The sequence below is a fragment of the Lentilactobacillus otakiensis DSM 19908 = JCM 15040 genome, assembly GCF_001434145.1.
GTDB lineage: Bacteria > Bacillota > Bacilli > Lactobacillales > Lactobacillaceae > Lentilactobacillus > Lentilactobacillus otakiensis.
In genome coordinates, this window is record NZ_AZED01000014.1 from 1 (window position 1) to 57,671 (window position 57,671).

Sequence of the window (57,671 nt, forward strand, 5' to 3'; positions counted from 1 at the left end):
GGTAGAGCACCTGACTGTTAATCAGGTTGTCGACGGTTCGAGCCCGCCTGCCGGAGTTATTATTTTTGATGGAGAGTTGTCCGAGCTGGCCGAAGGAGCATCATTGGAAATGATGTAAACGGGTAAAAGCCTGTTTCAAGGGTTCGAATCCCTTACTCTCCGTAACCGAATAATAAGTTTATGACCCGTTGGTCAAGTGGTTAAGACACCGCCCTTTCACGGCGGTAACATGGGTTCAAATCCCGTACGGGTCATTTTGGAGGATTAGCTCAGCTGGGAGAGCATCTGCCTTACAAGCAGGAGGTCACAGGTTCGATCCCTGTATCCTCCATTTCCATAGCAACATTGGTTCGTTGGTCTAGCTGGTTAGGACGCCTGCCTGTCACGCAGGAGATCACGAGTTCGAGTCTCGTACGAACCGTTGTTATGTATTTGAAAATTGAATATATAACATAGGTATTATTATACTCAAGATGGTTAATGGCTCGGTAGCTCAGTCGGTAGAGCAATGCATTGAAGCTGCATGTGTCGGCAGTTCGATTCTGTCCCGCGCCATTCATGGAGGGGTAGCGAAGTCTGGCTAAACGCGGCGGACTGTAAATCCGCTCCTTCGGGTTCGGTGGTTCGAATCCACTCCCCTCCATCTTATAGGGATATAGTTTAATGGTAGAACTACGGTCTCCAAAACCGTCGGTGTGGGTTCAACTCCTACTATCCCTGTTAATAATACTATGGCGGTATTGGTGAAGTGGTTAACACATCGGTTTGTGGATCCGACACGCGTGGGTTCGATTCCCACATACCGCCTTTTGATTGGGTTATAGCCAAGTGGTAAGGCAACAGACTTTGACTCTGTCATGCGCTGGTTCGAATCCAGCTAACCCAGTTTGGGTTAGCCAAAGTTATGGCGGTATAGCCAAGTGGTAAGGCAGAGGTCTGCAAAACCTTCATCGTCGGTTCGAATCCGATTACCGCCTTTGTCCATGTATTGGCCAATCAAATAATATTTTGCCGGAGTGGCGGAATTGGCAGACGCGCTGGACTCAAAATCCAGTGATCGTTGAGATCGTGTGGGTTCGAACCCCACCTCCGGTATCATTAGCTCACATAGAGCATTTTGCATCATTAAGGAACGTTGATAAATCAGCGTTCCTTTTTTGTGTTCAATCATCTATTTTGATGTCTTTTCTCAATACGATTTTGAATAACTATCGGGCTCATTAAAATATATAATAAAAAAGTCTGTGACTTAGATTAGTCATAGACTATAGAAGGATTATGCTATTTATCTTCCCATCCCACAACCACGTTCAACTCGTGGCTGGACTTGATGTGGAGTCGTGCAATAGTGGGTGACACCCACAGCACCAGTACATAACGTTACTGCGGCGACACAACCAACAATAAACTTCATGATTAGTTCACCATCCTTGATGAAACGAAAACAATCAAATTCTTACACCATCATTGTAACATATCAACAGTTCTATCAATTCCATTTTCAACAACATAATTATGGACGAGCAAATTGGTTTCCACGCTCTGCACGCGTTGCACCGCTGGCATTTGCTTGAGAGGTGCTCTCATACTGATAATTATTTGGATTCTTGACTTCCGAGTAATATTTGCTGCTATCTGAGACAAATACCATGCCCGTTGCAGCAACGGTCCACGGACCATTAGTTGTCATTGAACCGGTTTGTTGAGGAGCTGTGGTTCCCGAATGAGAGGTGCCGTTGGAATGGGCAGAGCTTTGATTACTGTGAGTATGACGGATATATTGTTTGGCATTATTACTACCATCACTGTAATTCAGCCGAATTCCTTCGGCGGAGTTAATCACAACAATTTGCTTGTTTAAGGTCTTATCAGATGATCGAACGTCCACGATTGAACCGCGGGGCATGGTTTCATTCGCTTTATACAGTGGGGTGGTCTGATAATAAATCACATGGTGAGTATAAATGTGGCTTTCCCAATAATTTTCAGCATTTTCTTCTGCATATCTCATCCCGCCATTTTGGTCGGCACCAACATTTTGTGGACGAGTCCCAGTTGTGAAGTTATACTCCGACGTGTACGACTTAGCTCCCAGCAGGCTATCACCAATCGAATGGCTACGATTGTACAGGTAGCCATGATAAGTCCTGCCAGTCAGACCATAGGTAATTGCCACAATTTTGTTTTCTGGCCATGCTGGCGGAGCTAATGGCTCTCCTTGACGGCTACCTTGAGAGGCTTGGTACTCTGAATATGTTAAAACCGCTCGAGCCGTTGCTGACCGGCCTTGGCTATCAGAGGTAAAACGATAATCACCAGACTTTAACCCAGAAAAGTGATTAAAATGTGCTTTACCAGTTACCCAGTAATAGTCACCAGTTGGGCCAGCCGATTCTTTGTTGGTATATCCCACTAATTTGGTCAAAATTGCGTGATGGCTGGTTGATGTACCCGTATGCACATGAGCTTTCTTGTGATGGGCCTTGGAAATCGGTTTAGCAGATGACTTGCTTGTACTACTTACCCGGGGAGATTGGTCCTGGGAGGATTTTGTATCTCCATCATCACAAGCGCTTAATGTTCCACCAGCTAACAAGAGTAGAATGGCACCTAATATAAGATTCTTACGTAACTTCACTTCATGATCCCCCTCATAAACAGTTGAATAACTTAAGTATCAAATCACCCGAAAAACGTAATATACGATAAATCTCATCAAGTTATTTATTTAATTATACATTTTCATTGAAACTCTTCACAAGGGAACAACAACCTTTTTATGTTTGTGAATGGAAAAAGTGTACCAAAAAAGCGCGCTAAGGCAAATTGCCTCAACACGCTTCATTAAAAATATTAAACATTCAAAATCTTATTCAAGAAATCTTGGAGCCGTTCATTTTTTGGATGCTCGAAAATTTGTTCTGGTGTACCTTCTTCTAGGATCTGGCCATCATCAACGAAAACAACTCGGTCGGCAACCTCTTTGGCAAATCCCATTTCATGAGTTACCACAACCATTGTCATTCCTTGTTTGGCCAGTTTCTTCATAACTTCCAGCACGTCACCAACCATTTCTGGATCCAAGGCGGAAGTCGGCTCGTCGAACAGCATAATGTCAGGGTTCATTGCCAAGGCACGGGCGATGGCAACACGTTGCTGCTGGCCACCTGATAGAGACTGAACAGTGGCATCAAACTTTTCTTGAAGGCCAACGGTTTCCAATAACTTCTTGGCTTGAGCCTCAGCTTCGTCTTTGGTTTCTTTCTTGAGTTCAACTGGTGCTAACATGATATTTTCGCCAACTGATAGGTTTTTAAATAAATTGAAGTGTTGAAATACCATTCCGATGTTTTCCCGAACGGAGTTGATATCAACATCGTTGCGGGCGATATCTACGTTATCAATGACGATTGAACCGGAAGTGGGTTCCTCTAATTTATTCAAGTTGCGGAGGAGGGTACTTTTCCCTGATCCTGAGGGGCCGATGATAACGACTACCTCGTTGTTTTGAACAGTTAAATTAATCCCCTTGAGGACTTCATTATCACCAAAGGTTTTGACTAAATTTGTTACTTTTACTTTTTCACTCATACCTTAGTTCTCCTTTGTACCCAATTTGATAACCAAGTTAACAGGGTAATGATGATCAAATAGATTGCGGCAACAATTGTCCAGACTTTGAATCCTTCCAAGTTTCTCGCAATGATAATCTTACCGGTCTGGGTCAATTCAAGCAACCCGATGATTGACAGGATTGAAGTATCCTTCAGAGTAATAATAAATTGGTTGATGAATGATGGGACCATGATTCGAATCCCTTGTGGCAAAATGATCTTGCGCATTGATTTGCCAAATGGCAGTCCCAAGCTTCGTGAGGCTTCCATCTGCCCTGGATCGACGGCTTCGATACCACCCTTAACAAATGCCGCAATATACGCACCTTCGTTAAACGTCAGCGTCACAACACCGGCGACAAACGCGGGGATTTTTTGGCCCGTCAGACTCGGAATCCCGGTATAGATGAACAATGCCAAAACCAGAAGTGGCATTCCTCTAAACAGATAAATTAAAGTTGTTGATGTTCCTTGGCTAAATTTATTTGGCACAACACCCATTAAGCCAACCAAGACACCAAATATTGTGGCGAAGAAGATAGAGACAACTGTCAGCCAAAGCGTTTCTTGAAGTCCTGATAAAAGGGCACCCTTATTTTGCTTAATGAGGCCGATAAACGTTCGATCTTCTGCACTGTTACCAGAAGTCTTCGCAGCGGTTTTAATCTCGTCAGCGCCCAAATATTTGGCTTTAATGGTATCGTACGTTCCACTTGCCTTCAGATCTTCCAAACCGGTGTTGAATGCTTGCAAGAGGGCCTTGTTATGACCTTTTTTAACGGCAAATCCATATGGGGCGTTTAAAGCCGGCTTCGTCACAATCTTCAACTTGGTTCCTTGTTTGATGGCATATTGCATGACCGGATGATCTTCAAAACAGGCAACCGAGTTTCCTGTTGAGACATCTTGATACATATTGTTGGAATCATCAAATGTGACCACTTTAAAGCCATACTTTTTCTTGATGCTGTTGGCGTAATCCGCACCAGACGTTCCAGTTTTAACGGCGACTCGTTTGCCTTTTAACTCTGATAGCTTATGAATCTTGCTGTTGCTGGCAACCGCCATGACCACTCCAGAATTGAAGTAAGGCTTGGAAAAATCAAATTGGGCCTTCCGTTCATTGGTAATCGACATTCCGGCAATGACACCGTCAGCCTGCCCGGATTCAACTGCTTGGACAGCGGCGTTAAAGCCCAGTGCCTTGATCTTCACTTTGAAACCTTGTTCGTTGGCAATTGCCCGGATCAAATCCATATCAATTCCAACGTATTTGTTATTCTTGTTGGCAAACTCGAATGGAGGGAAGGTGACATCTGTTCCAATCACAAATGTCTTACCTTTGACTTTCGAATTGCTTGAGGTGCCCAGGTACTTCCCAACAATTTTGTCATAAGTTCCATTCGCCTGAATCTTTTTAAGACCGGCATTGAATTTCTTAACTAAATCCTTGTGAGTGCCTTTCTTGACACCGAACCCATACCAACCCTGGTTAGCGGGCTTCGTGGCAATTTGAAGCTTTAAACCGTGTTTAATGCCATACTGGAGCACGGGTTGATCATCAAAACAGGCAACTGAGTTTCCAGTCGTCACATCTTGATACATGTTATCCGAGTCATCAAAGGTGACTGTTTTAAACCCGTACTTCTTCTTCAAGCTGTTAGCGTAATCCGCAGCGGCAGTCCCAGTCTTCAAGGCAACCTTTTTACCTTTGAGTTGCTTTAAGCTGGTAATATCGCTGCCCTTTTTAACAGCCATGACCGCACCGGTCTTATAGTAGGGGGTTCCAAAATCGAATTTATCTTTTCGTTGCGGGGTAATGGTCATTCCGGCAATGATGCCATCGAGTTGGCCGGACTGAACGGATTGCACCGCTGCGTTAAATCCAACTGGCTTCACATTAACTTTGAAGCCTTCCTCTTTGGCAATTGCCTTCATGATGTCAATATCGATTCCAACATACTTGTTCTGTTTGTTGGCGAACTCAAACGGTGGATAGGTAACATCCGTTCCGATTTGATACGTTTTTGCCTGTGCTTTGCTGCCTGGTAATCCCAGACAGAATAAGATTGTGGCAAAAGCCACCAGCAATCCGAAAGCTGTTAACACTTTCTGCTTCATGAATTATTCCTCCTAAGCATATGTAATAAAACATAACATACAATAATGAGAACATGATACCAGAAATTTGTGATTCTGTATAGCATTCACTCATTTGTGCAAACGGTGCCAACACTGGCATGACATTGGAGAACACTGAGATTATTAATTTTAAATTAGAAAATGTGTTGACATTGGTTTGGCAGTTTACCATAATTATCTTTAAACTCTATTGGATGATTTACTTACAAAATTACATAGGATTAATGGAGGAACTAATTTGAAATTTGAAGAATCGAAAGTTTTGCAGCAATTACCAAAACAATTCTTTGCCAGCTTGGTCAAAAAGGTCAATGCCAAAGTGGCAACTGGCGCTGATGTTATCAATTTGGGGCAGGGTAATCCTGATCAGCCAACACCTGATTTCATTATTAAGGCCATGCAGGAGCAGACTGCAATTCCAGCCAACCATAAGTATTCTCAATTCCGCGGTGATCCAGCTTTAAAGCAAGCTGCCGCGAACTTCTATCAACGTGAATATGGCGTTACCTTGGATCCTGATACAGAGATCGCCATTCTTGGTGGATCAAAAATCGGCTTGGTGGAATTACCCTTTGCGATTCTCAATCCTGGTGACACCATGTTGCTGCCGGATCCGGGCTATCCCGATTATCTGTCGGGCGTGGCGCTTGCTCAAGTCAAATTGGAATTAATGAAATTGCGTGAAGCAGACGACTTTTTACCTGATTATGATTCAATCGATCCTCAGGTCGTCAGGGATGCTAAGCTGATGTATTTGAATTACCCGAATAATCCAACTGGTGCGGTCGCAACTTCAGACTTTTATCAAAAAACTGTCGCCTTTGCGAAAACTAATCACATCGGCGTTGTTCAAGACTTTGCCTATGGGGCGATTGGATTTGATGGCAAAAAACCGGTTAGTTTTTTACAAACACCAGGTGCCAAAGACGTCGGGATTGAAATGGATACTTTTTCCAAGTCCTATAACATGGCCGGCTGGCGAATTGGCTTTGCGGCAGGAAACGCTGATATGATCGAAGCCATTAATTTGATTCAAGATCATCTATTCGTCAGTGTTTTTCCAGCGATTCAAAAGGCAGCAATCACTGCCTTAAATAGTGATCAGCAATCCGTTCATGATCTGGTTGCGCTCTATGAAAAACGACGCAATCAGTTCTTCAAGGCCGCTCGGGCGATCGGCTGGGAACCTTATCAGTCTGGCGGATCATTTTATGCCTGGATGCCGGTTCCAAAAGGTTATACCAGTGAGTCATTTGCCGACTTATTGTTGGATAAAGCCGCAGTTGCGGTCGCTCCTGGCAATGGGTTTGGCAAAGGTGGCGAAGGGTTTGTCCGTGTCGGTTTGTTAATTGACGAACCGCGGTTTACCGAAGCTTGTCAACGAATTGCCAAACTTAATTTATTTTAATCTAAACGAAAAGCATCGGGAATCTGGCATTCAGCCTAATTTCCGGTGCTTGTTTGTTTACCAGTAACCTAATAGTTTGGTTAACTTGGCACGATTTAAATCTCGAATCGAAATTGTTGCCATCTCGGTGCCATCCAATCCATTAGCAGATTTCTCCACCGGTTTTTTCCAAATATACTTGGCGATCATGTTACCTGAGCTGGTTGCTGCGTACATCAAGTCAGCTTGATAACCAGTGTGGTCTAAGCCCAACGTGTGGCCGAGCTCATGAGCAACAACACCATCCCAATATTGGTTAATTGTAAATTTAGCAGCCAGCGTTGGCTTCATATATTCCAGTGGATACTTGGCATCGTGATAGTGTGTTTTGTCGATATAAATTTGTTTACCATTATACAGGCCATCCCAGCCTTCTTTGGTGCCATTGCCAAACGAAATTTTTAATGTGTGATTATTTTTGGTTCCTAGTCGAAAGGCAGTTTCTCCCAGGGCATTATTCCACTTATTCATGGCGTTTTGGACGTGTTGGCGGAGTTCTGGATTAGTCACATAAACCAGTGCCTGGTGGTCCTTGAACATGGCAGTTGGTGAGAAATGAAAGACATTGTAGGCTAAATCAAATGCCGCTTCGTGGGCTTCATAATTAATTGGCTTCAAGCTTCGAATTGATTCATCAGGATCCATGTCTGGTGCGGCATTAATCAGCTTGACGAGCGATTTTTGCGACATTGCGACTTGAGTTTTGGTTAAATAACCGTGCCAAATATAACCTTTAACGGTGTTGGATTTGTTGGCAATATAATAGTAGATCGCCGTTTTGCCATTGGTTTTTTTGACTGTGACGTGTTTGGAAGAATAAAAGATGGTTTGGGGATAATTTTTAGCGTTGTGAACCTTTTTGGTAAGAGTTGCGCTCTGATAGATAGGCCCATTGGTGGCCCGGTAGGCTGTTTTAGCTTGTGTATTGACCTTGGTTATCTTTGCTGTTCCAGTTTCAGCGGCAGCAGGTGTCGTCATCTGATTTGCCATTAGTTCGAACGAAAACATCACTGTTGCCAGCATTACTAAATTTTTCCCCAACCGTTTCATTTGAACATTCCTCCTCAACCTTTGTAAATGTTGCCATTAATATACCATATTTGATTGATAATTTGCATCTTATGGCCTTGGCGCTGTTCGATAATTATGACCGTGAATCTTGTCGGTGGTAATCTCCGGTGAGGGTTCAACCAGGTGAGACGTGTCACGATATTCAATGCTGAGATGACTGATACTTTTGAGATCGGCCAGAACTTGCTGATATTTTTGCTGATCGTGAGCCAGCGCTAACAACTCATGTGAGCGGACCAGCTGGGTTTTTAACTTACGACTATAAATGAAGAAATAATAACGATCGTTAAAATGATTATCAACAATGACCAGCCAATATTGATAGCGGGGCAGCCGTTTAAAATATTGGTGGTATTTTTCGATGAGTTCTCTAGATTCCGCAAGCATTGAGAATTACCTCCTTAGTTAATGATTAGGCTTGATGGCCGCCAACCAGGCCTGCTCGGTCGATTGCGGTCCCACCTTTGGTCTTGGATGAAGCTCGGATCAAGGCTTTGTAGCCATACTTTTTGCGAATAATGTCGATCGTGCGTTCCAACTTTTCTTTATCGAGGGTTGTCATTGGATCTTCAAATAAGCTGAAGCGGGTTGATCTCTTTTGGGAAATTCGATTGCAGCGAACGCCAACGTTTCGAACGGCACTGCCATCCCATTTAGTTTCCAACAGAAAGTGAACGGCGTTGGCAATACTTTTGGTAGAGTTGGTCGGCTCGACGTGCATTTGAGCTGAAAAATGCGTGCGCCCCTGTTTATCAGTTGTCGCCATACCAATGAAAATACTGACGACTTCAGCGACGACGTTATTTTTCCGCAGCCGAGTTGCCACTTGATCGGCAATTTCGCCAAAGACTGTTTTCAAATCACCCAATTCAGTATAATCGCGCATCAATACCTGTGAGTTGCCATAGCCCTTGTTGTCAGAGCGGGGAAGGTAGCGCTTTTCGAGGTTGGAATAATCGATCCCCCAAGCGTGGTAGTACAGCTGCTCACCCATCACACCAAATTTCTTCTTCAGTTGACGAATGTCAGCGTGGGCTAATTCCTTGATGGTATAAATGCCCATTTGATTGAGTTTATCGGCGGTGTGGCTGCCAATGCCCCACATGTCGGCGAGATCGGGAATCTGCCAAATTGTGTTGGGCACATCACTGTAGTCCCATTCAGCCTGCCAGGGTTCCTTCTTTTTGGCAGCGTTGTCGAGGGCCAGCTTTGCCAGCAGAGGATTTTGACCAATGCCAATGGTGGTGACAATGCCGGTTTCTTTGAATACTTTGTCTTGAATCATTTTGGCGATTTTGGCGTTTGAGCCAAATAATTTGTGGCTGTGACTGACGTCGATGAAACTTTCGTCAATCGAATAGGGAAACCAGTGAATGTCATCGGTAAATTGGCGGTAGATGCGGTTAATGCGGTAGTTGAGGGCAACGTAATCGGCCATGTGCGGTTCGACCATTTCGATGTCCATCCGGTCGTTAATTTCAAAGCGGCGAGTCCCGAGTTTGACACCAAAATTCTTCTTGGTGTAGGGGCTGGCGGCCAAAATCAAGCCGCCGGAAGATTCTTCACGACTCATGACGGCAATCTTGGCGGAAAGGGGATGCTCCCCGCGTTTGATGGCTTCAGTGGAGGCAAAAAAGGATTTGCAGTCGATGCACATGATGTCGTGGCTGGGAAGAAGCTGTGGATTATCCAGAGGTGTTTGCATAAGGATCACCTGCGATGTGAAAGATTTAGTGAGTACCTATATAATACGAACATTTGTTTGGGGTGTCAAGAAGAACAGAGTGCGGACCAAACCGGTTAGCTTCTGAGCATTTATGTAATAACGAGTGTTGGTGCGGGGTTGGCACCAATACTCGTTATTGGATAAAGCGGAAGAAGCTGGTTTGGGGAGCACGTTTCGGCTAGATAGAAAGGAAGCTCAAAATAAAATTATTAGCGAAGTAAAACCACCAAAGAGACTAGGTGGGGTTGGCACCAACACTCATTATTGGATAAAGCAGGAAAAGTGATCAAAAAAAGCGCCCCTCCAGAGTTTTCCGCCTCCAGAAGAGCACTTCAATTTCATTTTTATCAATTATCATCAATTTCATCAATGTTTCCGAAAATAATTAGTATCTAATTTGTTGCTATCATTTATTTGAGTAATTAATCACCTGCAACTTTCAAGAACACCGCGCCAAGTCCCATATCAAAGGTTGCTTTCCAGTTGCCATTTTTAAGTGATTCCGGTAGTAGGAAGGTTCCACTTGAAACACGTTGGCCAGCTTGGAGCGGCATGCCTTGTGATTCCAACTTTTCAACTAACCAATGAAGCGATTTTAACGGATTGCCTAACACTTCTGATGAGGCGCCATCCTTTAACTTCTTGCCGTCATGGAACAGTTCACATTTAACATTGGCTAAGTCGTCGACATTATCGAAAAGCATGTCGGTATCTTTTTCATCACCATAAACCACGTAGCCGCCAACTGCTGCATCGGACATAACCATATATTTTGAGAGGCTTGGGAACCAGTCACTGAAACGTGAATCAGGTACTTCGACAGCTGGAGCAACTTTGGTCTTGTGCATGAGATCTTCTAAAGAATCTTTGCTGCTGAGATCTTCCTTGGCGGTAAATAACATTTCCACTTCAGCGAGTGGTTCCATTAACTCACCACGGTGAAGGGTAACCGGTGATTGTAGGAAGTGACTCTTTACTTGGGCACCATATAATGGAGAGTCCGAGTCGAACATATCCTGAGTTTGTTTGCTGGTAAGCGAAACTTTGTAGCCGCCAACGTCTTCCTTCTTGAGTTCGGTTAATCGCCTTTGAACACGGTAGGCTGCCTTTTCATCAGTCACGACACCATCGTAATCCGATTCCTTTAATGGCTTGTGTGTCTCGTAGGCGTTAAATAATTTGTTGGCTAATTCGTTTTCCTTAGTAGTTAATTCCATCGTTGCTTGTTCATCCATAAGCGTTTCCTCCATAAAAGTTATTTAATCTGTGGATCCTCGCTTGTATGTAAAGTGAGGACCATTGAGTGACGTGAAATATATGTGTTGTTATGTCAATGGCGCTATGTCGGTTAAAATTATGTGTTGTTTTTTGCAAAATCTGAATCTGACCAGGATTTTCATTGGAGCTGCTAATCACCGATTCCATAAGTCCTCACCACCTTAAGTAATTAATTAAATTCAAAAGAAAAAGGCGTCCTTCCAGCTACCCATAAATGGATAGTTAAAAGGACGCCTAATGCGCGGTACCACCTTAATTTGTAATCCTATTACTAGAATTACCTCACACGTACAGCTTTCGCGATACGCTGACACAATAATGGGTGCACCCAATGCGATCTACTAAAACTTTGATCACATAGCTCGGAGATGATAATCATCTAAGGACGTAAATTGCTTCACACCAACCAGCAACTCTCTTATTACGAACGGTAAATGACGTTTCTCTTCATCGCTTTTTAATTTGAATTTAATGATTGTCATTAATTTACACCCTGTTATTTTAATTGTCAACAGGAAATTTTAAATTAATTATTCTTTATTGGGATTTTCTCGGATGACCCGTGCCGGACTGCCAGCGATGATCAAGTTATCGCCAAATGACTTGGTGACCGTAGAATTTGCACCGACGATCACATTGTTACCAAGTGTCACACCAGGAAGAATAACAGAACCGCCGCCAACCCAGACATCATTACCAAGGGTGACTGGCTTACCCATGCCGACAAAGTTTGCCCGAGCTTTAGGATCCAGGGGATGATAAGCCGCATAAATTTGAACATGTGGGGCGAGCATGCAGTGATTTCCAATCGTGACCGGCGCAATATCTAGGATGACATTATCGTAGTTACAAATAAAGTTATCCCCAACGTGAATGTTGTAGCCAAAGTCACAACGGAAGTTTGGCTGAATCCAAGGATCTTTACCAACTGAGCCAAACAACTTGCGAATCAAGGCGTCTTTTTCGGCACTGGCGGTATCGTCAAGTTCATTCATCATCTTACATAAGCGACGCGCTTTGGTTTCGTCGCTGGTCAATTCGGGATCCATTACTAAATATGGATCGCCGGCTAAAAACTTTTCTTTTTCAGTTGCCATGTGATTATCCATCCTTTATTGTAAATTAATTTATATTATATCATTATTTGTAAGTACCAATTGCTTTCAAATATTATTTATTAGGATAAATTAGAAATTGCCGATCCAATCAATATCGGGTATGATTAATGCAATTAAAAGTAAATGATAAGACTCTCAGGATTTGAAAGGATGCAGACAATGAAAGCAGTTATTACAGTGATTGGTCACGACCAGGTTGGAATTGTGGCGAAAGTTTCTCAACGTTTGGCAACTTTGAAGGTCAATATTACCGACATTTCTCAGACTTTGATGCACGGTGACTTCACCATGATGTTGATGGGTGAATGGAATGATCAAGATGTTCAATTCGAAGTTGTGAAGCAGGGGCTACAGGACTTGGCAAAAGAAACCGGACTTTCAATCAATATTCAGCGTCAAGAATTATTTGATGCCATTCAAAAGCTGTAGGGGGTCGTCAAATGGAAACCAAACAAATTTTAGATACCATTCAGATGATTTCTGAAGAAAAACTCGATATTCGAACAATCACTATGGGCATTTCGCTTTTTGACTGTATTGATAGTGATGGTGAGAAAGCTCGCCAAAAGATCTACGACAAATTAACGACCAGTGCCAAAGACTTGGTCAAAGTCGCAGACCAAATTGAATCCGAATATGGGATTCCAATTGTTAATAAGCGGATCTCGGTAACACCGATTTCAATGATTGCCGCTGCTTGTCACGATGATAACTATGTGGCGTATGCCCAGACAATGGAGAAGGCTGCTGAAACTTTGGGTGTTGATTTGATTGGCGGTTTTTCAGCCCTAGTCCAAAAAGGTTATCAGTCCGGCGACCGTAAGTTAATTGCATCGATGCCTCAAGCATTGAGTGAAACCAAGCGGGTTTGTGGTTCTGTCAACGTCGGATCAACCCGCGCAGGAATCAACATGGATGCTGTTAAACAAATGGGACAAATTGTGAAAGATTTGTCTGAAATTGATCCTGTCAGCTGTATGAGTTTGGTAGTATTCGCCAATGCGGTTGAGGATAATCCATTCATGGCTGGTGCTTTTCATGGTGTTGGGGAAGCGGACAAAGTGATTAACGTCGGTATCAGTGGTCCAGGTGTTGTTAAACGGGCACTTGAGCAGGTCAAAGGTGAGTCCATTGATACGGTTTCTGAAACGATTAAGAAAACAGCTTTCAAAGTGACTCGAATGGGTCAATTTGTGGGCAATGTGGCTGCCAAGGCTTTGGACGTCCCGTTCGGAATTGTTGATTTGTCACTGGCACCAACTCCAAGCCAGGGAGACTCGGTAGCAGAAATCCTTGAAGAAATTGGCTTGGAAAGTGTTGGAGCACCTGGAACGACCGCTGCATTGGCATTATTGAATGATGCCGTTAAAAAAGGCGGCGTGATGGCCTGTGAACACGTTGGCGGCCTGTCAGGTGCTTTCATCCCAGTTTCAGAAGACAGCGGGATGATTAAGGCAGTTGAACATGGTAATTTGAATTTGGAAAAATTAGAGGCAATGACGGCGGTCTGCTCAGTGGGACTGGACATGGTTGCGGTTCCTGGGGACACCTCAGCTGAAACGATCAGCGGGATGATCGCCGACGAAGCAGCCATTGGTGTCATTAACAATAAGACGACCGCAGTCAGAGTTATCCCAGCTAAAGGCAAAAAAGTTGGCGAGCAAATTGATTTCGGCGGTATATTTGGCTATGCACCAGTAATGCCAGTCAATACCAACAGCCCAGCGAAGTTTGTTGCAAGAGGCGGAAGAATTCCAGCACCGATTCATTCATTCAAAAATTAGTGTGCGACAAATTAGTGTGCGACGAGCAACGGGTGATGCGGTGTGTAAAGGGGCGGTGATTAAAATCCTGATTTTGGATTTAAATCACCGCCCCTTTACACGTTAGCATCAGTTGCGTCGGAGCATAGCTCAAAAGCAGAAGGGAGCAGTAGAAAAAATAACAAACGAAAAGTCTGTAGAGTCCAACTCATGACGGAAGAGGAAGCCGAACGTCCTTTGTTCATCGTTTATGCTTCTTGTTTATGCTGTAGGGCTCTGGGTCGTCGCCAAGTAGGCTAGGCAGGCTTTCAGCCGGTCGTCGGAGCATAGCTCAAAAGCCGAAGGGAGCAGTAGAAAAAATAACAAACGAAAAGTCTGTAGACTCTAATTCATGATGAAAGAGGCAAATGAGCGCCCTTTGTTTCATCGTTGAGGAGCCCTTTATTATCTCCCAATAACCAAGGCGAAAAAACTGCAGCAGAAATATTCCTTATTTCCACCGCAGCATTCACACATAATCCTACAAATCCTTTTCGACAACCACACAAGGAACGCCATCCTCATAAAATACATCAGAAGTAATCTCATATCCCAGGCGTTGATAAAATTTAATGGCGTCCATTTCACTATGTATCAGCGAATGGGTTAATCCCATTTCTTTGGCTTTAGTCTCTAAAGCACTGACCACTTTACGGCCATAACCATGACCCCGGGCTTCCTTTAGGGTTGCTACTCTGCCGACTTTCAACGTGTGGTCGTTGTAAGTTTCGAACCGACAGGTGGCTGCCGGTACTTTACCATCGAACAAGACGGCATATACCATGCTGTCAGAATCCTTGTCATCGAATTCATCGGTAAAAGAGATCCCGCGTTCTAGTACAAAGACTGACATTCGGATATAAGCGGCGGCAGCCCGAGCCGGTTTGGAACTTTCCACGATTAATTTCATAATGCTCTCCTAGAGATATAGTATTGAAGCTTGATTTTGTTTTAACTCTAAGGCTATTTTACAACAATTCGGGATCATCCGACCAACCATTGCAAACATCGACCCAATGATCAGGGTTGGCGTACTGCGTCAATTCATCGAGTGAGAGTTGAACCGCACTATGGGCATCTCCAGCTGCAGGATAAATAGTCTCAAAACGTTGAAGCGAGACGTCGAGATAAACTTTGACGCCATCTTTCAGCGCAAATGGGCAGACACCGCCAGGTTGGTGGCCAATATAGTCTTCAACTTGCTCTCTGGGGATCATTCTGGCACGTTTATGGAACTCTCCCTTGAATTTCTTGTTGTCGACTTTGGCATCGCCAGCCATGACAATTAGTAATGGATTTGAATCAACTAAGAATGACATTGTTTTTGCGATATGTTCAGGTTCACAATTTAATGCCTGAGCTGCCTCTTGAACGGTTGCACTGGATTCGTCCAATATTTTGATTCGATCTGAAAGCCCAACATCGTCAAAGTACTGCTTTACTTTTTCAAATGACATACTAACCACTCCTTGCTTAATTATTAAGACTAATATACATGATGACTAAGAATGGGTAAATAAGAAATTGATTATTCCAGAATCAAAATAGTTCTTAATTTATAACGGGATTAATGGTAACATGGAAACCTATGGTCCAAAATTTATGAGAAAAAGCTGAAGATTTGTTTAAGTATCGCCTTGAAGAGCGCTTTTGCTAGATTGGACTGTGAAAACTTCGTAAAATATACTTAGAGAAAGATCTAAAGGGGGTTGGCATTACACATGTCACGTAGAGAGAAGTTCGCTAAAAAGCCAAAGAAAAAGCTGTGGACGCGGATTGTAGTTGGATTCGTGTTAGTTCTTTTTGGTGGCTTCATTGGCTCTCATTTTTATTTTCAAAATCATTTTAAATTCACCAAAATTAATGACGTTGATGTTTCCGGCCTGACCGTCGCACAAGCAACCAAGAAGTTAAACATGTCGCACATTGATGAAGATGGCAATTATTTAGTCGTTCGGGATTCCAAGATTAACGTGAACTCCCAAGATGTTAAGAAATTATTCAAACACCGAAGTTCAATGAGTGCGATGACTTCTGCAAAATTAAGTGCCAAGTCCGATGTGACCAACAAGCAACTGAATTACCGGTTGAAGACATTGTTGCCAAAGTTTGAAAATCGGATTGATCAAATCAATACTAGTCGCAAACAAACCATTGATTCCAAAGTCATTTTAAAGGATGGCAAGATTGTCGTTAAGCCTGGCCAAAAGGGGAATACTCTCGACAAGGCTAAGATGGTCAAGGCATTTAAGAACCAAGCCAAATCAAGCTTGCTGATTTCCGTTAAGATGAGTAAGGACGATTACGTTCAACCTAATAGTTCTCAAATTGCTAAACAAAAGAAACAGTTGGCCAATATTTTGCAGAACACTGTGACCTTGAACACTTACAACAAGTCCTATAAGTTTGTTGCTAAGCGATGGGTTAAAAATGGTTATCCAACTGCTAATGGCAACTACAAGTTTGATTCGACCAAGGTTAAAAATTGGATTGCTAAATTCTCCAAGAAAGTTGATACCCTCGGCAAGTCGGTTTGGATTACGACTCACCAAGGCAAACGTGTCCGTGTTCATGCGGGCGGAACCTATGGATGGAAAGTTAACCAGCGGGCTTTAACCAAGAATATTTTGAAGAATCTTGGCCGCTCACATTCAGTAACTATGAATTTGAGTCATTATGCGGTCGGAACCGGATATGGTATTAAAGGTTCTGGTAAGACTTATGTTGCGATTGACTTGCAGCGACTTCATGAATATGTTTATAAAAACGGTAAGCTCATGGCCAATATTCCGATTATGTCCGGAACCTTAACCGGTGGTAACCGGACACCTCAAGGCGCATTTTACATTATGTACAAACAGCGCCACGCTACTTTGAGAGGTAAGAACAGTGATGGCTCAAAGTATGCTTCACCAGTGAGCTACTGGGAACCATTAACCAATTCCGGTGTTGGGATGCATGATTCACCATGGCAGCCGGCATCAGTCTATGGTAATCCAAGTGCCCGTGCTCAGTATCATTCACATGGCTGCTTGAACAATCCGCCTTCACGGATGGGTGAAGTTTGGAAGAATACCCATACCTTGGAACCAGTATTTATTTACTATTAAAATCAAAAATGACTGTTAACGAAACTTTCGTTAGCAGTCATTTTTTTGATGTTGATATGTTAATATGAGGATAACTAGCAAAATGGGGTGAACGATTGTGCATTTATATAAACACATTGATATTACGAATAACCGTAATTTAGTTTATGGCTTAAACGTAGCTGCCGTGATTGCCTTCTTAATCTTCCTGTGGGTGTTTGGAGCGATGGCCGGATCAATTACCGTCAAGTTCACGAAGAGCTACTTTATTTGGCTGATAGTTGCCTTATTGGTGGTTGTAACGATCCATGAGGTGATCCATGGCGTTTTGTACAAAGCTTTTAAGCCGAATGGCAAAATAAAGATTGGCTTCAAAAATGGGCTGCTGTCCGTGTCCAGTCCCAAGTCACTTTATACCAAGCAACAATTTTTGTGGATTGGTGCAACGCCGTTTGTTGCGATTTCATTGGTGCTGATGGCCATGTTTTTTGTTGGTTGGCTACCTGGTGATATTTTCCTCGCATTGGCCTCACTGCATGGGGCAGGGTGTGTTGGTGACTTTTATTTGCTGTGTTTGGTCATGACTTCCCCGAAGTATTATTACATTAGCGATCGAGAAGATGGCATTGATATTTATTCGAATAGTTAAAAAAGATCCGAGACAATTTTGTCTCGGACCTTTTTGTCTAGATACGTCATTAATCTTGTACCAGGATTTTAATTCCCAAATATAAACTATAAATAAACATTCCCAAATCGACCAAGCCAACCAACGCAATTAAAGCCAGAAAGAGGAAGCCGGTGAATGCAGCCTTCTCCGTGACAATGCCACTGATGCCGACAATCAGGAAAGTTAAGATTGTCAGGACAACCGGAATTAAATGTAGCATGAATGCATGCTTGGCTGTGTCATGCATATCTTTGTTATTGTCGCTGATAAGCCAAACAATGAACGGAAAGATGAATGGCGCAAATACAATTGAGAGATATGATAATGCATTAACGATTCTATTTTTGGACATGCTGAATTACTCCTTAAGTTAGTTCGTATAAGATTTGTAAACCGGCGAACGGAAAAGATCAACATAAGCGCCACCGCCCGAATAATCTCTCAGGACGGTAATCTTTTGATTTTCAACAGTTCGGTGGGTAATCCGCCAGCCACGGTCACTTTGGTAGGCTTTGGTTGCATAGGCGTTAAATGTGTATCGGTTGGTGCCGGAAATTTTAGCGAATGCCAATTTACGGTAGCCTTTCCAACTTGATTTGAACAAGGTGTGTTTCTTGCCCTTGTATTTTTGGGTCACAGAATACTTGTTGACTTGAGTCAAGCAAAACTTACCGTTAACGTAAGAGTACCAGTTACCACGCCAGCTGGTGGGAGTAGTTGTATGAATCTTTCCCACTTTGTAGTAAGTATCGGCAGCTTGGACTGACTGATCATTGACAAAAATGGTCATTGTTAAACTGGCTGCCGCAATGACAACCGCTTTAAGTAATCTATTCATTCGAATTCTCCTAAAAGTTGCGGGTCAAAAAATGAATCATTTTGACCGAGTGAGTTAATTCTTTATATTATACTAAAAAAGGATAGCCTATATCACATGGGGTTGTCAAATGATCGTATCAATAAAGGCCCACAAACATCGCTGTTTGTGGGCCTTTAGCTTACAGATTAATCTTTATCTTTACTCCGACGGATCGGGTGATCTTTTTCTTCTTGGTCAACTTGTTTTTGATACATCTTATCTTTGACGTAAGGGTAGGTCCATTTAACCATTGCTGACATGATAATTGGTAAGGTCAATACCAGAATGATCAAACCGACGATAACGGTCATCGCAACTTGAATCAGGGTCAAAACGTTTGATGGAATCAATGCCGCAAATGTTCCGCCTAAAATGATGGCAGCGGAGATAACGACCGTTCCGATAATAGTTGCTGAATTTAAAATTCGGCGACGAACATCCGGAATGGCACCTGCATCACCCCGATACCTCATCATGAGGAAGATACTGTAGTCGACTCCCAACGCAACCAGCATAATAAAGCTGAAGAATGGTGTGTTCCAAGTTAACATGTTCTGGAACAACAGGTAACTTGAAAGCCACTTGGTGATTTGAAGGGAACCCAGATAGGTGATGAGCAATGTGCCAATAATCGTAATTGCTTGAACTAACGATCGGGTAACCACCATCAAGGCTAAACCGATCCCGACTAACATAATGACAACGGTTCGGAAGAAGTCTCCATTTGCAATCTTTTGTAGATCAGAAGTTTGCGAGCTTTGACCGCCGATTGCAACTTTGGCATTCTTCAAGCTGGTGTCTTTCATCTTGGCATTCACATCACGAGTAATGGTTCGGATGCGGTTGGCGGACTTGGTAGTACTTGGGTCTGAATTCAAGATCACAGTGATTTTAGTGATCTTGCGGTCCTTTGACATAAACGCATCAAGTGAAGGTGTAAATGAGGCACTCTTGATACTCTCTGCTGGCATGTAGAAAGTATTGCCCAAGTATGATTTTTGCATTTCTTTAAGATACTTGTTCACAGTGGTGGTTCCATTGGATACTTGATCCAAGCCGGAATTGGCAGAAGTCAAACCAGTTTGTAATTCCTGCATTTGGCTCTGAAGTTCTTTCATCTTGGAGTTCAAAGTCTGGACGCCGGAATTCACTTGCGAGCTGCCACTGGCAACACTTTGAGCACCTGAAACTAATGCGCCGCTATTGGCACTTAATCGACTGGCACCACTACTAATACGGTTAAGGCCACTGGAGAATGGTGAGACCTGTGAGTTCAAACGGCCAAGACCGGATGATAATTGTCTTGAACCTGATTGAAGGGCGGTCATCCGTGCGCGGAGGGCCCTTAGCTTAGCAGTTTGGCTTCTGACTTGTGAAATGCCGGTATTTAATCGTTGACTACCAGCAGACAGACGGCCAACGCCAGATTGAAGACGTGATGAACCGGAACTGAGTTGTTGGGACCCGCTGGCCAGGCTGCTGACACCGGCAGTATAAGTGGTGACTCCTTGACTCAATTGTTGAGCACCGGATTCCAACTTGCTGGCACCAGCTGCCAATTTTTCAACTTGAGCAATGCTTTCAGAGGTGTTCGAACTGGCTAATTTTTCATTAGCACTCTTCAAGCCCTTTTGAACTTTCTTGATTCCTTGGTTGGCTTGATTCAAACCAGTTGTCAAACTTTCCAGCTGGCTTCTCAAGTAAAGTGAATCAATTTTAGTACCACCAGGACGGGTAACGGAGGCAACGCTCTTAACGCCCGGCTCCGAGTTCAGATAGCCGGTTAATTGATCAATTTCAGCTAAGTGTTCCTGAGTGTTTAATGGTTTCTTATTTTGAATATAAACGGTTGTTGGGCCGGACATTCCAGCGGGGTAGTGGTCTTGGATGACGTTATACCCGGCTTTGGACTGGACAGTGTTTGGCAGTTCATCTGCGCTATTGAAATTCAACTTCTGGTTACCAACAAGTAATAATGGCAAGGCAGCAATTATCAAAATGCCCACCATAATAAAGCTGTGTGAGAGGGTAAATTTTGAAAGGAAGTTCCACAAGAAGCTGCGATCATGTGCATCGAGGTTCTTGCTTGGCCAGAATAGCCGTTCACCTAGAGTTGACATGAAGAACATGTTAAGGGTGAGCAATATCATTAATAAAATGGCAACGCCGACGGCAACCGCAACTCCTGAACGATAGAATGAGAATTTGGCTAATGCTAAGGCGGCAAATCCAATCAGAACGGACGAGCCACTATACAGAATTGTTCGACCGGCGTGCCGTTGAGCAGCCTGGGCGGCAGCTGTCGCAGCTTGGCCCTTTCTCATCTCTTCTTTAAACCTGTCATACAGCAGAATGTTGTAGTCGGTTCCAATTCCAAACAGCACGACGACTAGGAAGACTTGGGTAAAGTTGGAAATTGGGAAATTCCAGCGTTCGGCTAAGTTCATCACTAAATCAAGTGACAGCAGGTAAGAAATCCCAACTGTCAATAATGAGATAACCGGAATTAAGAAGGATCGGAAGACGATGATTAACACGATAAAGATAAAGATTGCTGCAATAATTTCAGTTTTTTGCAGTCCCTTTTCAGTTACGGTTGAGAAATCTTCGTTTAAGATATCACTACCAGTCACGTAGGTACGCATTCCGGGGGTTTTAATCTTATTCAAGATTTTGTCTGTCTGGCCGCGAACCTTATCTTTCTTAGGCACGGTGATCATGACCATCTGTGTGGTATTATCTTTTGACTGCAGTTGTTGTTTGGCAGCTTCATTATCGCTAGGGGCAGTGACTGAAACAATATGCAGGTCGGGATCACTTTTAACGGCGTTAGTGGCGTCTTGAATCTGCAAGGTTTGTTCGTCGCTTAACTTACCGTGTTTATTATTGAACACCGCAATCAGCGTTCGGACATTTTTGCCGCCCTCATACTTTTTCTCAATTGTATTCGCCACTTCACTTTGCACCGAAGAAGGGAGCTGAACGGTTCCCTTTTCGTGGACTAATTGGGAAATATTGGGTAGCGTAAATAACGCTACTAAAATTAACCCAATCCAAATGATCAGCGATAACATGTGCTTTTCTTTGAACTTCTGCATTAAAATTCTTCCTCTCATTACCTAGTGATTAATATTATTCTCTTGTTCAGATTTAGACACTTGTATAAGCAATAGTAAGATGATAAACTCAGCATGGATATGACGCAAGGGACAATTAGATGCGTTAGTTCAAAGTTAGACAGAATTCAATAAATGCAAAATCGAGGTCTGATCATGAAATATGATTTAACGAAAAAGCCAACGCGAGGTGCACAACGAACCTTAGCATCATTTTCCACTACAATGATTAATCTTCTCTCTAAGGAGCCGTTTGAGAAAATCAGTGTCAATAAAATTTGCAATATCAGCAATTTTCCGCGGGCAACTTTTTATAATTACTTTGACGATAAATTCGACTTGGTAGATTATTGTTGGTATGTAATTGCTCAGGAGATTGAAGTGGACAAAGTAACTGAGTTAAAGTCCAATAAGACTTTGATCATTTACTTCGACCGTTTATACGATGTTTTCAAAGATAATCAGCCGTTGCTAGACAATATCCTTCTATATAATGACTTCTCGGGGCAACTCGTCAACAGCTTCGTTAACTATTTTAAAAATACAGTTCAGGAAATCTTGGAACAATCAATCGATTATTCCAAGACTGGGCTGCCAGTTGAATTAATGGCTGATCATTGTAGCGAAACGGTGATTCTGGTATTGAAATGGATCTTTTTGAAACGTCACGATGCTGATAAAAAGCTTGCTCATGAATATCTGGAGAAGTTGTTAAATCTCGATCAATTCATTTAAGGCGCAGCTTTTTACACATTGCTCAATGACTATATATTACCATGATCTCGGTCGGCATGAACCCAACTTTCATGAAAATATTTAAGCGAAGCACAATCTATTATATCAAATTTGAGATTCATTTGTGAGTCAACTTGGAATGTGTTAGCATGCTACTTAAGTATTCCAAAAGGATACTTATAACATTCCAAATGATGAGGAAGTGACAGAATGGTCTTAACCGGAGATGAAGCAGCTGCAATCAAGCAGGAATTACAAGGTAACTTTGACTTGTCGGGCATTACTTTAGCAATGGCAGCTGTTGATTTGAAATCCACACCTGAGCACATCCAGGACGTGATGAATTTGAAAAATTGTAGAAAAGAAGAACCTTGGATACTTCGAAACTACTTAATTAAAATTATTTTATTCCAAGAAAAGGAACCATACTCATTCTCAAAATTGATGGGTAATCCTAAGAGATTTGGCTTTCTAAACGAGCAGTTTATTGATCGCGGAGAATTAGCGTAATAAAAAATGGTCGCAGACAAAATAATTTCATTTTGTCTGCGACCATTTTTTAATGATTTTTACTAATTTGCTGGTGACGTAGCAACATCACTTTGTTTTACCCAACCATTGACTTGAGGGTGGGCGCTATCAGTTACATAATAGTAGGTTGCGTTTGCATCACGATTGTTTTGTTTGGTGCCAATTTTGGTGACGGTAAGTGGATCTTTGTAAAATTCGGTTGTTGAATTCAAATTACGGCCGACTTTATATTGCGTGTAGTCGGGGGCAGTGTCAGTTAAGGTAGAGGCTTTCGGCGTTGTAAAGTATACAGGTGTATTGGCAAAGTAAGTCGGCAGTGGTTGTTCTTTAAAAGTTTCAGCAGTTTTTAAGCCACCAGAAACCGCTGTGGAATCTGTAGTTGGATCGTTGGTGCCAACGTAAATCCATCCACGATATGTTTTATCAAACGAGACGACTTTTAAGTACCAGTCACCGTTAGATGTTTGGGCAGCCCGATAGCCGCGGAAATAGGTTTGCCCGGCATCAGCCGTGGTTGCAAGTGTTTTAAGAGCGGCGGCCTTCGTAACTACCTTGGCGCTCTTATACACCGGCACTTTTGAGTATAAAGGAGCAGAACCGGTTGTGAGGTAGTTCCGCGTGATCCCATCTGTGGTTAATGCTTGGTTACTTGTGACTGAGATGGTGCTCTTAGCAGCTGCTTGATTGGATACTTGTGTGAAGGCGACGGCCATAACTGCAAATGTCACTCCCGCCAAAATGTGATGTGTCATTTTTCTCAATATGATCCCTCCTGCCACAATCTTTATTCAGAAAGTATACACCATTCTGTGAATGATTAACATATTTGAATGAGGAAACATTAAAAACAAATTAGTAGACGCACATACATTGCGAGCCAAAAATCCTTTGATGCTAACAATCATCTACACATGATCGATCTGAGATCCTCCTAAAAATTAGAAATAATATAATCTTCAGTATATTTTTGTTGGCATTCGTTGTATCCTAGTTGTAAATATTATTTAAAATAGTGGATATTCATACAAGGAGTGACGACATGAAAAAGTATAAGGGGTTATTCTCACATGTTCGATGGCTAGTGATCGCGATTTTATTTGGCAGCCTGATGATTGGATTGAGTACCAATCAGGTGCATGCGAAAACAAGTTCGTTGGAAACCGCATTCCAGCAGGCTGCGAACAAGTATCAAGTTCCAGTCAACTTGCTGAAAGCCGTTTCCTATAATGAAAGTTCATTCGAAAGTCATGGTGGCCAACCCAGTGTTGCTGGTGGGTATGGCGTGATGCATTTAACTGATACCACCGGTTTAATACCTAATGGGGCCAATTCAAAAGCTGAGAAAGTTCCCAATGCCGCTTCCCTGCATACGTTGCAGAAAGCAGCCAAATTAACCGGCATTAGTGTCAGCAAACTCAAATCCAATACAACCGCCAATATTCAAGGTGGTGCCGCTTTATTGGCTGCCTATCAAAAGTCTTTAGGCAAACCACTGACAACGAATTCGGCTTCATGGTATTCTGCAGTTAAGAAATATAGTCAATCTGATTCCAAACCGGCAGCTGAATTTTTTGCCGCCAATGTGTATCAGATTTTGGCTAAGGGAGTTCATAAAGACGGGGTCACCATTACCCCTCAGAAGGTGAATGCATTGAAGGATGAAGCGGTCGATTCCACCAAGGGCGAATCTGCTGAAACGGATGGACCAGCTGGCCTACCAATCCAGTGGATTCCAGCCTTATACAAAGAATTTGATGATCAAGGCGATTATGGGAATTATGATTTGGCAGACCGCCCCAATGATCAAAAAATCAATTATATTGTCATTCATAATACTGAGACTAGTTTCCAAGACGCGTTGTCACTCTTTTCAACGCCAACCTATTCGACTGCGAATTACGTTGTGAGTTCAGTTGAAGGAACTGTCGCCGAATTGGTTCGTCCTCAAAACGTCGCTTGGCATGCAGGTAACTGGTACATTAATTCCCATTCGATCGGTATCGAACACGAAGGATATGCTGCGGTCGGCGGCTTCTGGTATACCGAAAACATGTACAAGTCATCTGCGGCTCTTGTTAAATATTTAGCTGCCAAATATGGTATTCCACTTGATCGTCAGCACATTATTGGCCATGATAACGTTCCTGGCCTGAACCCAACCGCTCAAAAGGGGATGCATTGGGATCCTGGAACATACTGGAATTGGAACCACTATTTTGATTTGATGGGCGTTGATTTGTCACAAAGCCAAGGTGATGGCAGTTCAAGTGTTATTACAATTACGCCCAACGAGAAATATAACCTGACTGCCGCTTCTGGTCAGAAAGTGACAGATGATGGCGTGACATTGCCATTAGCAGGCTCCAACTTTGTTTATCTATACAAGCAGCCAAGCTTTTCAGCAGATTTAATTGCTGATAAGGACTTCTCAACGGGCCAGTCAGGGACGACCGAAAAGAATGACTGGAGCGACAAAGCAGTATACGGCCAACAGTTCAGTAAAATTGGCGATAATGGCGATTGGACAGAAATTAATTATGGCGGCCAGTCAGCCTGGTTCTACAATCCGGGCGGTGCCAACTCCACCAACGCAACCGGCAAATTGGTTACGGTTAAGGGCACCAAAGCGGTTCCTGTATATGGAAGTGCTTATCCAAGCGAAAGCATCCTTAAGAAAAACAAAGTGACTGGCGTTAAGCCAACCCCAATTTATCAATTACAACCGGGACAGAAATACGTCTATGGCGGCACGGTTCCGGCAGAGTATTTCAATTCACACTTTAATTCCAATTCAGCAAAGAACGTGATTCACGGTAACAATGATTATTATCAAATTCAGTTCAATCATCGAATTGCTTTTGTGAAGGCATCAGACACAATGATTGTGACGCATTAATAATTAAAAGGAATCAGCATTGATTAAAATGTTGATTCCTTTTTGTGCTGAATGCATGATATAAAATCTCACATCGTCATTGGTCAATAAATAGAAGCTTCAAAATGATTAGAAGATATCATGGTGATGTTAGGTATTGGTATATATGGAAAATTGACAATATTTTCAGGTTTTTGTTGACTTTCTCGAAAATGGGTATATATTAATAAACGTAAACAGATGTCATAAAACATTACATGAAGTGAGGGAATAAAATGAGAATTGAGAGAGATTGCATCGGAGAAATGTTTGTACCTGATAATGTGTTGTACGGAATTCACTCATTGCGAGCAAAGCATAACTTTCCAATTACAGATGAAAAAGTTGATCATGCGATCATCCAAAGCTATTTGCAAATTAAGAAAGCAGCCGCTTTAGCCAATGAGCAAGCAGGTACTTTAGACAAGGAAAAAAGTACGCTGATTATGTCTGCCTGCAATCAATTATTATTCTCAAACGATTACACTGCCTTTATTGTTCCGGCGATCCAGGGCGGTGCTGGTACTTCAACTAACATGAACGTTAACGAAGTCGTTGCCCAGCTTGCCATGCGATTGAGTGCCCAGGGTGGTAAAGAGCCAATCACCATCAAGCCAAACGATGACGTCAACCAATCTCAGTCGACCAACGATACATATCCAACCGCTGGTAAAATGGCAATGTTGAAGCGATTGTCACCATTGATGACATCGATTTCCAGCTTAGTGGCTGCCTTAACTGACAAGGCTGACAAATATGCCACTGCCATCAAAGTAGGACGAACTCAGCTTCAGGATGCTGTCCCAACCACATTTGGCCGAACCTTTACTGCCTATGCCTCAATGTTCAAACGGGATCTCTCAAGATTAAAGCATGCTCAAAAAGTGCTTTCAGAAGTCAACCTTGGGGGGACCGCAATTGGAACCGGCATTAATGCCACTGCTGAATATGAAGAATCAGTTGTGCCAATCCTAAATAAATATTCTCATCTTTCATTGCACCAAGCCAGTGATTTGGTGGATGCCACTCAGAATAGCGATGCCTACACAACTATTTCCGGGGCAATGAAGTCTCTAGCCGCCAATTTATCAAAATTCAGTAATGATCTTCGGCTATTATCAAGTGGCCCCCAAGCCGGCTTGAATGAATTAGCCTTGCCAAAGAAGGCTGCCGGTTCATCCATCATGCCTGGCAAGGTCAACCCCGTAATTCCAGAAGTGGTTAATCAGGTTGCATTTGAAGCCATTGGTAATGATGTCACTGTGACGATGGCAGCCGAGAGTGGCCAACTGGAACTGAATGCGTTTGAGCCAATCATGTTCAAGAGCATTTTGACCAGCGAGCAGCACTTGACCAAAGCAATTGACACGTTAGTTGAAAACTGTGTGAGTGGGATTCAGGTCAACGAAGCATATTGCCGAGATGAAGTTGAACACTCATCGATTGCGGCAACCGTGCTTTCGCCATTATTGGGGTATGAGAAGACAACTGCACTGATCAAGGAAGCCTTGGCCACCAAGCAATCAGTTAAAGAAATTGTGAAGCAAAAACAACTTTTGCCAGATTCGTTGGTTGATAGCTTGTTCACACCAGAAGTCTTGACCAATGTTCGACGGGTGAAGGATGAAAAATCAGTTGCCGGTTCGCGTTCAAATTAATCTATAAATCGCAGTAAGTCAGCCTGATAAGGGCTGGCTTTTTCTTTTGCCAAATTAGACAGAATCATCGCTACTATTTTCAATCGCGATATAATTGAGGTGGTTAAATCAACGATTTTTAAAAAAATGGGGTGATTTACGATGCAAAAGAATCAATCAACGCTGATTGACGATGATGCCAAGGCGGACCCAACCGATTTGATGAAACAATACCAAACCAGCAATGGCGGGCTCTCTCAAGCAGAGGCCGATAAGCGCCTGGAAAAATACGGCGCCAACACGATTCGACAGGGCAAACGCAAATCCGAGCTATTAATCTTCTTGGAAAACTTTACATCACTGATGGCGATCCTGTTGTGGGTTTCAGGTCTGATTGCAATGTTTGCGGGGATGCTTGAACTGGGGATTGCGATTTGGGCAGTCAATGTCATTAATGGCTGCTTTTCCTATTGGCAGCAGCACGCTGCTCAAAAGGCAACCGATTCGCTGAAGAAAATGCTGCCGTCTTACGTTAAAGTTCGCCGGGATGGTAAGTCTCAACAGATTAAGGTCGAACAACTGGTACCGGGGGATATATTTGACATCCAAGCCGGAGATTCAATTCCAGCTGATGCCAGAGTCTTTAATGCAGCTAATTTGCAAGTTGATGAATCATCATTGACTGGAGAATCGGTGCCAGTTGAAAAAGTTGACGCTTATGAGCATGGTGATGGTGAATTTGCTCAGCAAAACATTGTCTTTGCGGGGACTATTTGCACCAGTGGGACCGCATCGGCACTGGCCCTAGCAACCGGAATGAACACGGAATTTGGTCGGATTGCCACTTTGACTGAATCTCAGAAGAAGACGGTTTACCCACTGGAACGGGAGTTAAATCACTTAACCCGGCAGCTCACAATTATCGCGATCTTGATCGGGATTGCCTTTTTCCTATTAGCAATTTTCTTTGTTAAATATCCTGTCACCAAGTCATTTATATTTGCTTTGGGGATGATTGTTGCCTTTATTCCCGAGGGCTTACTGCCAACGGTGACCTTGTCATTGGCACAAGGTACCCAGCGGATGGCCAAAAAGCATGCGTTATTGAAAAATCTGAGTAGTGTTGAAACCCTTGGCCAAACGACGGTGATCTGTTCTGATAAGACTGGTACTTTGACTCAAAACCAAATGACAATTAATCATCTTTGGCTGCCAGGCAAACAGTACGATGTCACCGGAACCGGGTATGTTACTAACGGGAAAATTCAGACAGATGGGCGAGACGTTGATCTGTCAAAAGAGTCAGATCTCAACAAACTACTGATTAATGCAACGATTAATAATGATACTGAAGTAACCGAAGGCAAAGCTGGTGAAAAATCAAAAATTTTAGGTACCCCAACGGAAGCCGGGTTAGTCATTTTGTCTCGGAAAGCAGGGATTGATGCCAAATTTGAGCGGGCAAAGTTCCCCCGGTTAAAAGAGTTGCCGTTTGATTCCGGCAGAAAATTAATGTCAGTCATTACCAAAAACGCTGAAGGGCAGCTGGTCATTTATACCAAGGGTGCCTTGGGCAGTGAATTAAATGTCTGTGACCGAATTTTGGAAAACGGTCAGATTCGGCCAATCACCGAGGTTGACCGTAGTCACATCATGCAGGTTAACGAAGACTATTCCAAACAAGGATTAAGAACGCTGGCATTTTCTTATCGCGTTGTTGATGGGGATGACCCGTTAATCCACAAAGCACTGGAAAGCTGTACGATTCAAAGCGCAGAAACCCACATGGTCTTTATCGGGCTGGCAATGATGTCTGATCCACCACGCCCAGAAATCTTTGAAGCCGTTAAGAATTGCAAGCGGGCCAACATCCGCATCATCATGGTTACTGGTGATAGCCCAATCACCGCTAAAAGCATTGCGACTCGCATCGGGATTACTTCGGATCAAGTTAGGGTAATATCCGGGGATGAGTTAGATAAAATGTCTGACGCGCAGCTGCAGGCAGCCGTTAAAGGTGAGGTGATCTTTGCTCGAGTGGCACCGGAACACAAATTTAGAATTGTTTCTATGTGTCAGAAAAACGGTGAAGTGGTTGCATCCACTGGTGATGGCGTGAATGATGCCCCTGCTCTTAAACGAGCGGATATTGGCATTGCCATGGGGGTCACTGGAACTGATGTTGCCAAAGATGCTGCCGATATGATTTTGACTGATGATAACTTTGCTTCAATTGTTAGCGCAATTGAGGAAGGTCGGACCGTCTACAGTAATTTGCAAAAGTTCTTACTATATATACTGACCAGTAATGTTCCTGAAGCAGCACCATCAGTTATTTTTCTGCTGACCCGCGGACTGGTGCCACTGCCACTCACCGTTATGCAAATTTTGACAGTTGATCTGGGAACTGATTTATTGCCCGCACTGGGCTTGGGTACCGAGAAGGCCGAACCGGGGATTATGGATCAGCCACCGCGTCCGTTAAATAGCCATTTGTTGAATCGATCAATCATCTGGAAGGCTTTTGGCTGGTATGGCCTCATTGCCTCAATCATTTCTACCTGTGCCTACTTCTTTGTCAACCACGTCAATGGTTGGCCGCAGGTACCATTAGCCGGATCTGGGTTAGTCTACGCTGAAGCAACGACGATCACCCTGGGTGCCATCGTGTTCTCACAAATCGCTGCTGCAATGAACTGCCGAACCCAGATCTCGTCAGTCTTTTCCATCGGTCTCTTCAGTAATCATCGTATTTTGATGGGGATTGGCGTTGAAGTTTTCCTGGTAGCACTGTTGATGTACGTGCCATTCCTGCAAGGGGTCTTCAACACTGGACCACTGAATGTCACTGAATGGATTTTCCTGTTCTGCATTCCACTGCCGATTTTCTTGGTTGAAGAATTACGGAAATATATCGTTCGTAAAATTGATGCTGGCAGGAATCACGTAAACGCGAGATAATGGGATTATTGAAACGCGTTAAGGAGTTAGTTGTGAAAATTATCGTTAGAAAATGCACGCCTGCTGATATTATTGACTTGCAGCAAATTAGCGGAGAAACTTTCAGAGATACTTTCGGTCCTGTGAACAGTTCAGAGAATGTTGAAAAATATATCAAAGAATCTTACAGTTTTGATCGGCTGACACAGGAGATTAACAATCCTGATTCAGATTTCTACTTCGCCCTGGCAAACGGCAAAATAGCCGGGTATTTAAAGGTTAATGTTGGCGATGCCCAGACCGAAGATACGGGGCCGACCTCCTTTGAAATCCAACGTATTTATGTTAGGAAAGCCTTTAAACGTCATGGAATTGGTTCGAAAATGATGGATAAAGCTTTGACAATTGCCAAAGAAAAACACTGCTCCCCAGTTTGGCTAGGCGTTTGGGAGCACAATTTTCCCGCACAGGCACTTTATCAGAAATTTGGGTTTAAACAAACCGGCGATCATGCGTTTATTTTGGGAAAAAGTCGACAACGTGATCTTATTATGAGCAAAAAAATTTAAGGAGAAATACATGAAAAAATTTATTTTGGATCCAAAAACGATTGAGTTATTTCCAGACATTCAAATTGATGTCATGACACTGCATGGGATTGATAATCAGGTTCATGAGGCAGATGATCCATATTTTCAGAAATTATTGGATCAAGGGACTGCATCGGCCGAACAATTCATTACCGTTGAACCATTTAGAGACAATCCAGTCGTGGCTGAGTGGCGTGAGGCTTTTCGCAAGTTTAAAACCAAGAAGGGCGCTCGTTCGACAGTTGAAGCCCTTTTAAAGCGAGTTAGTCACGGAAAGAAGTTTTCACCAATTGCACCATTGGTTGATATTTATAATAGTCAGTCTCTTAAGTATGGGGTCTCTGTTGGCGGAGAAAATGTCGACGCAATTGCCGGCGATATGCATCTTGGTGAGGCAAAAGGCGGTGAATCATTTTTGCCATATGGTGAAGATGAGGATATGCCCGCTTTACCCGGGGAAATCTGTTACATGGATGATAAGGGAGCGATTTGCCGTTGCTTTAACTGGCGTGAAAATCAGCGAACCGAACTAACTGAGGAGACTACCAATCCCATAATAGATATTGAATCAATTAACCATGACCAAGCAGAACGCTCAGCCGTTGCGATTAGAGAAATTCAGCGCCTTTGCAAAGAATACTTTGGGGTCGAAGGTAAGCTTCAGCAACTAAATGCTGAGAATCCTGAAATTGTGATTGCAGAATAAATTCAAAAAAAGGAGGTTGACGGCCAAAAGCCATCAATCTCCTATTTGTTATACTTGTCCGCAATATTATATTTAATATCGCCGCTATCAATCTTCAGCAACACTTTCTTCTTATCATGTTTGTCGACAACCTTGAATTTAGCGTATTCAGGGTTGGCATAAACCTTGTGGAAAGCTTTTGAACGACTACGTGAGCGGTTCACCAGGTAATTCCATTTGTCAGGCTTGCCAGCTTTCAATTCTTTTATTGCTTGGCTGTCTTGACTGATCTTGATCGTCACACCCTTATTCTTATCGGCCTTTACAGATGGCTTCTTGCCGTAAGGGGTCTTGTCTTGGGCGTTAAACAAATACTCATTAATCTCTCGAGCAACTGTGTTGTGGCCAGGCCCGTCTTGCAGGGTAAACATGCTGCCGACAAAATAGATCATGGCTGCAGCAACCACCAGGGAAACAAACTTACCAACCGGCTTCTGATACCACTTCATAAATTGTTCAACGTCTTTATTTTGAACTTCATCTTCATCAAGCCATGGCTGCTTAGCACCACAGTATGGACAAAAGTTTGAGTATGCGGGGATTTTCTTCCCACACATGACACAGGACTTAGTCTTTTCTTCAGACATTCTTTTTGCTCCTCCAATATGGACCTTTGCGAATATACCAATTAATTATAGCAAAGATTTGCCTGGTGGGAACAAGTAAGTGAAAAATTATCGTTAATTATGCAGGTGTTTAGCAACAAATTCTTTAACTGGCAGGCGGAAATCCAAATAATACTTTTCGAGATCTTCTCTAGACCAATTCCACCAGGCAATTTTTTCCATGTCGGTTTTGATTTCGTCGGGGAAACGGTCCTTGATTGGTTTGGCAGGGATGCCACCCACAATTGTATAAGGCGCCACGTCTTTGGTCACCACGGCACCGGATCCAATCACAGCACCATCTCCGACCGTGACGCCAGCTTGGATAATGACACCATGGCCAATCCAGACATCGTTACCGATTGTGGTCCGTAAATGGGTCCGCTTTTCCAGGAATTCCGTATCTGGATGATCAAAACCATATGCACCACCGTTATAAGCAAAAATATGTTGAGCAGGCCGATCGTATGGGTGGTTGGTTGGTCCAATTCGGATCATCGCGGCCATACTGATGAATTTTCCCAGGTCACTATTTTGAATGAAACAATACTGCCCAGTGTAGGTATAATCACCGATGGTACTATTATCGATTAAATTACTGCTTCCTATTTCCACCCATTCCCCGAATGTAGTATTCTTGGTTTGAGTCATTTTCCCAATCGTTGGTTTATCCTTTGATAGTTTTACAAAATCAATATGCATACGACCAACCTCTTTCTCAAAGTAATTTCTACCAACTATTATAATATGTTTTTAAAAACTTTAGTTAAAAGGAGCTTACAAATGTTTGAAGTCAAGACAATTGATCGGTTTGATCTAACCGATTTTGCGGGAGATGTCTTTCGCACCTCCAACACTGATACGCCGGATGCCATTTTGGTTCGCAGCTCGAAAGTCGATGACAGCCTGATTTCTAAGAGATTGTTACTGATTGCCCGTTCCGGAACCGGGACCAACACCATTAATGTTGATGCCGCAACTGCCAATGGGACGGCCGTGTTTAACACCCCAGGAATCAACGCCAATGCAGTCAAGGAACTGATTATTCAGAACTTGTTTCGCTGTTTGCGGCCGTTAAATGGGGCAGTGGAAATGATGAAACAGCTCAAAGCGGCTCCCGGAGAAGACTTGCAGGCGCTTGCCGAAACCAAACGAGGAGACTTTATTGGTGAAGAACTCTATGGTCGCACCCTGGGGATTCTTGGATTGGGCACCATCGGGCAGCGGTTGGCGGATGCTTGTTATCACATGGGGATGCAGATTATTGGTTATAACCGCAGCTTTAAAAATCTACGTCACGTTCAGCAATTAGACACAATTGATGAAGTCTTGGAACAGGCAGATTTTGTTGTCATCCTGTTACCGTTGACTGATCAAACCAACCAATTGTTGACCACCAAGCACTTCGAGATGATGAAGGATAGTGCCTATCTTTTGAATTTTGGGCGAGGGGAAATTGTTGACAATCAAGCGGTTGTGTCAGCGCTGAACCATAATGAGTTTGCGGGATATGTTTGTGACTTTCCAAAAACTGAATTACAGGATCATCCTAAAATTACGTTATTGCCACATCTTGGCGGGAATACGATTGAAGCCTTGACGCATTCGGCTAATTTAATCTTACAAAATTTGTTGGACTTCCTGGAATATGGGACTGTCAGAAGTTCAGTTAACTTTCCTCGGGTTGATTTACCATTCATGAGTAATCAGCGGCTAACTTTCTTTTTCCATGCCAGAGATAATTTCTGGGTTGATGTCGCCGGGATCATGAGTCAATATGACTTGCCGGTGCAAGAGATGATGGGCAACACCATGGACGGTTATGGCTATACAATCGTCAATACCGACTTGGCAACCATTGATAAGAAACAAACCCAATCATTACTTAGTGAACTCAACGATGTTGAAGGGATGATTCGAGTTCGCTTGCTGAATAACCCAACTCAAGGAGAATGGCAGTAAACTTTAGTAAGTGTTTCACAACCTTCAAACTTTTTTGAAATTGTGAGAGTGAAAGTAAGAGTATGGATCTCGTGATTTTTTGAAGGTGTTTCATAAATAAAATATGGCATAACTATTGAATTTGATTACCAACCGCCTATAATAAGCATTGTAAGCGGTTGTTAGTTGAAAAAAGCAAATGATTAATTCACATGTTTGCGCTTATGTAAGCGCCGAATGATCATTTGCTTTTCTGTTGTTTGCAATTGCTCACTAAATAACAAATAAAATATTTGGAGATGTGATTATGCGAATTAAAGCAGCTGTTGTTAACAAAAAAGGCGGAGACTTCGAAATGAAGGATGACGTCGAGTTAGCAGATATGCAGGCTGACGACTTACAAGTTCATATGGTTGCCAGTGGTATTTGCCATTCTGACGAAGCTTTACGTAAAGGTACCGCCGAAATTGGTTACCCAATCGTTCTTGGTCACGAAGGATCAGGAATTGTTGAAAAAGTTGGTCCAGAAGTTAAAGACTTCAAGCCCGGTGACCATGTTGTCCTGTCATTTTATGGCTGTGGCAATTGTATCAACTGTTTAAAGGGTGTTCCTACCCAATGCTTGAATTACGCAGCAAACAACTTGTCAGGTGTTCGTCCTGATGGCAGTGCCCACTTTACTGAAAATGGCCACCAAGTTGCCGACATGTTTGACCAATCATCATTCACAACCACAACGGTTGTCCGCGAACGTAACGCCGTTAAAGTCGATAAAGACTTGGATTTGCGTCAACTTGGACCTCTTGGCTGTGGCTATGTCACAGGTAGTGGGACCGTCTTCAACACATTGAAGCCGGAACCAGGCTCAACAATTGCGGTATTTGGTACCGGTGCCGTTGGTTTGGCTGCTATGATGGCCGGCCGGATTTCCGGATGCACCAAGGTTATCGCTGTTGATATCGTTCCTGACCGTTTGAAGTTGGCTAAGGAATTAGGTGCCACTGATACCATCAACAGTAAAGACACTGATCCAGTTAAAGCAATTCAAGATTTGACTGATGGTTATGGTGTTGATTATGCCGTTGATACAACTGGTGTTAAATCAGTAATGGAAGCATCAATCAAGGCATTGGCACAAGGTGGAACGACCGCAACCATTGCCGTTACCGACCAACACGTTGACTTGGATACTTGGAACGACCTCTGCGTCAGCGACCGTAAAGTCGTTGGTGTTAACATGGGTGATTCAATTCCTCAAGTTGATATTCCTCGTTTGATCAAGTTCTACAAGATGGGATTGTTTGACTTCGACAAGACTGAAAAATTCTACAAGTTTGATGATATTAATCAAGCTAACGCAGACTCTGTTAGTGGTAAGACAATCAAACCTGTACTTGTCATTGATGAGGACTACAAGCCGGGAAAGTAATATTAATTAGGATTTAAAAACTAAAAATATTTGTTCCTGCCAGATGGCGTTCAATTGCACTGTTGCCGACAGGTATCTTGAAGGGGAGCAAAATATTATGGCACAAAATGCTGTTGCATTAAAACATTATCAAATGTACATTAACGGTAAGTTCATGGATTCAAAGTCAGGTAACGAAATTACTGTTCTTAATCCATCAACTGGTGAAAAGATCTCAACAGTTCCAGCTGCAACTCGTGAAGAGGCTCAAGAAGCTATCGATGCTGCATATGAAGCTGAAAAGTCATGGAAGAAAGTTCCAGCTGCAACCCGTGGTCAATATTTGCACGACGTTGCTACTGAAGTTCGTAACGAAAAAGATCACTTGGTAGAAATGCTCCAAGAGGAACAAGGTAAGATCAAGTCATTAGCAACAACTGAAATTATGTTCTCAGCCGATTACTTCGACTACATGGCAAGTGCCGCTCGAACATACGAAGGTGAAATCCTTCAATCTGACAACAAGAATGAAAACATCATGATTGCTAAACAACCAATTGGTGTCGCTGCCGGAATCTTACCATGGAACTTCCCATTCTTCCTGATTGCTCGTAAAATGGGTCCAGCTTTGGTAACTGGTAACACCATCGTTATGAAGCCTTCTTCAGACACACCAAACTTGGGTCTTGAATTTGCTAAGATCTGCGAAAAAGTTGGTATTCCAAAGGGTGTTGTTAACATTATCTCAGGACGTGGCTCAGTTGTTGGTGATGAACTCACTAAGAACAAGAAGGTCGGCATTATCAGTTTGACTGGTTCTGTTGATTCTGGTAAACGTGTCATGGCAGGCGCTGCAACTCACATGGCTAAGGTATCACTTGAATTAGGTGGTAAAGCACCAGCCATTGTCTGCAAAGATGCTGACATTGATTTGGCTGTTCAATCAATCATTGACTCACGTGTTGATAACAATGGACAACTTTGCAACAACTGTGAACGGGTATACGTTCAAGAAGATGTTGCTGATGAATTCATCAAGAAATTATCAGACAAGATGTCCAAGATCACTGTTGGTAACGTCATGAAAGATGAAAACGTTGGCATGGGTCCACTGATCAACCAAGAAGCTTTGGACAAGGTTGCCGGAATGGTTGACCGTGCTGTTCAAGCTGGTGGCAAGGTCACAGCCGGTGGTCACAAGTTGAACATCGAAAATGGCTTCTACTACGAACCAACTGTTATCACGAACGTAAAACAAGATTCAGAAATCGTTCAAGACGAAATCTTTGGCCCAGTACTTCCAGTATTGACCTTTAAGACTTTGGACGATGCAATTGAAATGGCTAACGATTCTGACTTCGGTTTGACTTCATCAATCTTCACGGAGAACTTGGATAACGCAATGCGTGCTGCCAATGAACTCGAAGATGGTGAAACTTACATCAACCGATTCAACTTCGAAGCTATGAATGGTTCGCACTCAGGCTGGAAAGAATCAGGTATTGGTGGAGACGATGGTCGTCACGGTATCGAAGAATTCTTGAATACTCATGTTATCTACCTTCAAGGACATCCGGAGAAGGCACAAGGATAGAGAGTGCGACAAAGCCCGGTTAACCCCGGTGTATAAGTAAGAAGGACGAATTGATGAACGCAGTTTGTTCATTGATTTGTCCTTCTTACTTATACGTTAGGGGTTAGGCTGTCGGAGCACGTTTAATCCAAATAACAGTGAACCCACCACAAACAAAAAGAGGCATCCACCAACAAAGCTCAAACAGAACTTTGTTGGTGGATGCCTCTTGCGTATACAAACTGGTGTATCTACTGAAACAAATAAAACAACCCACTAACCCCAATCAGCACAAACACACATTTTTGAATCATTGTGATATTCATATGTACCGTAATTCGGTTGGCAATCATAGTGCCAATGACCCCGCCAACAATTCCCAATAAAATGAGGGGGATGTCATTGACACCAAGAATGCCATTATAGAACCGAATACTTGTGATATACAATTGATCGATCAGGAAGAATGCTTGGATGCTTGCCAAGTATTCTTCTTTTGTATTGGCCAAAGATAAGAAGTATAGCGCCATGAGCGGACCGCCGATCCCAAATAGACCGTTGAAGAAGCCGGAAACGATCATAAAGATAATGGCAACATAGATTGGATAATGCTTTTTACCTTCCGATTTTACAAATAGAAAGTATAACGATAAGGCAACCAACAAGCCGCCGAGCAGTGCTTTTAGCAAATGCACATTGATTGAATTGACCAGTTGTAATGCCATAAAGGCCACACTGGCATAGACAATAAACGGCCAAATAATTCGTTTGATCTTAATGTTGCGACGGTAGCGCCACGCTAACATAATGTTGGAGACGGACATGATCAACGAGGCCACTCCAGCACTTTGGGGAATGGGCAGGATGGTTGGCAGGAAAACCATGAGAACGATCGCTGAACCAAAGCCAGTCACCCCTTGAACGATTCCGGCAAGGATGGCAGGTAGGAGAACAAATATAAAATTGGTCATGACAAGCCTCCTTTCATGTCAAAGCATCAATTATTGTGAACTGTGCGATAAATTTGTTGCAGACTTACGGTTAATTTGACGAGTTGCGGGGTGCCTGGTATACAGTTTTCGTGACATAAATAATGCGACAACCAGGAAGACTAGGCACATGGTAAATCCGGCTTGAATGCCCATTTGCTGGTTGTTGGAATGGCCAGTAAAAAAGTGACTGGCAATATTAATCGTTGCGACGATAATGGCAGTTCCAAAGGATGCGGCAATCTGGCGCAACGTGTTGAAAGCAGCCACTCCATCGGCAATCATTTCATTTGGCAAATAAGATAACGCCTGGGTTTGAATTGGGATCAAAATCAGAACTAAGCCCAACTGACGGATGGTTTGGCCTACCGTCAGCATGGTTACAGAAGCGTTGACGTCGATAAATGCTTGCATCATGGTTCCAAAACAATCAATCAAAATTCCAGTTGTGACAATAATCCTGACAGGGTAGCGGTCAAATAAACGACCGCTGACTGGCGACATGAAGCCGGTCAACACCGCTCCTGGAAGTAGGGCTAATCCGGAAATAATCGGGCTCTTGCCCATTATGGTTTGGATTAATAGTGGCAGCAGGATCGTGTTGCCATACATGGTGGAAACGATCAGTGAGTTGACGATGGTAGCTGTCGTAAACTGAGGATTTTTGAAAACGTTCAAGTTAACGAATGGATGATCCGAATTTTTCTGAGTGAGGACAAAGAGGGTAATCAGCCCGGCATCGATGACAAACGGCAGCCAAACGGTCACTGATCCGATTGAATACTGGCTGACATTTGAAAAACTCCACAATAATCCAAGTAAGCCAAAACTGATAGTCAGCATTCCTTCAACATTGAACTGTGGCTCCTGGCTGGTTGGAACTTTAGGCAAAGCCACAATCGCCATGATGAGGTCGATGACAATGAATGGCAGCACTAAAATGAATAGGTAACGCCAAGAGAAGAAATCCAAAATAATTCCGGAAAGCGTGGGTCCAATGATTGGCGAGAAGTTGAATGCCAGCCCGACAATCCCCATGACAGCACCTTTCTTGCCGGGTTCTGCATAGCGCATAGCTAGCGTATTAACCAGTGGCATCATCATCCCGGAACCGATGGCTTGAATCATGCGCGCAATAATCAACGTGAAGAAATTGGGCGCCACCGCACCGACCAGTGTTCCGAGCAAAAATACCCCGCTAAAGGTAATAAATAATGAACGGAAAGTAAACTTCTTGGTGAAGTATGCACTGACAGGAATCATAATTGCATTGACCAACATGTAGCCGTTACTGATCCATTGAACAGTTGCGGATGGGACGTTGAACACTTTCATAAAAGTTGGCAGAGCAACATTCATCAGTGTTGAACAGAGGATTCCGAAGAAGGCGCCGAACACCATGATGAAGAGTGAATATTTATTTTTTTTGGACATTAATCGCACTTCCAAGTATGTATTCTAAAATAAGCAACTCTAAATAGTGTAATTTTAAAAGTGGATAATTGCAACCAGTTTATAGGTGTTCACTAATTGTAAAATAATCAAAAATGGAATTGCGTGATGGCAATTCCATTTTTTAAATTTTATGCGTTTTTTGAAACTCGATAGAAATACGGGGAAAATGGCGTTGCTTTGGCAATATTGCGTCCATTGTAGTAAACATGGACATAGCCGTGGCCGACTCGTTTGAAAGTGAATCGCGCTTTTCGAAGTTCATTCAGTTCGTTCGTGCCCACAATTGTGTAAGCTTTTGAACCAACGTGTTTCCATTTGGTATTCTTGATGTGCCAGCCTGCTGATTGGGTTAGGTAAGCATTCACACTATTCTTTCGAACCCGCACAGATTCATAGCTATAGAATTTCTTCATACCAAAATATTTACCGATATTAATCGTCTTATCCTTCCAGTGACCATGCAATGCGGTTGGCGTTCCCTGGTGCCAAGTTGCGGCTTGAGTGCTTGTTGTGGCCGCTCCCAGAAATCCCAGCGACGCAACCGCCGTCATCATCAATTGGATACCCTTATTCATGCAATCATCTCCGATTAATTTGCCTGATCAAATTTATGAACCAGCTGAATCACCATGCTTGGCTCACTGCCGGGAATGGCGCGATAGACCACATAATCTCCTGGTATCAGATCAACGGATTCCAGCTGGGCTTTCTGGGCAACGCTGAAGCCGGCAACTTCATAATAGGCGTGGCCGTCAACGTCTTCATCGGTCAAGGTCACGTTGACTTGCTCGAGTGGGGCAACGTCTAGTGACGCCCGGCGCAATGCCAGATACTGGTAGTTGATCGAATCAACCATAATCGTAATTTCATTGTTGGTGCAGGGGACACTCATGGTCTGTTTCAAATTGGTTTACTTCCTTCTTTGAGTTTCGCGTGGCGAATATCGTTTACATTTATTGTAACCATCTTATCGGTTTGAAGATAGATAAAATTATCATTGGCGCCAATCACGATGCCACTTATATTATAAACGTTTAGGTAGCCGTCATCATTTAATTGCAGCGTAATTTGTTTGGAATTCTGCCAACTGTCCTGTAAAACGCGGTCGATGACTTCCGGGTCTTGCTCTGGTAGTCGGTGAGTTGGGACTTCGTCGACTTTCTTGTCAGCCATATCCTGAGTGTGGTCACTCAAAAAGTAACCCAGCCACTTCACCATGCCACGGTCATTGTAGAGCCATTGGTCGCGTGGAACGTCTCGAATCATGTTTAACACCCCCATGGCTATAATATACGAACATACGTTCTAATCGTCAAGGGGAACAATTCAAATAAAAAAATCCCAGGTCCAAAATGATTGTCGGCCTTGGGATTGGGGGAATGTTACAGTTTTAAATTCGAATCTGTTTCTCATCAGTTGAAATTGGGAAGCCCTTCTTAAACGCAGTCCGCAAGAAATTCAGTAGTGGGGGAGTCACTTTTAGTTCATCCAAATCTCGGAGTGAGAAGGTATAGCGAATCGCCTTTTCATCATCCGCTTCAACTTTTTGGACCCACTTCGGTTCGCGGATTAACTCCCGACCCATGGCGGCGAATTGAACACCTGCGTCGATTAATTTTTCGACTTGGGCAGGGGATGCCAAGTGGCCAACGGCCATTAGCGGCAAATCGTCAGCGAGCACTTGCTGGACTTTTTCGAACAGTGGCTTTTTATCGTCGCGATCGACAATCGAACCCTGCCAAGCATCGGCTAATGACATGTGCAGGTAATCAATTGGCTGCTTGTTTAATTCTTGAATCAACGCCAATGTGTCAGCCATTCTAATCCCAGGGTCTTCAATTTCTTCAGGTGAAATTCGGTAACCCAGAATGAAGGAAGGGTTATCAGAGTGCTTAATAACGTCTGCACAGGCGGCAACGACTGCCAAGGGGAAATGCATCCGCTTTTCCAATGATCCACCCCAGTCGTCCGTTCTGCGGTTAGAGTGGGGGCTGAAGAATTGCTGGATCAAATAGGTGTTGGCACCGTGGAGTTCGACGCCATCAAAGCCGGCATCGATTGCCAGTTGGGTGGCATTGGCGAAATCTTGAATGGTTTGTTCCACTTCTTCGCTTGAAAGCGCACGAGGTGTTTCGGCACCCAAACGTTCAGGAGCGACTGCACTGGCAGAAATAGTCTGGCGACCGCGAAGGACATGCGAGTTACTCATGCGTCCGGCACTGAAGATCTGGAGAATCGCTTTAGTGTGGTTGATCTTAATTGCGTTGGCCAAGCGAGATAGGCCAGGTAACATCTTCTCGTGAGCAACGCTGAGTTCGCCTTCGAAGCCTTTGCCCAAATCATTGACGTTGGCACATCCAGTAATGATCATGCCGGGGCCACCAGCCCGTAGCCGAAAGTAGTCGATTTCGTCGTTGGTAATTGAACCATCTTCAAAGCTCGACATTTCAGTCATTGGGGACATGGCGATTCGATTTTTGATAGTGACGCCATTTCGTAATTTGGTTGGCTGTAAGAAATTATAGTTAGTCATGGGAAACCTCCTGATTGTTATTAATACATTGAGTGTACCAAATAAAAGTAAATTTTCCAGGTGAAGAGAAGCCATTCCTTTTCCAATAAAAGCGGTTACAATAGAAGCGGAAGCAAAATTGAAGGAGGAATTATTAATGGAAACATTGAAAATGATTCAATCTCGTAAAGCAATTCGTGAATATTCAGGCCAAGTCAGTGATGATCAGCTGCATGAAATCTTAGTAGCTGCAAATGCCAGCCCAGTTGGCATGGGTCGATACGATGATTATCGACTTACGGTCATTCAAGATCCAGCTGTTTTGTCAAAGATGACTGGAATTTATGAAGCCCCAACTGTCATTGTCGTTTCAATTAAAGATGATAGTGCCTCAGATGAGGTTTCTGCAGGTGCCATCGTGCATAACATGGAGTTGGCTGCTGAGGATCAGGGCTTAGGTGCCAACTACAATATGGCCAGCTTGGGATCAATTCCAAGTGAAGTCATTCCTGATGGGTTTAAACCAGCATTTGCGTTGACCTTAGGGCAGACCAGTGATGAATTTACACCGCGGGAGATTCCTTTGGATCGGATTAAGACGAATATGGTTAAGTGATTAGTGAAAGAAAATGGATCGGCTTTCTCAACGGTTTCGTTGGGAGGCTGATCCATTTTTTTGTGGAGAAATCGCCATTTAATTTGCTGTTCATCTAGGTCTTCGAATTATGGTTTCTGGATGCACTTTCTTTATTTGGTGGAATTGCTTTGATAATGATTGTGCTTTGAACGAGCCTTTTACCTAGCAGAAACGTGCTTCGACGACCCTGACCCCTACTGCATAAACAAGAAGCATCAACGATGAACAAAGTGCGTTCATCATTGGTGCTTCTTGCTTATGCTCCGGGGCCACCCGGGGCTCGTCACACTCTACAATTCTCCGCCCTTCTCAAACGTAGGAACCATCTTCTCAGCTCTCATTAGCAGCAGCTGATGAAGCAAATCTTTTACATTCTCAGTAATTGCATTGGCAATCTTGTCATTAACCTGATTATGCCAATCAGTCACTTTATCTGCGGCAATATTTTTAAATTCAGCATCAGCCGTTGCGACGGCTGCTCGGCCGTTGGCAAAGCCAAACTTGCGACTTTCTGACACGGCGGTCATTGCTTCCAAGTCGTGCTCTGCGAAGAACGGATCTGCGAGCATGGCAACTAATTTGTTCAACCAATAGAAGCTCTCAGTTGTGGTACGCAAGGGGGTGTTCTTGAAGTTTGTTGGCGTATCCGTGCAGTTCGCAAAGAATGGCACTGGCGCGTTAAATTCGTTGACGCCTTCAGCCAACCAATGAATGGCCGCATGTTCGGCAGGGAAGTCGGGACGGATTTGCAGGATATGCATCTCTTGGTTCCGGTTCATACCGATCGGGCGATAACGCAGTCGTGATTCTTCGGTACCGGTTTTGCCATATGGGTCAAAATCGGTGCCCTGATAATGGCTGCTCAAGAAGAAGGCAATGTCTTCAACTGAGATCAAATGATCGGCAATTCTGGTAAATGGCATGGTCCGACTTTCTGGATCCTGCTCAATTTCAGGGTTAAACATCTTTTGGCCGTACCAAACACGAGGGGTGTTGTAGTAATGATCAGCCTGAGTGTCCTCACCAAAAATATCACGGAAGTTAAAGCCGGAACGGGCCTTGTTCAAATGATTCTTTTCAGCGAATTCTTTCAAGTCGGTGCTATACATATAGTGGTCATGATCGTTGAAATCAATTTCTTGGATGCCGGTTTGGTTAGGTGCTACCGCATATGAATCGTCAGGGATGCGTTCAGCCGCCCAATGATGGCCGCCAACTGTTTCAAAGTACCAGACTTCATCAGAGTCTGAAAAAGCAATGCCGTTACTTTCACAGGTCCCAAATTTGGTGACCAGTTCGCCCAAGCGTTTAACGCCTTCGCGGGCATTGTGAATATAGGGCAGAACACATGTCAGCATGGCTTCTTCGCCGATACCTTCCATGACCAGTGGATCAAGGCCCAGCATGGTTGTGTTGGTAAATTCGGTTTCGGTTGAACTCATGGCAACATTATCAGTGTTGATTCCCGATTCACCCCAGAGCCCATCGCTGACATCAGCGTTGGGAGTCTCAGTATAGCGAAGTGGATGATCCGGCAATTTTACCCGAAATTGGTTAAAAGTCGAAATATATTCACTGGGTTGTTCTTCGGGATTGACGACAACAAAACGTTTGGCGTTAATACCGCCACCAGCGTCTTCGTTACGAGCAATCATGGTGGAACCGTCGACAGTTGCGTTTTTACCAGCTAAAAATGCGGTACAGCTGGAGACATTCTGAAATTCATTCAATCAAATCATTCCTTCTCAATTTTTTACATCGGATCGATTAGGAAGCGGTGCTTGGTGCATGGCTGAAGCTTAATAACTGAATACTAGTTGGTTGGTGATTGATTTAGGAAGGACCAAAGCTTCACCATAAATCCAGTACTTTTGTACTTTGGTGTGCTTAGTGGCTTTCTTGGTCGAGTACTTGGAGATGCGGTACCAGTTGTATTGCAGTCCCTGGCTGGCGAACATGTCAACGTGAACCTTGGTTCCTTTTTTGAAGCCACTCTTAGCCCAAGAAGTCGTTTCCTTGTTCTTGTAATTACTATTCGGCACGTGATTGGTCAACTTAAATGACTTATAGTTGGCACCAATTTTTGCTGTAAAATTAGCCTTGTGATAGCTCAGTGATCCAGTCCTTGAAGCTGCACTTGAAGCAGGGGATTGGGCCACGGATACAAAGCCACCAAAACTCAATGCAGTTACAGCCAACAAAATACTTTTTTTAAACATACAATGATCTCCTTTCAATGTTCAATTAATTTCAGTATAAAAGTCTATGCAAAAAAATTCCAGCTGGTTCGCTGGAATTTCAGTGATTATCCTAAGAACTTACGCAGGATTGCTTGGCGACTGATTAATGTGGTCTTAGTTTCCTTATCAGAAATCTTAACCAAGTCGGCAGCTAATTGCGCATGTTTTTCTTGTTCAGGCGTTTGTGGACCGGCTTTAATATCAAAAAGTCGTTCGATGGCTTCGATATCTTCGTCGACAGCTTTCCAAGCAGAATTCTTAGCTTGAAGGGCTTCTAAAGCGTCCTTACTGAAGTATTTGGCAACGTGTTCGTAATCATGCTTGATGTTTGGATAGTACTTCATCAAAGTGTTTAATTCTTTTTCGCTTAATTTGTTCAAGATTCGGCCGGTACCAAGAAATTCTGGTGGGACACCGACTGAGTAAAGCGCACCGGTAAAGGTAATCGCACGAGGCATCTTGTAGCCATCGACATCACGTGAGTAACCGATAATCCCAACGTGTTGGTGACGGTCCCGACGCTTAGGGAATGAATCAAAGACTGGTTGTAAGTCGTTGATCAGCGGATCCAAAGTTTCGTGATATTCTGCAGCAGCTTTTTTAGCAATTTCCAACAAAATGTCTTGATCATCATGATCGATAATGTCGAACTCGCTCTTTTGTAAGCCATCGCGAAGCTTGATAATCGCTGGTTCAACGACGTCTAATGGATAATCGTAACGGAAGGCTGATTGAATCGTGGCTGTCTTTAAACCAGGGAATTCTTCGAGGTAACGGTCGATCATCATTGGTGACAAGCCGCCACGGAAGATGGTGCTTCCAGTTCCGGCGATTGGGTAAATTGGCATACCAGTTTCCTGTTCGAATTCAGCCAAACCAGTCAATGCTAACTTATTACCAATGATACTGTTCAAGAATCCATTGGAAAGAGCGGAATCAGATCCGGCTAAGAAGACCCGCATGTAGCTTAATTCACGGCCAAAGTGGTCTTTGTACATTTCAAGATACTTTTTCAAAATCTGAGGTGCGTGTAATTGAGATTCGAATCCTTCAAACAATGGGATCATTTGCAGGGTATCTGAATCTTTGTGTCCGGTATTAAACTCAGTTGACTTGTAGTGTGAAAGGCTGGCAAACTTGTCTTCCATCGAGATCAGCTGATCGGCTGATTGGGTCATTGGCAAAATTGCTTCGAATAACGGGCGTTCCTTGAAGCCGAGGTCGTAAGAGAAATCTTCGGCAGACAAGATAGTGGTCATGGCCTGCATCAAACTGTAACCTTTTTCTTCCCAAATGTTTGGCAGACGGAAGGTTAAGAATTTATCTTTGCCAAGGGGATGCTTCTGAAAGTATTCATAGTGCTCGGAGTATAAACGGTCAATGACAGATGCATCGGCATGCTTACCTTCCCAGTCCCACATGTATTCATCGGCGTCTAGCTTAGAAAAGTTTTGGTAAGCCTCGTCAATTTCACGGAATGCAGAAACAAATGCGCTATCGTTGTGCTTGAAGAACGGAACTCCTGCGTTATCTGGATGTTGAGTACCCATAATATTAGGGATTTTTCTATCCATAAAAGAATGCCTCCTGAGATTTAATTAAGTTCATTTAGAATGATTATACAGTAAAACATGGTGAACTGAAAATAATATTAACAAATCGGCCAAATTCATAAAATGTTGAAATATCCGAATATTCATGAATAATTTAATCAGTTAATTAATTATTTCAATTAAATATTACAGCTTATTTAGGAACTTTACCAGCTTTTTAGGTCAAATTAAGAACATTGCCGCAAATGAAAACGCCTGACTCCGTGGAGGAGTGGCGTTTAAAATTTAACCAAAGCTGGTCACTGTTTCGGCTGTGTAGTTACCACTATTCTTAAGTAACTTTGAAACTGGGCAGCGGTTTTCAGCTTCCTGTGCAAATTTGTCAGCTGTTTCAAAGTCGACGCCCTTGACCATGATCTGAGCGTGAACCAGGAATTGATATTCAGCACGCTCACCAATGTAGGCGACTTTGACATGAACTTCTGCAGTGTGGGGAACACCATGCTCACGTTCAACTGCCTGCAGGGTTGCTTCCAAACAGGTTGCTAATGACATCCCCAGTAGTTGTTCTGGATTGGTGCCAGGCTTCGAATTAAGTGGGCTGCTGGTTTCAACTTTGATGCCATCAGGGACATAAGCGTGGCCGTTTAAGCCTTCATCATTGACAGCTTCAGTTTGATACAGTGGGTTATTCCATCTTTCGTCTTGCATTATGAATGCCTCCTAGTTTTTTTATAGTTGATTATAAGCGCTTTCATGGAAAATGAAAGAAACTGGGACAAAATGTTTTTGCCCCAGTCACATTATCTACTCGTTATAATCCATTCGAATAATCACGGGATCTTTGGTCAAAAAGTCGCCAACCCCTGCCAAAAATTTCTGGAAGTGCGGCGTGTGGTTGTGAAAATCAACTGCATCGGCATCCTGCCAGTGTTCGATAATCTCATATTCGGTATCGCTGTGTAGTTTCTTGAAGTGATCATAACTGACGTTGCCAGTTTCACCACGAGAGCCGTCGACCAGCTCATCGATAAATGCTTCGTAATCCTTCTGCATTCCCGGTTTAACGGACAATTCAACGTTAATGACTTTCATCTTTGTAGCCTCCTATAAAATGTTAGGGCATGTACACCATTAGTATATCGAAGTTTTGAACTTATTGTTCAATTTATCATCTGTAAATGTGAGATCGTACGCGGTCCCTTTGCTGTCAGTCACATAAAGTAAGTATTTACCTGACATTGGACCCTGGCCCGTGATGGATTCGCCATTTGGAGATCCCAAAGCATCGATAGCAGCCTGATATGTAGTTCCGAGACCTAATTTGTCAATTTTTGATTTGGAGATGATGCGCTGTTTGCGTTTGGCAGCGGGTGTATAAGATTTGCCGACCGCTTTGTGATTCAGAAACTGAACCTTGACCTTGGAAACAGGGAAGGTGGCCGACACATCTTTCCAAGTATACTGAGTGGTCTTTTTAGTGACACCACTCACCGTCACACTATCAACTCTGGAAGGGGTACCAAATAACTTGATGACCTGATCTTCAGAGGAACCATAGGCAGCGTCGGTAATGTCACCGATGTTAATGCGATTGAAATTATCTAGATTAATGCCTTCAGCTTCACGGTCATGCTTATATTGTGCAGCCGTTTTCTGACTGTCAAAATGATGATCCACTGGCTTTTTTGTCGAATTTGACGTACCACACGCTGACAGTAGCAGTGTGCTCATTAATGCGAGTGTAACAGTGATTGGTTTTACCATAGAATTCCCCCTGACGACGTTGGTTATGTATGTTGATGAATTGTGAACATTATATACTTATTCCGCCGCAGACAATAGAACAATTTAGAAAAAAAGAGGCTGATCAAAAGTGTTAACTTTTGTCTCAGTCTCACAAAGTTATTCATTTGTCGAAGAATCGTCAGTCTTACCAAGAATGAGTGCATATACACTGGCATGCCCGTAGGCACCATCTTGGATAATCGAGCCGTACTTGTCTGGAATGTTGTTAACGATATAAATGCCAAGTTTGTATCCTGATAGTGCTGCCCTTTTGGAAGCGGGGTAGCCAGTTTTGTCGAGAGCAGATTTAACGCCAGCTAGCTTGACCGCATTACTTGCTGTCTTGTGTTTGTAGAGATAATTGCTGGCCAATTTCAGTGAAATAATATCGGTGTATCCCTTGGTTGAAACGGTATTTTTATCCTCATACCATAGTACGCCTTCATCGTCACTGGCATAGTTGTATGCCGCAATCTTTGAAAGTCCAAGATCAACTGGTGTATTCGGGAACAGCTTGACAATTTCTCGGGCCAACTTCTGGTAGTGGCCGGTCTGAATGTAATTTAAATAGTTTGAGCTATTCAGGAAGTCATTTGGATAAACAATGTTTTGGCCGGTGTGAATTGGGTTGGTGCCTTCAGTGAGATTGCCAGTGTAAACATAACCACTGATGTATTTACCATTTCCTCTTAGATAGCCACCGAGGTAGTCGTAATAAGAAATTTTGCCGTTGTGTTTGACGGTCGCAATGTGAGCCCGACTCCAAGTCATTCCAGGATAATCTTTGAGGTTCAACCGTTTCTTGGTATGAGTCCAATCCCACATGTAAACATTTTGGGATGGATTTTTGATGTAAAATGAACCGCGATTTTTGGTGCCATACTTCTTTTGGAGAATCTGATAACCATAAGGGCTATAACCCTTTTGCAGTGCGCTGGCTTTGACATAGCCTTGTCTGCCACGTGAAAAATTGGTGACATAGTAATAAGTCCCGCTCTTTAAGTGGTGATAAACGCGAACTTTTTGTTGAACAAACCATGTGGTCGAACGATAATTTGATAGTTTATAAAGTTTCTTTTGAAAATCCTTGTAATTGAAATTTTTATCCTCACTACCGCCAAAATACTTACTCCATACATAAGCTTGAGTTTTAGGTTTTGCATGGTAAGCGTTAGCAATGCTGGCTTCTGAATCGTAAGTCTTGAGGACTTTGATTCGGTAGCCATTGTGAGCCGCTTGAGCTGGCGCACTTGGGGCCGTCAGCATGAACAGTAGTGATGCAATGAAAATGCCAATAATTTGAATTACTTTTTTCATTTAATTTCTCTCCTCAAATGCAAAAATGTTTCTGAATAAATCTGTCAACCAAAATTGTATCCTTGAAAGAACCGATTAGTCAAACTTTCTCGATTAAACGGGGATTATTTACCAGTCGAATCTTATTTTCGAATATAATGTCTATAGAAGGTTAAAAACGAAAGACAGGTGAATCACTTGGCAAATCAACCCTTAGTATTTGATTATCAAGCCGCCAAAGGCAAGCCGGAAAATATTCGGCATCCGGAAGGGTACTGTCCGTTTTGCGATGTTGCCCATTTAACGAATATTCTTGCCCAAGATGAAGATCGAATTTGGCTGGTCAACAAATTTAGAACCCTTGAAGATACGCTGCAAACTGTTGTGATTGAATCCAGCGACCATCTTGGTGGTCCCTCAACATATTCAATCGAACAGAATCGTAACGTATTTGAATTTGCTTTCAAGTGCTGGCATCAGATGATCATTTCCAATAAGTATCGAAGCACCATCATGTACAAGAATTATGGCCCACTGTCTGGCGGCAGTTTGCGTCATCCACATTTTCAAATTGTTGGTCTCAACGATTACGATGTCTATGAAAATGTCGACATCAGCAATTTTACCGGTGTCGAGGTAATCAATGATGATCATTGTGAAATCACGCTCTCAACCCACCCAATTATCGGTTTTGTAGAAATTAATATTGCCATTGCCGAGGTCGGTCACATTAATGACTTGGCCGATGCAGTGCGGGTAATCGTCAAATACCTGTTGAATGATTATATGGGCGGCCGACTATCTTCGTACAACTTATTTTTCTACGAAATGGCTGACAAATTCTATTGCAAAATTGTGCCGCGTTACGCGACTTCGCCGTATTTTGTTGGCTACAAAATTGCCCAAGTGCAAAATGATGCTCGGTTGGAAAAAATTGCCGCTGATATTCGTGAAAGACTATAAAAACATGACTCTAATTTATGTAATCCAAAAGAGAGTGCGAAAAAAGGCGTTTTGATCCCAGAATTTAAGGGACTAAACCAATTATTCCTGATTCTGGAATGGTTGGTTTAGTCCCTTAAATGGCTGGGATCAGCCGATTTGAGCACGTTTTGGCTACGTAATAATGAAACCACTAAAAAGGCTGAGATAAAAGTTTGCACTTTTGTCCCAGCCTCCTTATTCAGGCAGAATTTGATCGTTGTTTAAACTGCACTCACCAGTGGAACTGATGGATCATCGTTGACCACTGTGACGCTGGTATCTTGTGCCAATGCCTGTTTGATCATCTGATTGATTTCAGTGTAGATCTTTGGATCAGCCGCCTTGATTTCGTTACGGGAAGCAACGAATAGATGACGGATATCCTTGGAATTTAATAAGTTTTCAATATTCTTGAAGTCGGTGAACAACTGATCTTTAAACGTTTTGGTAATCGCTTCAGCAGTGTTTTGACGATTGCTGGTTTCAATTGCCGTATTGACTAAGGTCGCAATTTCAGTAGGCGTGTCATTTTGAACCGATTGATCGACCTCAAAGTTTGCCAAATGTAAGCCATTATTAATCTTTTTGAATAAGTTAATATTTTGAGATAAGCCCATCAAGACAAATTGATGTTCAGACAATTCCTGGTTGTTCTTCAAAAAGTCCATCAATACTCGGTAATAACGTTCCTGGTCAATTTTCTTTTCCTGAGTGGTTTCATTATGACCATGGTATTGGGCATTGCCACCACGGGCACTGAAGTTCAACTCACCGCCACGCAATTCATCACCCAGGGCTTCCTTAACGGTAGTCGGGTAATCTTTGACTTCCAGTGCGGTCACTCGTTTGTTGGCAAGCTTGTATAATTTACTGTTATCACGGTTTAATTCGATTAATGTGTAATCCATATTTGGTGCTTCGCTCAGTAGCAGCAGGAAATCGATCGCATTTTCAATTCGATAGTCCGCTTCACCAACGCTGGTTCTGATCAAATGGTAAACGTTTTTACCGAGATGATCAGCAATTACCGTCATGCCTTCATAGGGCAGTTGCTCACGGGTAAGGTCGTTAACATCGGAAATAAATGGTTCGATTCCGGCACCAATTTCTTTTTGAATCTTTTTAAGCATGTTCTTAACTCGGAGTTGTTCACTTTGGTCAAACGACAGCTTACGTAAGTTAAGATTCAAAGTAATCACCGGTGCTTGCAGATCAGGTAACTTCGCCAAATCAGATACAGAAATAATAGTTGCCATAAGTAGGACACTCCTTCGTTATCAATATTAGTTATAACTGTTTATTTATATAACCTACTTCTATTATATCAGATTGGGCAGGGGAAGTCTTGTGAAGCGCTTGCAAAGAATTCTTCAGTGTCCTTTCAGCTGATTAGAACAGATTAAAAAAGAACGCCAATTATTAAGGCGTTCCATACTGTAAATTTGTGATAATCGAGATCAAGCCACCAAAAAGTGTAAATAAAACGCTCAACACAGCAAGAGCCACGAATAAGTGCCGCCACTTAAAGGGTGCCGGTTCACCCCGAGCGTTTTTATAAATTAGATAAAATGCGCCAGCAACAATTGTGAAAACTGCTGCCGCAAGTAAGATCCAGACAATTGCAAAAACGATGTCCATGATGTGCCTCCGTCATTAATGATACTTGTAAACATAGCATTAGGAGCCGCAATGCGCAACTATGCGATAAGCATTATGTTTACCTTAAGTTGATTATGATGTCTTAAGATTTAAGTTTCAGTTAATCGCGCCTTTCTAAAATGAATTTAACGAATGAAAGTCATCCGCAAATTTGATCGAAAGAAAGGTGGGAAATGATGATTAAATGGCTTCCGTACCTATTAAATATTACAGGCGTTCTGGTGTGGCTAAAGATGCAGTCCGGCAATTTGAGACGATTGTCGTGGTGTCAATTGTTCACGATTGGCTCGGCAATTCTTTACATCTTGTTTGTCAGCTACTTAACCTTAGCACCAACTTCATATGCATTTGTCGGACCACAGCACGTGTCACCGATGATGATTGGATCGGCACCGATTAATCTGATCCCATTTTGGAGCACCACTGCAGATTTTTATCAAAACGTCTTGATGATGCTGCCGATGGGTGTGTATCTCGGATTATTGCTGCCAAAATTCAATTTCAAGAAAGTCTTACTGACTGGTTTGGGCGTCAGTTTAACAATTGAAGGCCTGCAGTTTGTGCTCGATTTGTCGGTTGGACTCTCGAGATGGGTTGATATTAATGATGTTTTGACAAACACGTTTGGCGTATTAGTCGGCTGGGGTGTGTTAAAGGTTTTAAGGCATACAATCTTGGCAAGCCTTCTAAACGATTTTTCAATCACAGCGTTTTCACAACCCAAGGGTAAATGATTGCCCTTTGAATCGGCAGGCTCTAAAATAAACTTACTTAAAGTTAATAGGAGATGTTATGATGGCTAAATTGAACCAGGCAATGAAAGATATGATTGCCGGAGAATTATCGTATATTTCAACTGTTGATGCAGATGGTAATCCAGATGTTGGCCCAAAGATTTCGATGCGGGTTCTGGATGATGAACATCTGATTTATAACGAAATGACGGGCGGTCAAACCCAAGCTAACATTAATGATAATGGTAAAGCAATCGTTGCTGTCGCAAATGCAAAAGCTTTGAAGGGCTTCAGATTTGGCGGCACTGCCAAGCTTTATACGGATGGTCCATATTATGATCAAGCAGCCAAATGGGCAGAGGGCAAGTTCCCAGTTCCTAAGGGCGCTGGCGTCATTACGATTGAAAAGATTTGGACATTGGATCCAGGTCCTAAAGCAGGAAAGATTTTTGAAGAGTAATTGATAGTAAAATTGCCAGCTTATCAAATTTTGATGAGCTGGCAATTTGTTTATCTAAGCTTGGTAACTGATGCTTTCTGAGAAAGTGATGCCATCTGCAACCGTATCAAACGATTTTGCATCATCCGATTCGTCAGTCAATATTTTGATTGAGGCTGGTTTTAAACCAGAAGTTGATTTTCCAAGGAGAATCAAAGCATACTCAACTCTCTTGGCATTTGGCGCAATTTCATCAACTGAACCAGTATCGCTGAGGGAATCATCATCAGAACTTGTCTGATAACCATTAGAATAAATTACTTGTTTGATTCCGCCGAATTGAATCGCACGACTTGAATTATTTTTGACAGTGTATTCAATTTTAATCCGACTATAATCTTTTGGGAGATTATCTTTACTAAATGTGTCAATGGCTTCATCTAGTTGATCTTGAGTGTTTGCATGGATTTTATCAACTTCGGCATGCTTAAACTTTATTGATAGAGGTCCACTTTTGACGGTGGTGTTGGGCTTTGCACCTAAGCCAATCAAGGTTGCTTTTCCAATAATTGGACTGTTTTTCCATTGCCCAACCTTCGAGGGGTGGGTGAGTGAATCTGATGGGATCTCATTAGGATCCTTTTCTTTCGGCTTCGCTTTCGCCTTCGTCGTTTTGGAGCTTGCTGCCGGCTGCATCACAACCGTTGTTCTGGCACTATTCAACAATGCGATACACGTTACCATGCCAACACCCAAAACAATGATTGCCCAAATCATCCAATTTTTGTACCAAAGCTGTTTGGGCGTTGATAACTGACGAGTCGGTGTCGGAATTTCGGCCTTTTGTTTTTCAGTGTGTGGTTGGGCAGGTTGTTGATCCCCCAAAGCAACCTGTTCTTTACCACAATATGGACAGTACTGCGCCGCAAGCGGAATGGCTTTGCCGCAACTTAGACAAAATTTTGTTTCTTCATTCATGATGATCCTCCAGAATATGTATTCAGCTTTTATAGTCATCAGGTTTGGACAAAAAATAACTTAGGAGCGTTCGGTTGCCCCTAAGTTGCGAATACTTTGTAGTTAATCGTTTTACAAGCCATCTAACTATACCTAACTAATAGTACGCTCGTCAATCATTTTTAAAACTTTGTTTAATCTTTTTATAGACATAAATTTATAATTTACACATCCGAGAAACCCTTACATATCAAATAATTAACCGCTTTCAATCAAAAAGTCGTTTTAATTGTATTTTCGGTTGTACAAAACTAATATGATCTTGATCAGCAAATAGTCATTCACTCACAGGGAGGTTTTTATTATGGCAGATACAATTAATTCTGGTATTGCTGCATTACGAACACTCGAAAGTTGGGGTGTTGATCACATCTACGGTATCCCAGGTGGTACGATTAACAACTTAATGTATGCATTAGACGCTGAAAAAGACAAAATTAAATATGTTCATGTCCGTCACGAGGAAGTTGGGGCACTGGCTGCCGTTGCCGATACAAAGCTGACCGGTCACATCGGAGTTGCCTTTGGCTCAGCCGGACCTGGTGCAACTCATTTGTATCAGGGGGCTTATGATGCGATGGCTGACAAAGTGCCGGTTCTGTTGATTGTCGGTCAAAACCCACAAGCATTAATGAACCAAGACTTCTTCCAAGAGTTTGACGAAAACCCATGGTTCAAAGACGCCGGGGTTTATGCACGGACCGTCATGACGGCCGAGAGTTTGCCACACATTTTGGATGAAGCAATTCGTCGCGCATTCGCTCAACACGGGCCCGCAATTGTCACGATTCCAAATGACTTGGCCAACAAGGAAATACCAGCTGATGGCTACTATAGTTCAGCTGCCAACTTTGCCAAACCTGAATTAGGCGCCGGCTCAGATGAGCAGATTAACCAGGCGCTGGATTTGATTTACCAAGCTAAAAAGCCAATCTTATATGTTGGTCAAGGGACCTATGGTGCGGCAGATGAGGTCATGGAATTCGCCAAGAAGTTCCAAATTCCAGTCATCAACACTGCTTTGGGTAAGGAAATTATTCCATATGACTTTGAGTCCTTACTTGGATCAGCTGCCCGTGTGGCATCCAAACCCGCTAATGAAGCCTTGCAACAAACTGATTTGATGCTATTTGTTGGGTCGAACTATCCATTTGCAGAAGCAATGTTCAAACCTGGCATCAAGTTCATTCAAGTCGATAATAATCCACAAGTTCTTGGCAAACGTCACAAGACCGATGTTGCGATTCTCGCTGACGCCAAGAAGACGTTGCAGAAGTTTATCGACATGGGTAAGACCGCAGAACCTTCTGATTGGTATGCTGCTAATGTTGACAACGTCACTAATTGGCATGCTTACAACGACCATATGATGAATCGGACGGAAGGTAAATTACGATTCGAACCAGCTTTTAAAGAGATCAATCGAATTGCTGAAAAGGATGCCATTTTCTCAATTGATGTTGGGGATGTCACTCAAAATGCCGTTCGTCTGTTAAAGACCAATGGCCATCAACCATGGATTACTTCCGGATTGTTCGCAACCATGGGCGTTGGTTTGCCAGGTTCAATCGCTGCCAAATTAAGTTATCCTGATCGTCAGGTATTTAACTTAACTGGTGATGGTGCCGCAGCGATGGTCATGCAAGATTTGAGCACCCAAGTTGGTTACAAGCTGCCAATTATCAATGTGGTCTTCTCTAACGAGGCGCTAGGCTTCATTGAAGATGAGCAGGAAGACGATAGTCATGAGTGGTTTGGAATCAGTTTGCCTCAAACTGATTTCGCCAAGGTCGCTGAAGCACAAGGCATGTTAGGCATCACGGTTACTTCAGTTGATCAAATGAAATCGGCATTTGACAAGGCGGTTGAAGAGACCAAAGCCGGCAAACCGGTTTTGATCGACGTTAAGATTACCAACGAACGGCCAATTCCAGTTGAGAAATTGACTTTGGATCCAGATAAATTTGATCAAAAGACCATCGACGACTTCAAGAAACGTTATTACGCAGAGGACTTGGTTCCACTGAGTGAATTCCTGAAGAAGCATGGTGTTAAATAAAAAGTAATGATAAGCCTTTAGTTATCAGCTTTTCGGAGTTGATGACTAAAGGCTTTTCGTCTGTCTTAAATTAAAAGCACTTCAATCATGCATGTTGTGTGTAATTTGATTATAATAAATTGTATATACATGAGGGGAGCATTACATATGAAAAGATTAAGGAAATTTCGAATCGCACTGCTTAGTTTGACTGCCTTTGCAGTCGTCAGTGGCGCATCACAGACGACTCAAGCCAAATCAAAGACCAGTCCAACAACCGTCAGTGTTGTCTTAAAACCGAGGGATCATTCGCAGATGTTGACGTACATCAATCAGACGGTTGATCCAAGTTCACCGTATTTCCATAAATACTTGACACCAGCTGATGTTGAGTCGAAGTACGGCCAGTCAGATTCTCAAGTCGATCAGTTTCAAAAGTACTTTAGTGGCTATAAGCTTAAGACATCTGCTTATCCCGGGAATTTGATTTTGAAGGTGACCGGTTCAAAGAAGAACATTATCAAAGCATTTAAAGCCACACCATCAAGTAAGAATAAAAAAGACTTTATTGCTAAGACTAAGTTGCCAGGTAAATTATCTGATAAAGTCGCTTCAGTTGTCGGAATTTATCTCCCTGCCACCAAGTCAGGCAAATCTGCATCCAAGAATACAATCAAACCACACACAAATTTTGAAAAATCAGACCAAACCGTTGACGCGGCTGCTGGAAAGGCTTTTTCAAAGAAGTATGGTGTTTTGAAATTTGCTGATCACTATGG

Annotated in this window: 54 protein-coding genes, 11 tRNA genes and 1 other annotated feature (1 of these 66 running past the window's edge); of the genes, 32 read left to right on the forward strand and 33 right to left on the reverse strand. The window is 42.9% G+C overall.

Features of this window, described 5'->3' with window-relative positions; translation table 11 throughout:
• Window positions 1-70: 70 nt before the first annotated feature.
• The 11 genes from FD05_RS07465 to FD05_RS07515 all read left to right on the forward strand — a co-directional run bounded on the left by FD05_RS07465 (window position 71) and on the right by FD05_RS07515 (window position 1,095).
• Window positions 71-162 (forward strand) — tRNA-Ser (locus FD05_RS07465).
• Window positions 163-182: 20 nt separating this feature from the next.
• A tRNA-Glu gene (locus FD05_RS07470) sits at window positions 183-254 on the forward strand.
• Window positions 255-258: 4 nt separating this feature from the next.
• Window positions 259-331 (forward strand) — tRNA-Val (locus FD05_RS07475).
• A 16-nt stretch (window positions 332-347) separates the two neighbouring features.
• Window positions 348-421: transfer RNA gene (locus FD05_RS07480), tRNA-Asp, on the forward strand.
• Between the two features lie 61 nt (window positions 422-482).
• Window positions 483-555, forward strand: a tRNA-Phe gene (locus tag FD05_RS07485).
• A 5-nt stretch (window positions 556-560) separates the two neighbouring features.
• Window positions 561-643, forward strand: a tRNA-Tyr gene (locus tag FD05_RS07490).
• Window positions 644-649: 6 nt separating this feature from the next.
• Window positions 650-720 (forward strand) — tRNA-Trp (locus FD05_RS07495).
• A 14-nt stretch (window positions 721-734) separates the two neighbouring features.
• Window positions 735-807 (forward strand) — tRNA-His (locus FD05_RS07500).
• 7 nt (window positions 808-814) lie between these two features.
• Window positions 815-886: transfer RNA gene (locus FD05_RS07505), tRNA-Gln, on the forward strand.
• A gap of 20 nt (window positions 887-906) precedes the next feature.
• A tRNA-Cys gene (locus FD05_RS07510) sits at window positions 907-977 on the forward strand.
• Window positions 978-1,010: 33 nt separating this feature from the next.
• Window positions 1,011-1,095, forward strand: a tRNA-Leu gene (locus FD05_RS07515).
• Window positions 1,096-1,285: 190 nt separating this feature from the next.
• Here FD05_RS07515 and FD05_RS11910 read toward each other — a convergent pair.
• The 4 genes from FD05_RS11910 to FD05_RS07530 all read right to left on the reverse strand — a co-directional run bounded on the left by FD05_RS11910 (window position 1,286) and on the right by FD05_RS07530 (window position 5,735).
• Complete coding sequence (locus FD05_RS11910; protein ID WP_263297098.1) at window positions 1,286-1,414, reverse strand: hypothetical protein; 129 nt, start codon at window positions 1,412-1,414, stop codon at window positions 1,286-1,288.
• Between the two features lie 99 nt (window positions 1,415-1,513).
• The gene (locus tag FD05_RS07520; protein WP_020282133.1) at window positions 1,514-2,638 is read right to left on the reverse strand and encodes a DNA/RNA non-specific endonuclease; all 1,125 of its coding nucleotides are present in this window, start codon (window positions 2,636-2,638) and stop codon (window positions 1,514-1,516) included.
• Between the two features lie 215 nt (window positions 2,639-2,853).
• Window positions 2,854-3,591 carry an amino acid ABC transporter ATP-binding protein gene (locus tag FD05_RS07525; RefSeq protein ID WP_020282134.1) on the reverse strand — a complete coding sequence of 246 codons (738 nt, stop codon included), beginning with the start codon at window positions 3,589-3,591 and terminating at the stop codon, window positions 2,854-2,856.
• Window positions 3,588-5,735, reverse strand: a complete 2,148-nt coding sequence (locus FD05_RS07530) for an amino acid ABC transporter substrate-binding protein/permease (RefSeq protein WP_020282135.1) — start codon at window positions 5,733-5,735, stop codon at window positions 3,588-3,590. The genes FD05_RS07525 and FD05_RS07530 overlap by 4 nt, the downstream gene beginning before the upstream one ends.
• Before the next feature lie 259 nt (window positions 5,736-5,994).
• Between FD05_RS07530 and FD05_RS07535 the strand changes: the two genes are divergently transcribed.
• Entirely contained in the window at window positions 5,995-7,164 is a 1,170-nt protein-coding gene (locus tag FD05_RS07535; protein ID WP_020282136.1) for a pyridoxal phosphate-dependent aminotransferase, read from the forward strand.
• A gap of 57 nt (window positions 7,165-7,221) precedes the next feature.
• Here the strand turns inward: FD05_RS07535 and FD05_RS07540 are convergent, their stop codons facing one another.
• The 5 genes from FD05_RS07540 to FD05_RS07560 form a co-directional block, all read right to left on the reverse strand.
• Complete coding sequence (locus tag FD05_RS07540; RefSeq protein ID WP_020282137.1) at window positions 7,222-8,253, reverse strand: matrixin family metalloprotease; 1,032 nt, start codon at window positions 8,251-8,253, stop codon at window positions 7,222-7,224.
• A gap of 69 nt (window positions 8,254-8,322) precedes the next feature.
• Window positions 8,323-8,661 (reverse strand): hypothetical protein, encoded by a 339-nt coding sequence (locus FD05_RS07545; protein WP_020282138.1) that lies wholly within the window; start codon window positions 8,659-8,661, stop codon window positions 8,323-8,325.
• 25 nt (window positions 8,662-8,686) lie between these two features.
• Window positions 8,687-9,979 (reverse strand): Y-family DNA polymerase, encoded by a 1,293-nt coding sequence (locus FD05_RS07550; protein WP_020282139.1) that lies wholly within the window; start codon window positions 9,977-9,979, stop codon window positions 8,687-8,689.
• Between the two features lie 443 nt (window positions 9,980-10,422).
• A complete protein-coding gene (locus FD05_RS07555; protein WP_020282140.1) occupies window positions 10,423-11,235 on the reverse strand; it encodes a 2-keto-4-pentenoate hydratase in 813 nt (270 codons plus the stop codon).
• A 266-nt stretch (window positions 11,236-11,501) separates the two neighbouring features.
• Window positions 11,502-11,738, reverse strand: a binding site (T-box leader).
• A gap of 70 nt (window positions 11,739-11,808) precedes the next feature.
• A complete protein-coding gene (locus tag FD05_RS07560; RefSeq protein WP_020282141.1) occupies window positions 11,809-12,375 on the reverse strand; it encodes a sugar O-acetyltransferase in 567 nt (188 codons plus the stop codon).
• 180 nt (window positions 12,376-12,555) lie between these two features.
• Between FD05_RS07560 and FD05_RS07565 the strand changes: the two genes are divergently transcribed.
• Window positions 12,556-12,825 (forward strand): ACT domain-containing protein, encoded by a 270-nt coding sequence (locus FD05_RS07565; RefSeq protein ID WP_020282142.1) that lies wholly within the window; start codon window positions 12,556-12,558, stop codon window positions 12,823-12,825.
• Between the two features lie 11 nt (window positions 12,826-12,836).
• On the forward strand, window positions 12,837-14,180 hold the full coding sequence (locus tag FD05_RS07570; protein WP_020282143.1) for a PFL family protein: 1,344 nt from the start codon (window positions 12,837-12,839) through the stop codon (window positions 14,178-14,180).
• A gap of 499 nt (window positions 14,181-14,679) precedes the next feature.
• Here FD05_RS07570 and FD05_RS07575 read toward each other — a convergent pair whose 3' ends face one another.
• Together FD05_RS07575 and FD05_RS07580 are read right to left on the reverse strand one after the other, a co-directional pair.
• Window positions 14,680-15,108, reverse strand: coding sequence for a GNAT family N-acetyltransferase (locus FD05_RS07575; RefSeq protein WP_020282144.1), 429 nt, complete (start codon window positions 15,106-15,108; stop codon window positions 14,680-14,682).
• Window positions 15,109-15,166: 58 nt separating this feature from the next.
• Entirely contained in the window at window positions 15,167-15,655 is a 489-nt protein-coding gene (locus FD05_RS07580) for a YbaK/EbsC family protein (protein ID WP_020282145.1), read from the reverse strand.
• Between the two features lie 264 nt (window positions 15,656-15,919).
• On the opposite strand from FD05_RS07580, the gene FD05_RS07585 reads away from it, so the two are divergent.
• Both FD05_RS07585 and FD05_RS07590 read left to right on the forward strand, forming a co-directional pair.
• Window positions 15,920-17,308, forward strand: coding sequence for a L,D-transpeptidase family protein (locus FD05_RS07585; RefSeq protein ID WP_020282146.1), 1,389 nt, complete (start codon window positions 15,920-15,922; stop codon window positions 17,306-17,308).
• Window positions 17,309-17,405: 97 nt separating this feature from the next.
• A complete protein-coding gene (locus tag FD05_RS07590) occupies window positions 17,406-17,936 on the forward strand; it encodes a DUF3267 domain-containing protein (protein ID WP_020282148.1) in 531 nt (176 codons plus the stop codon).
• A gap of 49 nt (window positions 17,937-17,985) precedes the next feature.
• Here the strand turns inward: FD05_RS07590 and FD05_RS07595 are convergent, their stop codons facing one another.
• From FD05_RS07595 to FD05_RS07605, 3 genes are all read right to left on the reverse strand, one after another.
• A complete protein-coding gene (locus FD05_RS07595) occupies window positions 17,986-18,309 on the reverse strand; it encodes a magnetosome magnetite crystal formation protein family (protein ID WP_020282149.1) in 324 nt (107 codons plus the stop codon).
• Between the two features lie 18 nt (window positions 18,310-18,327).
• Window positions 18,328-18,795 carry a hypothetical protein gene (locus FD05_RS07600; protein WP_039933454.1) on the reverse strand — a complete coding sequence of 156 codons (468 nt, stop codon included), beginning with the start codon at window positions 18,793-18,795 and terminating at the stop codon, window positions 18,328-18,330.
• 167 nt (window positions 18,796-18,962) lie between these two features.
• Complete coding sequence (locus FD05_RS07605) at window positions 18,963-21,914, reverse strand: MMPL family transporter (RefSeq protein ID WP_020282152.1); 2,952 nt, start codon at window positions 21,912-21,914, stop codon at window positions 18,963-18,965.
• Between the two features lie 174 nt (window positions 21,915-22,088).
• Between FD05_RS07605 and FD05_RS07610 the strand changes: the two genes are divergently transcribed.
• Window positions 22,089-22,667 carry a TetR/AcrR family transcriptional regulator gene (locus FD05_RS07610; protein WP_020282153.1) on the forward strand — a complete coding sequence of 193 codons (579 nt, stop codon included), beginning with the start codon at window positions 22,089-22,091 and terminating at the stop codon, window positions 22,665-22,667.
• Window positions 22,668-22,877: 210 nt separating this feature from the next.
• Window positions 22,878-23,177 (forward strand): DUF2316 family protein, encoded by a 300-nt coding sequence (locus tag FD05_RS07615; protein WP_020282154.1) that lies wholly within the window; start codon window positions 22,878-22,880, stop codon window positions 23,175-23,177.
• 62 nt (window positions 23,178-23,239) lie between these two features.
• On the opposite strand, the gene FD05_RS07620 is transcribed toward FD05_RS07615, so the two are convergent.
• Window positions 23,240-23,950, reverse strand: coding sequence for a hypothetical protein (locus FD05_RS07620; protein ID WP_020280542.1), 711 nt, complete (start codon window positions 23,948-23,950; stop codon window positions 23,240-23,242).
• A gap of 287 nt (window positions 23,951-24,237) precedes the next feature.
• Here FD05_RS07620 and FD05_RS07625 point away from each other — a divergent pair, with 287 nt between their 5' ends.
• The 5 genes from FD05_RS07625 to FD05_RS07645 all read left to right on the forward strand — a co-directional run bounded on the left by FD05_RS07625 (window position 24,238) and on the right by FD05_RS07645 (window position 31,985).
• The gene (locus FD05_RS07625) at window positions 24,238-26,094 is read left to right on the forward strand and encodes an N-acetylmuramoyl-L-alanine amidase (RefSeq protein ID WP_020280541.1); all 1,857 of its coding nucleotides are present in this window, start codon (window positions 24,238-24,240) and stop codon (window positions 26,092-26,094) included.
• A gap of 254 nt (window positions 26,095-26,348) precedes the next feature.
• Window positions 26,349-27,770, forward strand: coding sequence for an aspartate ammonia-lyase (locus FD05_RS07630; RefSeq protein WP_039932452.1), 1,422 nt, complete (start codon window positions 26,349-26,351; stop codon window positions 27,768-27,770).
• Window positions 27,771-27,911: 141 nt separating this feature from the next.
• Window positions 27,912-30,710 carry a cation-translocating P-type ATPase gene (locus FD05_RS07635; protein ID WP_020280539.1) on the forward strand — a complete coding sequence of 933 codons (2,799 nt, stop codon included), beginning with the start codon at window positions 27,912-27,914 and terminating at the stop codon, window positions 30,708-30,710.
• Window positions 30,711-30,742: 32 nt separating this feature from the next.
• Entirely contained in the window at window positions 30,743-31,258 is a 516-nt protein-coding gene (locus FD05_RS07640) for a GNAT family N-acetyltransferase (protein ID WP_039932450.1), read from the forward strand.
• 10 nt (window positions 31,259-31,268) lie between these two features.
• Entirely contained in the window at window positions 31,269-31,985 is a 717-nt protein-coding gene (locus FD05_RS07645; protein ID WP_020280537.1) for a B3/B4 domain-containing protein, read from the forward strand.
• Window positions 31,986-32,026: 41 nt separating this feature from the next.
• On the opposite strand, the gene FD05_RS07650 is transcribed toward FD05_RS07645, so the two are convergent.
• Both FD05_RS07650 and FD05_RS07655 read right to left on the reverse strand, forming a co-directional pair.
• Window positions 32,027-32,611: a zinc ribbon domain-containing protein gene (locus FD05_RS07650; RefSeq protein WP_020280536.1), complete on the reverse strand. Its 585-nt coding sequence runs from the start codon at window positions 32,609-32,611 to the stop codon at window positions 32,027-32,029.
• 93 nt (window positions 32,612-32,704) lie between these two features.
• Window positions 32,705-33,331 carry a DapH/DapD/GlmU-related protein gene (locus tag FD05_RS07655; protein WP_020280535.1) on the reverse strand — a complete coding sequence of 209 codons (627 nt, stop codon included), beginning with the start codon at window positions 33,329-33,331 and terminating at the stop codon, window positions 32,705-32,707.
• Between the two features lie 81 nt (window positions 33,332-33,412).
• On the opposite strand from FD05_RS07655, the gene FD05_RS07660 reads away from it, so the two are divergent.
• The 3 genes from FD05_RS07660 to aldA all read left to right on the forward strand — a co-directional run bounded on the left by FD05_RS07660 (window position 33,413) and on the right by aldA (window position 37,572).
• Window positions 33,413-34,591: an NAD(P)-dependent oxidoreductase gene (locus FD05_RS07660; RefSeq protein ID WP_020280534.1), complete on the forward strand. Its 1,179-nt coding sequence runs from the start codon at window positions 33,413-33,415 to the stop codon at window positions 34,589-34,591.
• A 286-nt stretch (window positions 34,592-34,877) separates the two neighbouring features.
• Complete coding sequence (locus tag FD05_RS07665) at window positions 34,878-35,999, forward strand: NAD(P)-dependent alcohol dehydrogenase (RefSeq protein WP_020280533.1); 1,122 nt, start codon at window positions 34,878-34,880, stop codon at window positions 35,997-35,999.
• 97 nt (window positions 36,000-36,096) lie between these two features.
• Window positions 36,097-37,572, forward strand: a complete 1,476-nt coding sequence (gene aldA, locus FD05_RS07670; RefSeq protein ID WP_020280532.1) for an aldehyde dehydrogenase — start codon at window positions 36,097-36,099, stop codon at window positions 37,570-37,572.
• Between the two features lie 230 nt (window positions 37,573-37,802).
• Here the strand turns inward: aldA and FD05_RS07675 are convergent, their stop codons facing one another.
• From FD05_RS07675 to FD05_RS07700, 6 genes are all read right to left on the reverse strand, one after another.
• Window positions 37,803-38,522 carry a sulfite exporter TauE/SafE family protein gene (locus FD05_RS07675; RefSeq protein ID WP_020280531.1) on the reverse strand — a complete coding sequence of 240 codons (720 nt, stop codon included), beginning with the start codon at window positions 38,520-38,522 and terminating at the stop codon, window positions 37,803-37,805.
• 30 nt (window positions 38,523-38,552) lie between these two features.
• Complete coding sequence (locus tag FD05_RS07680; RefSeq protein WP_020280530.1) at window positions 38,553-39,974, reverse strand: MDR family MFS transporter; 1,422 nt, start codon at window positions 39,972-39,974, stop codon at window positions 38,553-38,555.
• Window positions 39,975-40,123: 149 nt separating this feature from the next.
• On the reverse strand, window positions 40,124-40,570 hold the full coding sequence (locus FD05_RS07685; RefSeq protein ID WP_020280529.1) for a hypothetical protein: 447 nt from the start codon (window positions 40,568-40,570) through the stop codon (window positions 40,124-40,126).
• 14 nt (window positions 40,571-40,584) lie between these two features.
• Window positions 40,585-40,899 carry a hypothetical protein gene (locus FD05_RS07690; protein WP_039932448.1) on the reverse strand — a complete coding sequence of 105 codons (315 nt, stop codon included), beginning with the start codon at window positions 40,897-40,899 and terminating at the stop codon, window positions 40,585-40,587.
• Entirely contained in the window at window positions 40,896-41,261 is a 366-nt protein-coding gene (locus FD05_RS07695; protein ID WP_020280527.1) for a hypothetical protein, read from the reverse strand. Before FD05_RS07695 ends, FD05_RS07690 begins: the two co-directional genes overlap by 4 nt.
• Window positions 41,262-41,385: 124 nt before the next feature.
• The gene (locus FD05_RS07700; protein WP_020280526.1) at window positions 41,386-42,528 is read right to left on the reverse strand and encodes an NADH-dependent flavin oxidoreductase; all 1,143 of its coding nucleotides are present in this window, start codon (window positions 42,526-42,528) and stop codon (window positions 41,386-41,388) included.
• A gap of 136 nt (window positions 42,529-42,664) precedes the next feature.
• Between FD05_RS07700 and FD05_RS07705 the strand changes: the two genes are divergently transcribed.
• Window positions 42,665-43,123, forward strand: a complete 459-nt coding sequence (locus FD05_RS07705; protein WP_020280525.1) for a nitroreductase family protein — start codon at window positions 42,665-42,667, stop codon at window positions 43,121-43,123.
• A 311-nt stretch (window positions 43,124-43,434) separates the two neighbouring features.
• On the opposite strand, the gene FD05_RS07710 is transcribed toward FD05_RS07705, so the two are convergent.
• The 7 genes from FD05_RS07710 to FD05_RS07740 all read right to left on the reverse strand — a co-directional run bounded on the left by FD05_RS07710 (window position 43,435) and on the right by FD05_RS07740 (window position 50,042).
• On the reverse strand, window positions 43,435-44,874 hold the full coding sequence (locus FD05_RS07710; RefSeq protein WP_020280524.1) for a C69 family dipeptidase: 1,440 nt from the start codon (window positions 44,872-44,874) through the stop codon (window positions 43,435-43,437).
• A 69-nt stretch (window positions 44,875-44,943) separates the two neighbouring features.
• Window positions 44,944-45,363: a hypothetical protein gene (locus tag FD05_RS07715; protein ID WP_020280523.1), complete on the reverse strand. Its 420-nt coding sequence runs from the start codon at window positions 45,361-45,363 to the stop codon at window positions 44,944-44,946.
• A gap of 86 nt (window positions 45,364-45,449) precedes the next feature.
• The gene (gene ppcA / locus FD05_RS07720; RefSeq protein ID WP_020280522.1) at window positions 45,450-46,958 is read right to left on the reverse strand and encodes a phosphoenolpyruvate carboxylase; all 1,509 of its coding nucleotides are present in this window, start codon (window positions 46,956-46,958) and stop codon (window positions 45,450-45,452) included.
• A gap of 264 nt (window positions 46,959-47,222) precedes the next feature.
• On the reverse strand, window positions 47,223-47,648 hold the full coding sequence (locus tag FD05_RS07725) for an OsmC family protein (protein WP_020280521.1): 426 nt from the start codon (window positions 47,646-47,648) through the stop codon (window positions 47,223-47,225).
• A 96-nt stretch (window positions 47,649-47,744) separates the two neighbouring features.
• Window positions 47,745-48,032, reverse strand: a complete 288-nt coding sequence (locus tag FD05_RS07730; RefSeq protein WP_020280520.1) for a putative quinol monooxygenase — start codon at window positions 48,030-48,032, stop codon at window positions 47,745-47,747.
• A 39-nt stretch (window positions 48,033-48,071) separates the two neighbouring features.
• Complete coding sequence (locus FD05_RS07735; protein WP_020280519.1) at window positions 48,072-48,704, reverse strand: DUF3862 domain-containing protein; 633 nt, start codon at window positions 48,702-48,704, stop codon at window positions 48,072-48,074.
• 138 nt (window positions 48,705-48,842) lie between these two features.
• The gene (locus FD05_RS07740; protein WP_020280518.1) at window positions 48,843-50,042 is read right to left on the reverse strand and encodes a hypothetical protein; all 1,200 of its coding nucleotides are present in this window, start codon (window positions 50,040-50,042) and stop codon (window positions 48,843-48,845) included.
• A gap of 177 nt (window positions 50,043-50,219) precedes the next feature.
• On the opposite strand from FD05_RS07740, the gene FD05_RS07745 reads away from it, so the two are divergent.
• A complete protein-coding gene (locus FD05_RS07745) occupies window positions 50,220-50,984 on the forward strand; it encodes a DUF4931 domain-containing protein (protein WP_039932444.1) in 765 nt (254 codons plus the stop codon).
• Between the two features lie 242 nt (window positions 50,985-51,226).
• On the opposite strand, the gene FD05_RS07750 is transcribed toward FD05_RS07745, so the two are convergent.
• Together FD05_RS07750 and FD05_RS07755 are read right to left on the reverse strand one after the other, a co-directional pair.
• The gene (locus FD05_RS07750) at window positions 51,227-52,261 is read right to left on the reverse strand and encodes a baeRF6 domain-containing protein (protein WP_020280516.1); all 1,035 of its coding nucleotides are present in this window, start codon (window positions 52,259-52,261) and stop codon (window positions 51,227-51,229) included.
• A gap of 163 nt (window positions 52,262-52,424) precedes the next feature.
• The gene (locus FD05_RS07755) at window positions 52,425-52,643 is read right to left on the reverse strand and encodes a hypothetical protein (RefSeq protein WP_020280515.1); all 219 of its coding nucleotides are present in this window, start codon (window positions 52,641-52,643) and stop codon (window positions 52,425-52,427) included.
• Window positions 52,644-52,840: 197 nt separating this feature from the next.
• Between FD05_RS07755 and FD05_RS07760 the strand changes: the two genes are divergently transcribed.
• Window positions 52,841-53,398 (forward strand): VanZ family protein, encoded by a 558-nt coding sequence (locus FD05_RS07760; protein WP_039932442.1) that lies wholly within the window; start codon window positions 52,841-52,843, stop codon window positions 53,396-53,398.
• A 58-nt stretch (window positions 53,399-53,456) separates the two neighbouring features.
• Window positions 53,457-53,858 carry a pyridoxamine 5'-phosphate oxidase family protein gene (locus tag FD05_RS07765; RefSeq protein ID WP_020280513.1) on the forward strand — a complete coding sequence of 134 codons (402 nt, stop codon included), beginning with the start codon at window positions 53,457-53,459 and terminating at the stop codon, window positions 53,856-53,858.
• Window positions 53,859-53,912: 54 nt separating this feature from the next.
• On the opposite strand, the gene FD05_RS07770 is transcribed toward FD05_RS07765, so the two are convergent.
• Window positions 53,913-54,815 (reverse strand): zinc ribbon domain-containing protein, encoded by a 903-nt coding sequence (locus FD05_RS07770; protein WP_020280512.1) that lies wholly within the window; start codon window positions 54,813-54,815, stop codon window positions 53,913-53,915.
• A gap of 343 nt (window positions 54,816-55,158) precedes the next feature.
• On the opposite strand from FD05_RS07770, the gene spxB reads away from it, so the two are divergent.
• Window positions 55,159-56,913, forward strand: coding sequence for a pyruvate oxidase (gene spxB, locus FD05_RS07775; RefSeq protein WP_020280511.1), 1,755 nt, complete (start codon window positions 55,159-55,161; stop codon window positions 56,911-56,913).
• Window positions 56,914-57,060: 147 nt separating this feature from the next.
• Window positions 57,061-57,671, forward strand: partial view of a S53 family peptidase gene (locus tag FD05_RS07780; RefSeq protein WP_039932438.1) — the 5' end (the start) only. It continues 1,234 nt past the right edge of the window; 611 of the gene's 1,845 nt are visible here — the first part of the coding sequence; its start codon is at window positions 57,061-57,063; its stop codon lies beyond the right edge, outside the window.

What these genes read in the sequence shown, in the direction of transcription:
- FD05_RS11910 (WP_263297098.1), bottom strand. Translation starts at nt 1,414, where the DNA reads ATGAAGTTTATTGTTGGTTGTGTCGCCGCAGTAACGTTATGTACTGGT.
- FD05_RS07525 (WP_020282134.1), bottom strand. Translation starts at nt 3,591, where the DNA reads ATGAGTGAAAAAGTAAAAGTAACAAATTTAGTCAAAACCTTTGGTGAT.
- FD05_RS07530 (WP_020282135.1), bottom strand. Translation starts at nt 5,735, where the DNA reads ATGAAGCAGAAAGTGTTAACAGCTTTCGGATTGCTGGTGGCTTTTGCC.
- FD05_RS07540 (WP_020282137.1), bottom strand. Translation starts at nt 8,253, where the DNA reads ATGAAACGGTTGGGGAAAAATTTAGTAATGCTGGCAACAGTGATGTTT.
- FD05_RS07545 (WP_020282138.1), bottom strand. Translation starts at nt 8,661, where the DNA reads ATGCTTGCGGAATCTAGAGAACTCATCGAAAAATACCACCAATATTTT.
- FD05_RS07550 (WP_020282139.1), bottom strand. Translation starts at nt 9,979, where the DNA reads ATGCAAACACCTCTGGATAATCCACAGCTTCTTCCCAGCCACGACATC.
- FD05_RS07555 (WP_020282140.1), bottom strand. Translation starts at nt 11,235, where the DNA reads ATGGATGAACAAGCAACGATGGAATTAACTACTAAGGAAAACGAATTA.
- FD05_RS07560 (WP_020282141.1), bottom strand. Translation starts at nt 12,375, where the DNA reads ATGGCAACTGAAAAAGAAAAGTTTTTAGCCGGCGATCCATATTTAGTA.
- FD05_RS07565 (WP_020282142.1), top strand. Translation starts at nt 12,556, where the DNA reads ATGAAAGCAGTTATTACAGTGATTGGTCACGACCAGGTTGGAATTGTG.
- FD05_RS07570 (WP_020282143.1), top strand. Translation starts at nt 12,837, where the DNA reads ATGGAAACCAAACAAATTTTAGATACCATTCAGATGATTTCTGAAGAA.
- FD05_RS07575 (WP_020282144.1), bottom strand. Translation starts at nt 15,108, where the DNA reads ATGAAATTAATCGTGGAAAGTTCCAAACCGGCTCGGGCTGCCGCCGCT.
- FD05_RS07580 (WP_020282145.1), bottom strand. Translation starts at nt 15,655, where the DNA reads ATGTCATTTGAAAAAGTAAAGCAGTACTTTGACGATGTTGGGCTTTCA.
- FD05_RS07585 (WP_020282146.1), top strand. Translation starts at nt 15,920, where the DNA reads ATGTCACGTAGAGAGAAGTTCGCTAAAAAGCCAAAGAAAAAGCTGTGG.
- FD05_RS07595 (WP_020282149.1), bottom strand. Translation starts at nt 18,309, where the DNA reads ATGTCCAAAAATAGAATCGTTAATGCATTATCATATCTCTCAATTGTA.
- FD05_RS07600 (WP_039933454.1), bottom strand. Translation starts at nt 18,795, where the DNA reads ATGAATAGATTACTTAAAGCGGTTGTCATTGCGGCAGCCAGTTTAACA.
- FD05_RS07605 (WP_020282152.1), bottom strand. Translation starts at nt 21,914, where the DNA reads ATGCAGAAGTTCAAAGAAAAGCACATGTTATCGCTGATCATTTGGATT.
- FD05_RS07610 (WP_020282153.1), top strand. Translation starts at nt 22,089, where the DNA reads ATGAAATATGATTTAACGAAAAAGCCAACGCGAGGTGCACAACGAACC.
- FD05_RS07615 (WP_020282154.1), top strand. Translation starts at nt 22,878, where the DNA reads ATGGTCTTAACCGGAGATGAAGCAGCTGCAATCAAGCAGGAATTACAA.
- FD05_RS07620 (WP_020280542.1), bottom strand. Translation starts at nt 23,950, where the DNA reads ATGACACATCACATTTTGGCGGGAGTGACATTTGCAGTTATGGCCGTC.
- FD05_RS07625 (WP_020280541.1), top strand. Translation starts at nt 24,238, where the DNA reads ATGAAAAAGTATAAGGGGTTATTCTCACATGTTCGATGGCTAGTGATC.
- FD05_RS07630 (WP_039932452.1), top strand. Translation starts at nt 26,349, where the DNA reads ATGAGAATTGAGAGAGATTGCATCGGAGAAATGTTTGTACCTGATAAT.
- FD05_RS07635 (WP_020280539.1), top strand. Translation starts at nt 27,912, where the DNA reads ATGCAAAAGAATCAATCAACGCTGATTGACGATGATGCCAAGGCGGAC.
- FD05_RS07645 (WP_020280537.1), top strand. Translation starts at nt 31,269, where the DNA reads ATGAAAAAATTTATTTTGGATCCAAAAACGATTGAGTTATTTCCAGAC.
- FD05_RS07650 (WP_020280536.1), bottom strand. Translation starts at nt 32,611, where the DNA reads ATGTCTGAAGAAAAGACTAAGTCCTGTGTCATGTGTGGGAAGAAAATC.
- FD05_RS07655 (WP_020280535.1), bottom strand. Translation starts at nt 33,331, where the DNA reads ATGCATATTGATTTTGTAAAACTATCAAAGGATAAACCAACGATTGGG.
- FD05_RS07660 (WP_020280534.1), top strand. Translation starts at nt 33,413, where the DNA reads ATGTTTGAAGTCAAGACAATTGATCGGTTTGATCTAACCGATTTTGCG.
- FD05_RS07665 (WP_020280533.1), top strand. Translation starts at nt 34,878, where the DNA reads ATGCGAATTAAAGCAGCTGTTGTTAACAAAAAAGGCGGAGACTTCGAA.
- aldA (WP_020280532.1), top strand. Translation starts at nt 36,097, where the DNA reads ATGGCACAAAATGCTGTTGCATTAAAACATTATCAAATGTACATTAAC.
- FD05_RS07675 (WP_020280531.1), bottom strand. Translation starts at nt 38,522, where the DNA reads ATGACCAATTTTATATTTGTTCTCCTACCTGCCATCCTTGCCGGAATC.
- FD05_RS07680 (WP_020280530.1), bottom strand. Translation starts at nt 39,974, where the DNA reads ATGTCCAAAAAAAATAAATATTCACTCTTCATCATGGTGTTCGGCGCC.
- FD05_RS07685 (WP_020280529.1), bottom strand. Translation starts at nt 40,570, where the DNA reads ATGAATAAGGGTATCCAATTGATGATGACGGCGGTTGCGTCGCTGGGA.
- FD05_RS07695 (WP_020280527.1), bottom strand. Translation starts at nt 41,261, where the DNA reads ATGATTCGAGACGTTCCACGCGACCAATGGCTCTACAATGACCGTGGC.
- FD05_RS07700 (WP_020280526.1), bottom strand. Translation starts at nt 42,528, where the DNA reads ATGACTAACTATAATTTCTTACAGCCAACCAAATTACGAAATGGCGTC.
- FD05_RS07705 (WP_020280525.1), top strand. Translation starts at nt 42,665, where the DNA reads ATGGAAACATTGAAAATGATTCAATCTCGTAAAGCAATTCGTGAATAT.
- FD05_RS07715 (WP_020280523.1), bottom strand. Translation starts at nt 45,363, where the DNA reads ATGTTTAAAAAAAGTATTTTGTTGGCTGTAACTGCATTGAGTTTTGGT.
- ppcA (WP_020280522.1), bottom strand. Translation starts at nt 46,958, where the DNA reads ATGGATAGAAAAATCCCTAATATTATGGGTACTCAACATCCAGATAAC.
- FD05_RS07725 (WP_020280521.1), bottom strand. Translation starts at nt 47,648, where the DNA reads ATGCAAGACGAAAGATGGAATAACCCACTGTATCAAACTGAAGCTGTC.
- FD05_RS07730 (WP_020280520.1), bottom strand. Translation starts at nt 48,032, where the DNA reads ATGAAAGTCATTAACGTTGAATTGTCCGTTAAACCGGGAATGCAGAAG.
- FD05_RS07735 (WP_020280519.1), bottom strand. Translation starts at nt 48,704, where the DNA reads ATGGTAAAACCAATCACTGTTACACTCGCATTAATGAGCACACTGCTA.
- FD05_RS07740 (WP_020280518.1), bottom strand. Translation starts at nt 50,042, where the DNA reads ATGAAAAAAGTAATTCAAATTATTGGCATTTTCATTGCATCACTACTG.
- FD05_RS07750 (WP_020280516.1), bottom strand. Translation starts at nt 52,261, where the DNA reads ATGGCAACTATTATTTCTGTATCTGATTTGGCGAAGTTACCTGATCTG.
- FD05_RS07755 (WP_020280515.1), bottom strand. Translation starts at nt 52,643, where the DNA reads ATGGACATCGTTTTTGCAATTGTCTGGATCTTACTTGCGGCAGCAGTT.
- FD05_RS07760 (WP_039932442.1), top strand. Translation starts at nt 52,841, where the DNA reads ATGATTAAATGGCTTCCGTACCTATTAAATATTACAGGCGTTCTGGTG.
- FD05_RS07765 (WP_020280513.1), top strand. Translation starts at nt 53,457, where the DNA reads ATGATGGCTAAATTGAACCAGGCAATGAAAGATATGATTGCCGGAGAA.
- FD05_RS07770 (WP_020280512.1), bottom strand. Translation starts at nt 54,815, where the DNA reads ATGAATGAAGAAACAAAATTTTGTCTAAGTTGCGGCAAAGCCATTCCG.
- spxB (WP_020280511.1), top strand. Translation starts at nt 55,159, where the DNA reads ATGGCAGATACAATTAATTCTGGTATTGCTGCATTACGAACACTCGAA.